Annotated in this window: 51 protein-coding genes, 1 tRNA gene and 1 riboswitch (2 of these 53 running past the window's edge); of the genes, 23 read left to right on the top strand and 29 right to left on the bottom strand. The window is 72.2% G+C overall.

Annotated elements, in window-relative coordinates; all coding sequences use genetic code 11:
• Nucleotides 1-96, top strand: the 3' end of a protein-coding gene (locus ACZ62B_RS10740; protein ID WP_469689881.1) for a tyrosine-type recombinase/integrase. It extends 1,272 nt beyond the left edge of the window; the window shows 96 of its 1,368 coding nt (coding positions 1,273-1,368); its start codon lies off the left edge, out of view; its stop codon occupies nucleotides 94-96.
• Between the two features lie 163 nt (nucleotides 97-259).
• On the opposite strand, the gene ACZ62B_RS10735 is transcribed toward ACZ62B_RS10740, so the two are convergent.
• Nucleotides 260-341: transfer RNA gene (locus tag ACZ62B_RS10735), tRNA-Tyr, on the bottom strand.
• Between the two features lie 235 nt (nucleotides 342-576).
• On the opposite strand from ACZ62B_RS10735, the gene ACZ62B_RS10730 reads away from it, so the two are divergent.
• Nucleotides 577-1,065 carry a YajQ family cyclic di-GMP-binding protein gene (locus ACZ62B_RS10730; protein WP_344560883.1) on the top strand — a complete coding sequence of 163 codons (489 nt, stop codon included), beginning with the start codon at nucleotides 577-579 and terminating at the stop codon, nucleotides 1,063-1,065.
• Nucleotides 1,066-1,205: 140 nt separating this feature from the next.
• Here the strand turns inward: ACZ62B_RS10730 and ACZ62B_RS10725 are convergent, their stop codons facing one another.
• Nucleotides 1,206-1,472 carry a GlsB/YeaQ/YmgE family stress response membrane protein gene (locus tag ACZ62B_RS10725; protein WP_344560885.1) on the bottom strand — a complete coding sequence of 89 codons (267 nt, stop codon included), beginning with the start codon at nucleotides 1,470-1,472 and terminating at the stop codon, nucleotides 1,206-1,208.
• Nucleotides 1,473-1,565: 93 nt separating this feature from the next.
• On the opposite strand from ACZ62B_RS10725, the gene ACZ62B_RS10720 reads away from it, so the two are divergent.
• Nucleotides 1,566-2,822 (top strand): APC family permease, encoded by a 1,257-nt coding sequence (locus tag ACZ62B_RS10720; RefSeq protein WP_469689878.1) that lies wholly within the window; start codon nucleotides 1,566-1,568, stop codon nucleotides 2,820-2,822.
• A gap of 117 nt (nucleotides 2,823-2,939) precedes the next feature.
• Here the strand turns inward: ACZ62B_RS10720 and ACZ62B_RS10715 are convergent, their stop codons facing one another.
• From ACZ62B_RS10715 to ACZ62B_RS10655, 13 genes are all read right to left on the bottom strand, one after another.
• On the bottom strand, nucleotides 2,940-3,500 hold the full coding sequence (locus ACZ62B_RS10715) for an SMI1/KNR4 family protein (protein ID WP_469689876.1): 561 nt from the start codon (nucleotides 3,498-3,500) through the stop codon (nucleotides 2,940-2,942).
• 107 nt (nucleotides 3,501-3,607) lie between these two features.
• Entirely contained in the window at nucleotides 3,608-4,003 is a 396-nt protein-coding gene (locus ACZ62B_RS10710) for a YccF domain-containing protein (RefSeq protein WP_344560891.1), read from the bottom strand.
• Nucleotides 4,000-4,863 (bottom strand): zinc metalloprotease HtpX, encoded by an 864-nt coding sequence (gene htpX, locus ACZ62B_RS10705; RefSeq protein WP_469689874.1) that lies wholly within the window; start codon nucleotides 4,861-4,863, stop codon nucleotides 4,000-4,002. The genes ACZ62B_RS10710 and htpX overlap by 4 nt, the downstream gene beginning before the upstream one ends.
• 233 nt (nucleotides 4,864-5,096) lie before the next feature.
• Complete coding sequence (locus ACZ62B_RS10700) at nucleotides 5,097-6,596, bottom strand: NADH-quinone oxidoreductase subunit N (protein ID WP_344560895.1); 1,500 nt, start codon at nucleotides 6,594-6,596, stop codon at nucleotides 5,097-5,099.
• Nucleotides 6,593-8,167, bottom strand: a complete 1,575-nt coding sequence (locus ACZ62B_RS10695; protein ID WP_468886457.1) for a complex I subunit 4 family protein — start codon at nucleotides 8,165-8,167, stop codon at nucleotides 6,593-6,595. Before ACZ62B_RS10695 ends, ACZ62B_RS10700 begins: the two co-directional genes overlap by 4 nt.
• Nucleotides 8,168-8,173: 6 nt before the next feature.
• On the bottom strand, nucleotides 8,174-10,171 hold the full coding sequence (locus tag ACZ62B_RS10690; protein ID WP_469689872.1) for an NADH-quinone oxidoreductase subunit 5 family protein: 1,998 nt from the start codon (nucleotides 10,169-10,171) through the stop codon (nucleotides 8,174-8,176).
• Nucleotides 10,168-10,575, bottom strand: coding sequence for an NADH-quinone oxidoreductase subunit NuoK (gene nuoK / locus ACZ62B_RS10685; RefSeq protein WP_469689870.1), 408 nt, complete (start codon nucleotides 10,573-10,575; stop codon nucleotides 10,168-10,170). The genes ACZ62B_RS10690 and nuoK overlap by 4 nt, the downstream gene beginning before the upstream one ends.
• A complete protein-coding gene (locus tag ACZ62B_RS10680; protein ID WP_344560904.1) occupies nucleotides 10,575-11,207 on the bottom strand; it encodes an NADH-quinone oxidoreductase subunit J family protein in 633 nt (210 codons plus the stop codon). Before ACZ62B_RS10680 ends, nuoK begins: the two co-directional genes overlap by 1 nt.
• Entirely contained in the window at nucleotides 11,204-11,755 is a 552-nt protein-coding gene (locus tag ACZ62B_RS10675) for a NuoI/complex I 23 kDa subunit family protein (protein WP_073932808.1), read from the bottom strand. The genes ACZ62B_RS10680 and ACZ62B_RS10675 overlap by 4 nt, the downstream gene beginning before the upstream one ends.
• 2 nt (nucleotides 11,756-11,757) lie before the next feature.
• Complete coding sequence (locus ACZ62B_RS10670) at nucleotides 11,758-12,726, bottom strand: complex I subunit 1/NuoH family protein (RefSeq protein WP_344560916.1); 969 nt, start codon at nucleotides 12,724-12,726, stop codon at nucleotides 11,758-11,760.
• The gene (locus ACZ62B_RS10665) at nucleotides 12,723-13,904 is read right to left on the bottom strand and encodes an NADH-quinone oxidoreductase subunit C (RefSeq protein WP_469689867.1); all 1,182 of its coding nucleotides are present in this window, start codon (nucleotides 13,902-13,904) and stop codon (nucleotides 12,723-12,725) included. The genes ACZ62B_RS10670 and ACZ62B_RS10665 overlap by 4 nt, the downstream gene beginning before the upstream one ends.
• Complete coding sequence (locus tag ACZ62B_RS10660; RefSeq protein WP_344560919.1) at nucleotides 13,901-14,542, bottom strand: NADH-quinone oxidoreductase subunit B; 642 nt, start codon at nucleotides 14,540-14,542, stop codon at nucleotides 13,901-13,903. Before ACZ62B_RS10660 ends, ACZ62B_RS10665 begins: the two co-directional genes overlap by 4 nt.
• Nucleotides 14,533-14,925, bottom strand: a complete 393-nt coding sequence (locus ACZ62B_RS10655) for an NADH-quinone oxidoreductase subunit A (RefSeq protein WP_030860845.1) — start codon at nucleotides 14,923-14,925, stop codon at nucleotides 14,533-14,535. The genes ACZ62B_RS10660 and ACZ62B_RS10655 overlap by 10 nt, the downstream gene beginning before the upstream one ends.
• 231 nt (nucleotides 14,926-15,156) lie before the next feature.
• Here ACZ62B_RS10655 and ACZ62B_RS10650 point away from each other — a divergent pair, with 231 nt between their 5' ends.
• The 5 genes from ACZ62B_RS10650 (at nucleotide 15,157) to ACZ62B_RS10630 (ending at nucleotide 21,983) form a co-directional block, all read left to right on the top strand.
• Entirely contained in the window at nucleotides 15,157-16,428 is a 1,272-nt protein-coding gene (locus ACZ62B_RS10650) for a sensor histidine kinase (protein ID WP_344560922.1), read from the top strand.
• A gap of 110 nt (nucleotides 16,429-16,538) precedes the next feature.
• The gene (locus tag ACZ62B_RS10645) at nucleotides 16,539-17,903 is read left to right on the top strand and encodes a sensor histidine kinase (protein WP_344560924.1); all 1,365 of its coding nucleotides are present in this window, start codon (nucleotides 16,539-16,541) and stop codon (nucleotides 17,901-17,903) included.
• 307 nt (nucleotides 17,904-18,210) lie between these two features.
• Complete coding sequence (locus ACZ62B_RS10640; protein ID WP_344561064.1) at nucleotides 18,211-18,870, top strand: response regulator transcription factor; 660 nt, start codon at nucleotides 18,211-18,213, stop codon at nucleotides 18,868-18,870.
• 133 nt (nucleotides 18,871-19,003) lie between these two features.
• A complete protein-coding gene (locus ACZ62B_RS10635; protein ID WP_344560926.1) occupies nucleotides 19,004-20,932 on the top strand; it encodes a 2-oxoacid:acceptor oxidoreductase subunit alpha in 1,929 nt (642 codons plus the stop codon).
• Nucleotides 20,925-21,983, top strand: coding sequence for a 2-oxoacid:ferredoxin oxidoreductase subunit beta (locus ACZ62B_RS10630; RefSeq protein WP_344560928.1), 1,059 nt, complete (start codon nucleotides 20,925-20,927; stop codon nucleotides 21,981-21,983). Before ACZ62B_RS10635 ends, ACZ62B_RS10630 begins: the two co-directional genes overlap by 8 nt.
• A 34-nt stretch (nucleotides 21,984-22,017) precedes the next feature.
• Here the strand turns inward: ACZ62B_RS10630 and ACZ62B_RS10625 are convergent, their stop codons facing one another.
• The gene (locus ACZ62B_RS10625) at nucleotides 22,018-22,398 is read right to left on the bottom strand and encodes a winged helix-turn-helix transcriptional regulator (RefSeq protein ID WP_469689864.1); all 381 of its coding nucleotides are present in this window, start codon (nucleotides 22,396-22,398) and stop codon (nucleotides 22,018-22,020) included.
• 99 nt (nucleotides 22,399-22,497) lie between these two features.
• Here ACZ62B_RS10625 and ACZ62B_RS10620 point away from each other — a divergent pair, with 99 nt between their 5' ends.
• The 3 genes from ACZ62B_RS10620 to ACZ62B_RS10610 all read left to right on the top strand — a co-directional run bounded on the left by ACZ62B_RS10620 (nucleotide 22,498) and on the right by ACZ62B_RS10610 (nucleotide 25,084).
• Nucleotides 22,498-23,352 carry an NAD(P)H-binding protein gene (locus tag ACZ62B_RS10620; RefSeq protein WP_344560932.1) on the top strand — a complete coding sequence of 285 codons (855 nt, stop codon included), beginning with the start codon at nucleotides 22,498-22,500 and terminating at the stop codon, nucleotides 23,350-23,352.
• A 164-nt stretch (nucleotides 23,353-23,516) separates the two neighbouring features.
• Nucleotides 23,517-24,572: an EamA family transporter RarD gene (gene rarD, locus ACZ62B_RS10615; RefSeq protein WP_469689863.1), complete on the top strand. Its 1,056-nt coding sequence runs from the start codon at nucleotides 23,517-23,519 to the stop codon at nucleotides 24,570-24,572.
• A gap of 38 nt (nucleotides 24,573-24,610) precedes the next feature.
• Nucleotides 24,611-25,084: a VOC family protein gene (locus tag ACZ62B_RS10610; protein ID WP_073932820.1), complete on the top strand. Its 474-nt coding sequence runs from the start codon at nucleotides 24,611-24,613 to the stop codon at nucleotides 25,082-25,084.
• Between the two features lie 48 nt (nucleotides 25,085-25,132).
• Here the strand turns inward: ACZ62B_RS10610 and ACZ62B_RS10605 are convergent, their stop codons facing one another.
• Nucleotides 25,133-26,344, bottom strand: coding sequence for a tetratricopeptide repeat protein (locus tag ACZ62B_RS10605; RefSeq protein ID WP_469689861.1), 1,212 nt, complete (start codon nucleotides 26,342-26,344; stop codon nucleotides 25,133-25,135).
• Nucleotides 26,345-26,503: 159 nt separating this feature from the next.
• Between ACZ62B_RS10605 and ACZ62B_RS10600 the strand changes: the two genes are divergently transcribed.
• From ACZ62B_RS10600 to ACZ62B_RS10590, 3 genes are all read left to right on the top strand, one after another.
• Nucleotides 26,504-26,998: a DUF6668 family protein gene (locus ACZ62B_RS10600; protein ID WP_344560939.1), complete on the top strand. Its 495-nt coding sequence runs from the start codon at nucleotides 26,504-26,506 to the stop codon at nucleotides 26,996-26,998.
• Complete coding sequence (locus ACZ62B_RS10595) at nucleotides 26,995-28,167, top strand: amidase (protein WP_469689860.1); 1,173 nt, start codon at nucleotides 26,995-26,997, stop codon at nucleotides 28,165-28,167. The genes ACZ62B_RS10600 and ACZ62B_RS10595 overlap by 4 nt, the downstream gene beginning before the upstream one ends.
• A 98-nt stretch (nucleotides 28,168-28,265) precedes the next feature.
• A complete protein-coding gene (locus ACZ62B_RS10590) occupies nucleotides 28,266-28,850 on the top strand; it encodes a flavodoxin family protein (protein ID WP_344561066.1) in 585 nt (194 codons plus the stop codon).
• Between the two features lie 10 nt (nucleotides 28,851-28,860).
• Here ACZ62B_RS10590 and ACZ62B_RS10585 read toward each other — a convergent pair whose 3' ends face one another.
• From ACZ62B_RS10585 to ACZ62B_RS10565, 5 genes are all read right to left on the bottom strand, one after another.
• Nucleotides 28,861-29,451 carry a hypothetical protein gene (locus ACZ62B_RS10585; protein WP_469689859.1) on the bottom strand — a complete coding sequence of 197 codons (591 nt, stop codon included), beginning with the start codon at nucleotides 29,449-29,451 and terminating at the stop codon, nucleotides 28,861-28,863.
• A 47-nt stretch (nucleotides 29,452-29,498) separates the two neighbouring features.
• Entirely contained in the window at nucleotides 29,499-30,371 is an 873-nt protein-coding gene (locus tag ACZ62B_RS10580) for an ABC transporter permease (protein WP_344560945.1), read from the bottom strand.
• Nucleotides 30,358-31,332 (bottom strand): ABC transporter ATP-binding protein, encoded by a 975-nt coding sequence (locus ACZ62B_RS10575; protein ID WP_344560947.1) that lies wholly within the window; start codon nucleotides 31,330-31,332, stop codon nucleotides 30,358-30,360. Before ACZ62B_RS10575 ends, ACZ62B_RS10580 begins: the two co-directional genes overlap by 14 nt.
• Before the next feature lie 41 nt (nucleotides 31,333-31,373).
• Nucleotides 31,374-32,606, bottom strand: coding sequence for a LolA family protein (locus ACZ62B_RS10570; protein WP_344560949.1), 1,233 nt, complete (start codon nucleotides 32,604-32,606; stop codon nucleotides 31,374-31,376).
• A gap of 241 nt (nucleotides 32,607-32,847) precedes the next feature.
• The gene (locus tag ACZ62B_RS10565; RefSeq protein WP_344560951.1) at nucleotides 32,848-33,858 is read right to left on the bottom strand and encodes a polyprenyl synthetase family protein; all 1,011 of its coding nucleotides are present in this window, start codon (nucleotides 33,856-33,858) and stop codon (nucleotides 32,848-32,850) included.
• A 628-nt stretch (nucleotides 33,859-34,486) separates the two neighbouring features.
• A riboswitch (cyclic di-AMP (ydaO/yuaA leader) is annotated at nucleotides 34,487-34,615 on the top strand.
• A 3-nt stretch (nucleotides 34,616-34,618) separates the two neighbouring features.
• Here ACZ62B_RS10565 and ACZ62B_RS10560 point away from each other — a divergent pair.
• Nucleotides 34,619-35,110, top strand: a complete 492-nt coding sequence (locus ACZ62B_RS10560) for a transglycosylase SLT domain-containing protein (protein ID WP_468720010.1) — start codon at nucleotides 34,619-34,621, stop codon at nucleotides 35,108-35,110.
• Here ACZ62B_RS10560 and ACZ62B_RS10555 read toward each other — a convergent pair.
• Entirely contained in the window at nucleotides 35,074-35,946 is an 873-nt protein-coding gene (locus ACZ62B_RS10555) for an HAD family hydrolase (protein WP_468720008.1), read from the bottom strand. The genes ACZ62B_RS10560 and ACZ62B_RS10555 overlap by 37 nt on opposite strands.
• 222 nt (nucleotides 35,947-36,168) lie before the next feature.
• Between ACZ62B_RS10555 and ACZ62B_RS10550 the strand changes: the two genes are divergently transcribed.
• The 6 genes from ACZ62B_RS10550 to ACZ62B_RS10525 all read left to right on the top strand — a co-directional run bounded on the left by ACZ62B_RS10550 (nucleotide 36,169) and on the right by ACZ62B_RS10525 (nucleotide 43,049).
• Nucleotides 36,169-37,239 (top strand): GNAT family N-acetyltransferase, encoded by a 1,071-nt coding sequence (locus tag ACZ62B_RS10550; protein WP_344560957.1) that lies wholly within the window; start codon nucleotides 36,169-36,171, stop codon nucleotides 37,237-37,239.
• Between the two features lie 15 nt (nucleotides 37,240-37,254).
• Nucleotides 37,255-38,550 (top strand): glycosyltransferase family 2 protein, encoded by a 1,296-nt coding sequence (locus ACZ62B_RS10545; RefSeq protein ID WP_469689854.1) that lies wholly within the window; start codon nucleotides 37,255-37,257, stop codon nucleotides 38,548-38,550.
• Nucleotides 38,547-39,347: a polysaccharide deacetylase family protein gene (locus ACZ62B_RS10540; protein ID WP_468881884.1), complete on the top strand. Its 801-nt coding sequence runs from the start codon at nucleotides 38,547-38,549 to the stop codon at nucleotides 39,345-39,347. The genes ACZ62B_RS10545 and ACZ62B_RS10540 overlap by 4 nt, the downstream gene beginning before the upstream one ends.
• Nucleotides 39,348-39,487: 140 nt before the next feature.
• A complete protein-coding gene (locus ACZ62B_RS10535) occupies nucleotides 39,488-41,410 on the top strand; it encodes a hypothetical protein (RefSeq protein WP_469689852.1) in 1,923 nt (640 codons plus the stop codon).
• A 47-nt stretch (nucleotides 41,411-41,457) separates the two neighbouring features.
• Nucleotides 41,458-41,886, top strand: coding sequence for a hypothetical protein (locus ACZ62B_RS10530; RefSeq protein WP_344560965.1), 429 nt, complete (start codon nucleotides 41,458-41,460; stop codon nucleotides 41,884-41,886).
• On the top strand, nucleotides 41,883-43,049 hold the full coding sequence (locus ACZ62B_RS10525; RefSeq protein ID WP_344560967.1) for a glycoside hydrolase family 26 protein: 1,167 nt from the start codon (nucleotides 41,883-41,885) through the stop codon (nucleotides 43,047-43,049). The genes ACZ62B_RS10530 and ACZ62B_RS10525 overlap by 4 nt, the downstream gene beginning before the upstream one ends.
• 31 nt (nucleotides 43,050-43,080) lie before the next feature.
• Here the strand turns inward: ACZ62B_RS10525 and ACZ62B_RS10520 are convergent, their stop codons facing one another.
• Together ACZ62B_RS10520 and ACZ62B_RS10515 are read right to left on the bottom strand one after the other, a co-directional pair.
• Entirely contained in the window at nucleotides 43,081-45,867 is a 2,787-nt protein-coding gene (locus ACZ62B_RS10520) for a lipopolysaccharide biosynthesis protein (RefSeq protein WP_469689850.1), read from the bottom strand.
• Complete coding sequence (locus ACZ62B_RS10515) at nucleotides 45,864-47,141, bottom strand: DegT/DnrJ/EryC1/StrS family aminotransferase (RefSeq protein ID WP_468881897.1); 1,278 nt, start codon at nucleotides 47,139-47,141, stop codon at nucleotides 45,864-45,866. Before ACZ62B_RS10515 ends, ACZ62B_RS10520 begins: the two co-directional genes overlap by 4 nt.
• 244 nt (nucleotides 47,142-47,385) lie before the next feature.
• On the opposite strand from ACZ62B_RS10515, the gene fahA reads away from it, so the two are divergent.
• Both fahA and ACZ62B_RS10505 read left to right on the top strand, forming a co-directional pair.
• Nucleotides 47,386-48,600, top strand: a complete 1,215-nt coding sequence (gene fahA / locus ACZ62B_RS10510; protein WP_344560973.1) for a fumarylacetoacetase — start codon at nucleotides 47,386-47,388, stop codon at nucleotides 48,598-48,600.
• A 169-nt stretch (nucleotides 48,601-48,769) separates the two neighbouring features.
• On the top strand, nucleotides 48,770-49,708 hold the full coding sequence (locus ACZ62B_RS10505) for a M56 family metallopeptidase (RefSeq protein ID WP_344560975.1): 939 nt from the start codon (nucleotides 48,770-48,772) through the stop codon (nucleotides 49,706-49,708).
• A 136-nt stretch (nucleotides 49,709-49,844) separates the two neighbouring features.
• Here the strand turns inward: ACZ62B_RS10505 and recQ are convergent, their stop codons facing one another.
• The 4 genes from recQ to nuoL form a co-directional block, all read right to left on the bottom strand.
• The gene (gene recQ, locus ACZ62B_RS10500) at nucleotides 49,845-51,794 is read right to left on the bottom strand and encodes a DNA helicase RecQ (RefSeq protein WP_469689845.1); all 1,950 of its coding nucleotides are present in this window, start codon (nucleotides 51,792-51,794) and stop codon (nucleotides 49,845-49,847) included.
• A 175-nt stretch (nucleotides 51,795-51,969) separates the two neighbouring features.
• Nucleotides 51,970-53,619: an NADH-quinone oxidoreductase subunit NuoN gene (nuoN, locus tag ACZ62B_RS10495; protein WP_344560979.1), complete on the bottom strand. Its 1,650-nt coding sequence runs from the start codon at nucleotides 53,617-53,619 to the stop codon at nucleotides 51,970-51,972.
• A complete protein-coding gene (locus tag ACZ62B_RS10490; RefSeq protein WP_344560981.1) occupies nucleotides 53,616-55,187 on the bottom strand; it encodes an NADH-quinone oxidoreductase subunit M in 1,572 nt (523 codons plus the stop codon). Before ACZ62B_RS10490 ends, nuoN begins: the two co-directional genes overlap by 4 nt.
• Nucleotides 55,188-55,192: 5 nt before the next feature.
• A protein-coding gene (gene nuoL, locus ACZ62B_RS10485) for an NADH-quinone oxidoreductase subunit L (protein WP_469689843.1) crosses the window boundary here: on the bottom strand, nucleotides 55,193-55,785 show its 3' end. It continues 1,372 nt past the right edge of the window; only the last 593 of its 1,965 coding nucleotides appear in the window; its start codon lies off the right edge, out of view — the gene reads right to left on this strand; it ends in the stop codon at nucleotides 55,193-55,195.

Genomic DNA, 55,785 nt, shown 5'->3' with positions numbered 1-55,785 from the left:
GTGGCCGTGCTGTTCCGGGTGTACGCCAAGTGCCTGGACGGCGGTGCGGCCACGGCGAACGCCCGGATCGAGCGGGCGCTGAGGAACGGCGGCTAGGAGGGTCGAGGCTGCCCCACGCCTGCCCCACACGGACTGGTCAGCACCCGAATCAGGGTGAGACATACTGGGAAAAAGCACCCATAGTGACCAGACCGCGCCCGTGAACGCCGAAAGGGTCTGCGATCAGCATTGCTGCTGGTCACAGACCCTTTCGGTCTTGTGGCGGCGCCAGGATTCGAACCTGGGAAGGCTGAGCCGGCAGATTTACAGTCTGCTCCCTTTGGCCGCTCGGGCACACCGCCTGGGTCGCTGCCGTCGAACCGCTTTTCGGCGGTGCTCCTTGGCAACGACGTAAACAATACCCGATGGACAGGGGTGCTTCGCCACCCGATTGATCGCCACCCGGAGGCCGGGGGGTGACTAGGCTGGTCCGGATGCGGCCGGGGACCGATGCCGGGCTCGGGGGCCGCTTCACGTACGCCGGTACGCATCCGGTGCGCAGCCCGGTACGCACCCCGATACAAGGAGCCACAGGACATGGCCGACTCCAGTTTCGACATCGTCTCGAAGGTCGAGCGGCAGGAGGTCGACAACGCCCTCAACCAGACCGCCAAGGAGATCTCGCAGCGCTACGACTTCAAGGGCGTGGGTGCCTCGATCTCGTGGTCCGGGGAGAAGATCCTCATGGAGGCGAACTCCGAGGACCGGGTGAAGGCCGTCCTCGACGTCTTCCAGTCCAAGCTGATCAAGCGGGGCATCTCCCTGAAGGCCCTGGACGCGGGTGAGCCCCAGCTCTCGGGCAAGGAGTACAAGCTCTTCGCGTCGATCGAGGAGGGCATCTCCCAGGACAACGCGAAGAAGGTCGCGAAGATCATCCGCGATGAGGGCCCGAAGGGCGTGAAGGCCCAGGTGCAGGGCGACGAGCTGCGGGTCAGCTCCAAGAGCCGCGACGACCTGCAGACCGTCATCGCGCTGCTCAAGGGCAAGGACTTCGACTTCGCCCTGCAGTTCGTGAACTACCGGTAGGTCCGGCCGGACCAGGGCCGGGGGCGCTCGCGCGCCGCACGGACACGAGGCGAGGTACGAGGAAGGGTGGGCACCCTGCGCGGTGACCACCCTTCTCGCCTGCCGGCTGCGGTTCGGGGACCGCCGCGCGCGGTGCCCGGTCAGTCGCGTGAGTGGCCGAACAGGATGCGGTAGGCGATCAGGAGGACCAGCGAGCCGCCGATCGCGGCGGCCCAGGTGGTGCCGTCGTAGAAGTCCTTGGTGATCGGGTGGTCGAGCCAACGCGCCGATATCCAGCCGCCGATGAAGGCACCCGCGACGCCGATCAGCGTCGTGCCGACGAGGCCGCCCGGGTCACGGCCGGGCAACAGGAACTTCGCTATGGCTCCGGCCAACAGTCCCAGGATGATCCAGCTGATGATCGTCATGCCGTGAACCTGCCCCTTTCCCGCTGTTCTCGCACTTTGAAAGACGTCGTCCGTACGCATGCCGGTTGCATGTGATCAGTAGAGTGCGGCCCCATGACAGACACGTCCGGTCCCGCACTGCGGCGCACGCTCGGCGTCGGCGATGCCGTGGTCATCGGTCTCGGCTCGATGGTGGGAGCCGGGATCTTCGCCGCCCTGGCGCCCGCCGCGCACGCGGCCGGTTCCGGGCTGCTCCTCGGGCTGGCGGTCGCCGCCGTGGTCGCCTACTGCAACGCCACCTCGTCGGCGCGCCTCGCCGCCCGCTACCCGGCCTCGGGCGGCACGTACGTGTACGGGCGCGAGCGGCTCGGGGACTTCTGGGGGTACCTCGCGGGCTGGGCGTTCGTGGTCGGGAAGACGGCCTCCTGCGCGGCGATGGCCCTCACCGTGGGCGCGTACGTCTGGCCGGGGCAGGCGCACGCCGTGGCGGTGGCCGCCGTGGTGGCGCTGACCGCGGTGAACTACGGCGGTGTCCAGAAGTCCGCGTGGCTGACGCGGGTGATCGTGGGTGTGGTCCTGGCCGTCCTCGCTTCCGTGGTGGTGGTGTGCCTGACGTCGGGGGAAGCCGAAGCCGGGCGGCTGGACATCGGGGTCTCCGACGGTGCCGGCGGGGTGCTGCAGGCGGCCGGTCTGCTGTTCTTCGCCTTCGCCGGGTACGCCCGTATCGCGACCCTCGGCGAGGAGGTCCGGGACCCGGCGCGCACCATCCCCCGGGCGATCCCGCTGGCCCTGGGCATCGCGCTGGTCGTGTACGCGGCTGTCGCTGTGGCCGTCCTCTCGGTACTGGGGCCGAAGGGACTGGGCGACGCCACCGCGCCGCTCGCCGACGCGGTGCGGGCCGCCGGTGTTCCCGGGCTGGTGCCGGTGGTGCGGGTGGGGGCGGCGGTGGCCGCGCTGGGTTCGCTGCTCGCCCTGATCCTGGGGGTCTCACGGACGACGCTGGCCATGGCCCGGGACCGGCATCTGCCGGGTGCCCTCGCCGCCGTGCATCCGCGGTTCCAGGTGCCGCACCGGGCGGAACTGGCCGTGGGCGCGGTGGTCGCCGTCCTGGCCGCCACGGTGGATGTGCGGGGCGCGATCGGTTTCTCCTCCTTCGGTGTGCTGACGTACTACGCGGTGGCCAACGCATCGGCCTGGACACTCGATCCACGGCCGGTGACGCGGGTGGTGCCGGCGGTGGGGCTCGCCGGGTGCCTGGTGCTGGCGTTCTCGCTGCCGTGGGTTTCGGTGGCCGTGGGCGCGGGGGTGCTGGTGGCGGGGGTGGTGGCCTACGGCGTGCGGCGAGGGCGGGCGGTGACCGGTAGCCGGTAGCCGTGGCGGGGTGTCCCGGGTGCGAGGTGAGCCGGGTTCCCCAGGCGTGTCCGGCACCTCAGACCTCGAACCCGGGGACGTTTCGCTGGGCGCCGCGGCGGTCTCCGCGGAGTTCGGTCAGGGCGTCGGCGCCCCGCGGCCCGCGAAACCGTCCCAGGGCGCCAGGTCCACCCCCTCGTTCTCCTCCTCGTACCAGCCCGTGCCCTGGACCCAGGAGCGGAGCCAGTGCGTGAGGCCGGGAGCGTCGAGGAACCAGGCGTGGTCGGGGTCGCCCGGGTTGGGTTCGAAGAGGAGGACGGTGGCCTGGGGCGAGCGGCAGTCGACGCAGGCGTACATGCCGCAGCCCCAGTGGGATATGGGCAGCACTCCCTCGGGCCAGGGCCAGTCGGGGTCCTCTCGGCCGCTCTCGCGGTTGGCGAGGTACTGGGCCACGGCGGCGGGTTCACCGGAGGGCGCGCTGTCCAGCAGGGGCAGCAATCCGTACTCGGGGCCGAATCCGCCGTCCGCTATACGCAGATAGAGCTCGGCGAGCAGCGGGGGCAGGGCGAAGCCCAGCGTGGCCTCGGCGCGTGCCAGGGTGGCCTCGTCGATGGGCTCGGGGAGGGAAGGCCAGCCCCATGGGCGGGTGTTGCGGGCCTTTTCCGCCACCTGTGTCAGCAACTGCTCGTGCTCGGTCATGGGTTCATCATGCGGGCCGCCACTGACATCCGTGCGGGTCTGTGGACAACCTCCGGGTTGTGGACGACGCCCGGGTCATGACGCGACCGAGGGGGGCGTCTCCCGCCTCATCCGCGCTGCGTGAACGACCGGTCCGTCCGCACGATTTCGCGGCCCAGGGGGAACAGTGAGACCGGGATCAGCTTGAAGTTGGCGACACCCAGCGGGATTCCGATGATCGTCACGCACAGGGCGATGCCGGTGACGATGTGGCCGAGCGCCAGCCACCAGCCCGCGAGGAGCAGCCACAGCACGTTGACGAGGAAGGACGGGGCTCCCGCGTCCCGGCGCTCGACCGTCGTGTACCCGAAGGGCCACAGGGCGTAGACGCCGATACGGAAGGCGGCGACGCCGAAGGGGATGCCGATGACCGTGACGCAGAGCAGCACGCCCGCGAGCAGGTAGCCGAGGAACAGCCAGAAGCCGCTGAAGACGAGCCATATGAGATTCAGGATGGTCTTCACTGGTGACCTGCCATCTTCTCGAGCCGGGCGATGCGTTCCGCCATCGGCGGGTGGGTGGAGAACATCTTCGAGAGCCCCTGGCCCGGGCGGAACGGGTTGGCGATCATCATGTGGCTGGCCGTCTCGATGCGGGGCTCGGGGGGCAGGGGGAGCTGCTTGGTGCCGTGTTCCAGTTTGCGCAGGGCGCCGGCGAGGGCGAGGGGGTCGCCGGTGAGCTGGGCGCCGGAGGCGTCGGCCTCGTACTCCCGGGAGCGGCTGATGGCCAGCTGGATGAGGGACGCGGCGAGCGGGCCGAGGATCATGATCAGCAGCATGCCGAGGAGACCGGGGCCGTCGTCGTCGTCGTCCGAGCGGCCGATCGGGATCAGCCAGGCGAAGTTGACCAGGAACATGATCACGGAGGCGAGGGCGCCGGCGACCGAGGAGATCAGGATGTCGCGGTTGTAGACGTGGCTGAGTTCGTGGCCGATGACGCCGCGCAGCTCCCGCTCGTCGAGCAGGCGCAGGATGCCTTCGGTGCAGCACACGGCCGCGTTGCGCGGGTTGCGGCCGGTGGCGAAGGCGTTGGGGGCCTCGGTCGGGGAGATGTACAGGCGCGGCATGGGCTGGCGGGCCTGGGTGGAGAGCTCGCGGACCATGCGGTACAGCCCCGGGGCCTCGAACTCGCTCACCGGGCGGGCGCGCATCGCGCGCAGGGCCAGCTTGTCGCTGTTCCAGTACGCGTACGCGTTGGTGCCCAGCGCGATCAGGACGGCGACGACGAGTCCCATGCGGCCGAAGAAGCTGCCGATGACGATGATGAGTGCGGACAGTCCCCCGAGGAGGACTGCTGTCCTGAGCCCGTTGTGCCGGCGGTGCACGGTACGCCCTCCAAATCGTGTGGCAGGGGGACCCTTGCTTGCTGATCTTCCTTCTGACCTGCGCTGTCCACTGGTCTTGTGGTGTCACGTCCAGTGGACCCTCCCGTACCGGTCAACGCCAGGCGAAGGGCACTAGTTCCCTTGTGCGCGCGGTGGCGCGTGTCACCCGTCCGGGTGACGACCGTCCGGAGCGTCCCATTCGGCCACGCGCGCGTGGCCGAATGGGCGGTTCCTCAGAAGAGCCCGGTGTCGGTGAAGCGCAGGACCAGCTGGGGTGCGCCGGACAGGGCGATGCCGAGGACTCCGGTCAGGGAGAGGGCGGCGGTGAGGGGGGCGGGGAGCCGGTGTTCGACCGGTTCGCCCTCGGGGGCGCGGAACAGCAGGGCCGTCCACTGGAGGTAGTAGACCAGCGCGATGACGACGTTGACGGCCATGACGACGGCGAGCCAGCCGAGTCCGGCGTCGACGGCCGCGGAGAACACGGTGACCTTGGCGAAGAGGCCGATGATGCCCGGCGGGAGTCCGGCGAGGCAGAGCAGGAAGAAGCCCAGGAGGAGCGCGGTGAGGGGGTTGGAGGCGTAGAGGCCGCGGTAGTCGGCGACGCGGTTGAGGCGGTGCGCGCGGCCGACGAGGGCGGCCACGGCGAACGCGCCGAGGTTCACGGCGCCGTACATGAGGGCGTAGGCGACGGTGGAGCCGATCGACTTCTCGGGGTCGCCGGAGTACCCGGCGGCGGCGATCGGCACCAGGAGGTAGCCGGCCTGGCCGACGGACGACCAGGCGAGGAGGCGTACCGCGCTGTACGCGCGCGTGGCCTGCTGTCTGAGGGCTCCCACGTTGCCGACGGTCATGGTGAGGGCGGCCAGCACGGCGAGGGCCGGACCCCAGACGTCGGCGTACGACGGGAGGGCGACGACGGTGACGAGGATCAGGCCGGAGAAGCCGACCGCTTTGCCGATGACCGACAGGTAGGCGGCGATCGGCAGGGGGGCGCCCACGTAGGTGTCGGGGACCCAGAAGTGGAAGGGGACGGCGGCGGTCTTGAAGGCGAAGCCGATGAGGGTGAGGACGACGCCGGTCTGGGTGAGGGTGTGGAGCTGTCCGTCGACGTCCTGGACGCGTTCGGCGACCAGGGTGAGGTGGAGGGTTCCGGTGGCGGCGTAGACGAAGCTGATGCCCAGCAGGCTGACGGCGGTGGCGGTGACGGAGGACAGGAAGAACTTCAGGGCCGCTTCGGAGGACTTCCGGTCGCCGTGCCTGAGGCCGACCAGGGCGAAGGCGGGCAGGGAGGCGACCTCCAGGGCGACGACGAGGGTCGCGAGGTCGCGGGAGGCGGGCAGGAGGGCCGCGCCGGCCGCGGAGGAGAGGAACAGGAACCAGTACTCGCCCTCGGGGAGCCGTTTGCCTTCGTCCTTCAGGGCGGTGACGGACAGGAGGGCGGTCAGCAGGGCGCCGCCGAGGACCAGGAACTGGATGACGAGGGTGAAACGGTCCGCGGTATAGCTGCACACGCCTTCGTCGCCGACCAGGCAGAAGGTGCCGCGGTCGGCGTCGAGGAGGGGCAGCAGCATCAGTGTGGCGGCGGCGAGTCCGGCCACCGAGAGCCAGCCCAGGAGCGGTTTCCGCCTCTCGTCGACGAACAGGTCGGCGACGAGGACGACGAGTCCGACGACCGCCGTGATGGTGGGCGGCGCGACGGCCAGCCAGTCGACGGACTGGACGAGGGAGCTCATCGGGTGCCTCCTGCGAGGAGCTGCTGCACGGCCGGGTCGGTCAGTCCGAGGAGGGCCTTCGGCCAGAGGCCGGTGACGACGGTGAGGACGACGAGCGGGGTCCAGGCCGCGAACTCGTAGGAGCGCACGTCGGTGAGTTCCGGGGCGTCCTGGGGTGCGGCGCCCATGCAGACCCTGCGGACCACGACCAGCAGGTACGCGGCCGTCAGCAGGGTGCCGAACGCGCCGATGGCCATGAAGGTGAGGAAGGCGGGGCGGCTGAGGCCTTCGGCGGGGTCGAAGGCGCCGAACAGGGCGAGCATCTCGCCCCAGAATCCGGCGAGGCCGGGCAGGCCGAGGGAGGCGACGGCGGCGAACGCGAGCAGGCCGCCGAGGCGCGGGGCCTTGCCGTAGAGGGCGGCGCCGGTCTCCTTCGCGAGGGTGTCGAGGTCGGTGCTGCCGGTGCGGTCCTTGAGGGCGCCGACCAGGAAGAACAGCAGGCCGGTGATGAGGCCGTGGGCGATGTTGGCGAACAGGGCGCCGTTGACGCCGGTCGGGGTCATGGTCGCGACTCCGAGGAGGACGAAGCCCATGTGGCCGACGGAGGAGTAGGCGATGAGGCGTTTGAGGTCGCCCTTCGCGCCCCGCTTGGCGAGGGCCAGGCAGGCGAGGGACCCGTAGATGACGCCGACGACGGCGAACGCGGCGAGGTACGGCGCGAAGGTGCGGAAGCCGTCCGGTGCGGCGGGCAGCAGGATCCGTACGAACCCGTACGTGCCCATCTTCAGCAGGACACCGGCCAGCAGGACCGAGCCGACGGTCGGCGCGGCGGTGTGGGCGTCGGGCAGCCAGCTGTGCAGCGGCCACATCGGGGTCTTGACCGCGAGCCCGATCCCGATCGCCAGTACGGCGATGACCTGCACGGATGTGGTCAGAGACCGGCCGTTGTCAGTGGCGAGTGCCACCATGTCGAACGTGCCCGCCTTGATTCCGATCAGGAGCAGGCCGAGCAGCATGACCACGGAGCCGAGCAGCGTGTAGAGGATGAACTTCCAGGCGGCCTCGGCCCGGCCCTCGCCGCCCCAGCGGGCGATGAGGAAGTACATCGGGATGAGGACCGTCTCGAAGGCGAGGAAGAACAGGACCAGGTCGAGGACGGCGAAGGTCGCGAGGGTGCCGGACTCGAGGACGAGCAGCAGGGCGACGAAGGCCTTCGGGGACGGGCCCGTGGGCGGCTTGAAGTACGAGTGGAGCGCGCAGAGGAAGGTCAGCAGCGCGGTCAGGACCAGGAGGGGGAGGGAGATGCCGTCGGTGCCGAGGTGGATGCGCACGTCCAGTGCCGGGATCCAGCTGATGTCGGTCGTGGCCTGCATCTTCGACGGCTGGTCGTGGTCGAAGCCGAGCGCGAGGACGATCGCCGCGATGAGGATCGCGCCGGTGACGGTCACGCCGTGGCGGAGCACCGCCTGGTCGGGTGACTTCCCCTTCAGTCCGGGCGGGGCCGGCAGGAGAGCGGCGGCGGCGCCGAGGAGCGGGCCGACGACGAGCAACGCCAGAAGGAACTGCATCACGGACTCGTTGATATCGATCACGCCTGCTCACGCTCCCGTGGCGACGAGGACGGCGGCGACCGCGAGGACGACGGTGCCGGCGAGCAGCGCGCTCACATAGGTCTGCAGATTGCCCGTCTGGGCCCGTCGTACGGCGGCGCCGAGCCAGCGGGGCAGCGTGCCCGCGCCGCGTACGTAGGTCTCGACGACCTCGCGGTCGAGGAACCGCACGAGGCTCGCGCCGGCCCGGACCGGGCGGACGAAGAGGGTCGTGTACACGGCGTCCAGGTGGAAGCCGGCGGCCGCGTGGCGGTGCAGCGGGCCGAGCAGCAGCCGTCCGGGGTCCGACGGGTCGGGTGCGTACGCGATGTCTCCGTAGGCCGGTTCGTGGGCGGCGATGGCCTCCGCCTCGACCAGTCCGGCGTCGCCCTCGGGGTGGGCGGCGACGGCACCTAGGGGGACGCGGGCGGCGGCGTGCGCGGTGGTGTGCCGCCAGGTGGCGTAGGTGAGGATGCCGCCGACCAGGGCCACGCCGGTGCCGAGCACGGAGGTGGTGAGCGTCGGGGTCAGGTCGTGGCCGTCGAACCAGTCGGGCAGTACGCGGAAGGCGAACCCGCCGAGCGCGAGGGACGGTACGGCGAGCACCCACAGCACCGTGGTCATCGTCAGTGGCTGCCTGCCGTGGTCGGGCGCCTCGGTTCCGTACCCGCGGAAGGCCAGCAGCCACAGCCGCATCGCGTACGCGGCGGTCAGCAGGGCCGTGACGAGGCCGGCGAGGAGGACGATCCAGCCCGCCGCGGCGGGAGCGTGTTCTGTGTGGCCGGTGACGACGTGTTCGGCGACGCCGAGGACGGCCTCCTTGGAGAAGAAGCCGCTGAACGGCGGGATCGCGGCGAGCGCGAGGAGCGCCACGGTCATCGTCCAGTAGGCGTCGGGGACCCGGTCCCGCAGATGGCCCATGCGGGACATGGCGGCCAGTGAGTTGGTGCCGGCGGCGTGGATGATCACGCCGGCCGCGAGGAACAGCAGCGCCTTGAAGGCGCCGTGGGACAGGAGGTGGAAGACGGCGGCGCCGCGGTCGGCGACGGCGAGGGCGCCGGTCATGTAGCCGAGCTGGCCGATCGTCGAGTAGGCGAGGACACGTTTGATGTCGTCCTGGGCGAGCGCGGCGAGCGCCGAGCCGGCCATGGTCACGGCGGCCATGACGGCGAGGACGGTCATCGCGGCCTGCGAGGCCTCGAAGAGCGGGAGGAGACGGGCGATGAAGTAGACACCGGCGGCGACCATGGTCGCGGCGTGGATCAGCGCGGAGACGGGGGTCGGACCCGCCATCGCGTCGGGGAGCCAGGTGTGCAGCGGGAACTGCGCCGACTTGCCGGCCACGCCCGCCAGGAGCAGCAGGGCGATCAGCGTGGGGTGTTCGATGCCGCCGTTCGCGACGGCGCCGAGGATCCGGGTGATGCGGAAGGACCCGGCTTCGGTGGCGACGGCGAACAGGCCGATGAGGAAGGGGACGTCGCCGAGCTTGGTGACCAGGAAGGCCTTGAGGGAGGCGGCGCGGGCCTCGGGGGTCTCCCAGTAGTGACCGACGAGGAAGTAGGAGCAGATGCCCATGACTTCCCAGCCGACCAGCAGCACCATCAGGTCGCCTGAGTAGACGACCAGGAGCATCGCGGAGGTGAACAGGGAGACGAGGGCGGCGTAGGAGGGGTAGCGCGGGTCGTCGCGCAGGTAGCCCGTCGAGTAGATCTGCACGCAGCCGGCGACGACGGTGACCAGGACGGCGGTCAGCGCGGCGAAGCCGTCGATGTGCAGGGCGAGTTCGATCGGGACCGAGCCGGTGGGGGTGAGTTCGGTCGCGGCGTCGACGGCCTGGTCCCCGCCCTGGCGCCAGGCGACCGTGACGGCCAGTGCGAGGGAGGTGAGCGTCGGCAGGACGGCGAGCGGGCGGACGAAGCCGGGGGCCGTGCGGCCCAGGAGCAGCCCGGCGAGCGCGCCGAGGAACGGGAGGAGAGGGACGAGGACGGCGAGGGTGGTCGTGGTCACGCGGTGGCCTCAGCCTTCTCGCCGGCCGTCCGGGGTGCGGGGGCCTCGCGGCCGGTGGCGTCGCCGTCGGGGCCGTCGGGCTCGTGGCCCTCGGCGGTGTCGCGGAGTTTGTCGATGTCCGAGGTGCCGCGGTTGCGGTACACGGCGAGGACGATCGCCAGGCCGATGCCGATCTCGGCGGCGGCGATGGCGATGGTGAACAGGGTGAGGGCCTGGCCGGAGTGCAGGGTCTCCTCGGCGGTCCGGCTGAGCCAGACGTCGAAGGCGACCAGGTTCAGGTTGACGGCGTTGAGCATCAGCTCGACCGACATCAGGACGAGGATCGCGTTGCGGCGGGCGAGGACGCCGTACAGGCCGGTGCAGAAGAGGAGGGCGGACAGGACGGCGGGATAGACGAGGTGCATCAGCGGGCCCCTTCCGTGTCGCGCCGGGTGCCCGTCGCGCCGGACGCGGCGTCGGCCTTCGCCTTGCGGGACAGGACGATCGCGCCGACGAGGGCGGCGAGGAGGAGGACGGAGAGGGCTTCGAAGGGGAGGACCCAGTGCTGGAAGAGACTCGCGCCGGTGACGTCCGTGGAGCCGGCGGGTGCGCCGTCCAGGTCGATCCAAGTGGTGCGGAAGGCGTCGACGACCACCCACACCAGGGCGGCCGCGGCGGCGACGGCCACGGCGAGGGCGACCCAGCGGTTGCCGGAGTCGGCGTCCGGTGAGCGGCCGATGGGGGCCCTGGTGAGCATCAGCCCGAACAGGAGGAGGACGACGACGGAACCGACGTAGATGAGGACCTGCACCCAGGCGATGAACTCGGCGGTGAGCAGGAGGTATTCGACGGCGAGACCGCCGAGGGCCACCACCAGCCACAGGGCGGCGTGCACCAGCTGCCGGGTGGTGACGGTGACGACGGCGGCCCCGAAGGTGACCAGGCCGACGAGGAGGAAGGCGATCTCCACGCCGGTCGGGGAGAGGAAGCCGTGCGCCTCGGCGGCGGTGGTGGTCGTGGCGTGCGCGGCCGTTCCCGCCGCTGCGGCGAGGATCACGACTCCTCCTCCTGCGGTTCGGCCTGGGCGGCGGCGAGCTTGTCGGCGGTCTTGCGGGCGGCGGCGAGTTCCTTCGGCTCCTCGGCGCCGGGGTCGAGGGCGGGCGGGGCCGGGACGGTCCACATCCACTCGCGGAGCTTGTCCCGCTCGTGGGTGAGGTCGCGGATGTCGGTCTCGGCGTACTCGAACTCCGGGGACCAGAACAGGGCGTCGAAGGGACAGACCTCGATGCAGATACCGCAGTACATGCACAGGGAGAAGTCGATGGCGAAGCGGTCGAGGACGTTGCGGCTGCGTTCGCGGCCGCCGGGGGTCGCCGCCGGGACCGTCTCCTTGTGGGAGTCGATGTAGATGCACCAGTCCGGGCACTCGCGGGCGCACAGCATGCAGACCGTGCAGTTCTCCTCGAACAGGCCGATCACCCCGCGGGTGCGGGGCGGGAGGTCGGGCTGGGTGTCCGGGTAGGGGGCGGTGACGGACTTCTTCGTCATCGTCCGCAGGGTGACGGCCAGGCCCTTGGCCAGGCCGGAGCCGGGGATGGGAGCCATGGTTACCGGATCACCACCTTCACGATGCCGGTGAGGGCGATCTGGGCGAGGGAGAGGGGGACGAGGAGGGTCCAGGAGAGCTTCTGGAGCTGGTCCTCGCGCAGTCGGGGGTAGGTGACGCGGAGCCAGATGACGAGGAAGGCGAGGACCGCGGTCTTCAGCAGGGTCCAGACCCAGCCGAGCCCGTCGGCGCCCCAGGGGCCGTGCCAGCCGCCCAGGAACAGGACGGTGGTCAGGCCGCACAGGACGACGATCCCGGCGTACTCGGCGAGGAGGAACAGGGCGAAGCGCAGGCCGGTGTACTCGGTGTACGCGCCGAAGATGATCTCCGAGTCGGCGACCGGCATGTCGAAGGGCGGGCGCTGGAGCTCGGCGAGGCCGGCGACGAAGAAGACGAGTGCGCCGGTGATCTGCCAGGGCAGCCACCACCACTCGAACGCGTCGAGGATGCCGACGAGGGAGACGGTGCCGGCCGCCATCGCCACGGAGGCGGCGGTGAGCAGCATCGGGAGTTCGTAGGCGAGGAGCTGGGCGGCGGTGCGCAGGCCGCCGAGGAGGGAGAACTTGTTGGCGGAGGCCCAGCCGGCCATGAGCGAACCGAGGACGCCCACGCCCATGACGGCGAGGACGAAGAAGACGCCCGCGTCGATCACCTGGCCGACCGCGCCCTCGCCCGGGCCGATCGGGACGGCCAGCAGGACGAGGAGGTACGGCAGGAGGGCGACGGCGGGGGCGAGCTGGAAGATGCGCCGGTCCGCGCCGGCCGGGACCACGTCCTCCTTCTGCGCGAACTTCACGCCGTCGGCGATGAGCTGGGCCCAGCCGTGGAATCCGCCGGCGTACATCGGGCCGAGGCGGCCCTGCATGTGGGCCATCACCTTGTGCTCGGTCTGCCCCACGATCAGGGGGAAGGTGAGGAAGACGACGAACACGACCAGGAGTCGCAGGGCGACGTCGAGCACGTCGTTCACCGCGGGCCTCCTGAGGGGTCTTCGGGGGTGGGGGTCTCGGGGGCGCCGCGTCCGGGCTCCGAGCCGGGCTCCGAGCGGGGCTCGGGAGCCGACTCCGTTTCCGCCTCGTCGGCGGCCGGCTCCCCATCGGTCTCCGCTTCGGGCCCGTCGAAGGCGGGACGCGCGTGGTGCCACGGGGCGTCCGCGCTGCGGGGGGCTGCGGGGGTCTTTCGGTCGTGCCGGTCCTCGGTGGGGACGGGGGCGGACCGGTCACCGGCTGCCGCGGGCGCGTCCGGCGACTCTGTGCGCTGACTCGCGGAACCCTCGGACGCGGTGCGCGCCCGGCGGGGGCCGCCGGCTGCCGAGGCACCGGAACGCTGCGACGCCGACCCTTCGCCCGCACTCCGCGCCCGTCGCGCCGGGGCGCCGGCCGCGTCGGGGCGCGCTTCCGCCGCCTGGCTCGCGGAACCTTCCGCCGCCGAGCGGGTACGACGCGGTGGGGCCGAGGTCTCGGGTGTGCCCGCCTGGCTCGCCGAGCCCTCGGCCGCCGAGCGGGTGCGGCGGGGGCGGTCCGGCGTCGTGCCCGCCGCCCGGCCCGTGCCTCGGGCCGGGCGGGCCGGGGCCGGGGGGAGCTGGCCCTTGAGGGGGCCCCATTCGTTGGGGTCGGGTACGCCGGGGGGAAGCATCTGGCGGCGCTTGGGGCCGCCGTGCTCGGATTCGCCGGGTTCCTTGGCGCCGGGCCAGGCCTTGGCGACCCGGGCCGCGAGGACGAAGTCCTTGCGCAGGGGGTGGCCCTCGAAACCGTCCGGCAGGAGCAGGTGGTCCAGGCCCGGGTGGCCCGTGAAGTCGACGCCGAACATCTCGTGCGTCTCGCGTTCGTGCCACGCGGCGCCCGCGTAGACGTCCACGGCGGAGGGCAGCGTGGGGGCCTCGTGCGGCACCGTGGTGCGCAGCAGCAGGCGCCGCACCGGGGCCAGGGCGGCGACGTGCGCCGTGACGCGGAACCCGGTGCCGGGTTCGTCGACCGCGCTCAGCCAGTCGAAGAAGGTGCAGCCGACCCGGTCGCGCGCGGCCTCCAGCGCGGTGATCCAGGAGGCGGGCGGTACGTCGACGGTCAGGACGCCGTACGACTCCTCCGCCGTGGCCTCCGCACCGAACAGTTCCTCGGCGTCGGCGGGGAGCCAGCCGACCGCGGTCATCGGCCCTCCTCCTCACCGGACGGCGCCGGGGGCCGGACCAGCCCGCTCTGCAGCGCCGCCGCCGACGGCCGCCCCGCGCCGGAGGCGGACCCGTACCGCTCCCCCAGCGACTCCCGTGCGATCTTCTCCTGGAGTTTCAGGATCCCCTGGAGCAGCGCCTCGGGCCGGGGCGGGCAGCCGGGGACGTAGACGTCGACCGGGATGATCTGGTCCACGCCCTTGGTGACGGAGTAGGAGTCCCAGTACGGGCCGCCGCAGTTGCTGCACGCGCCGAAGGAGATGACGTACTTGGGCTCGGGCATCTGCTCGTACAGGCGCTTCACGGCGGGCGCCATCTTGTCCGTGACCGTGCCGGAGACGACCATCAGGTCGGCCTGGCGCGGCCCCGGCGCGAAGGGGATGACGCCGAGGCGGATGAAGTCGTGGCGGGCCATCGACGCGGCGATGAACTCGATCGCGCAGCAGGCGAGGCCGAAGTTGAAGACCCACAGCGAGTAGCGGCGGCCCCAGTTGAGGACCACCTTCATCGGCTCGGGTGCCAGTCGGGCGAGCGCGCCGAGCCTCCCCCTGGCTTCGCCGGGGGGACCCCCAGGTTCCGGGAGCAGGACCGGCTCGGGGGCGGCAGGGTTCACGTCCATGTCAGGACGCCCTTCTTGTATGCGTACAGCAGTCCCACGGCGAGGAAGCCGAGGAAGATGAACATCTCCACGAGGGTGGTCGCGCCGTAGCCGTCGGCGGCGAAGACGGTCGCCCAGGGGAAGAGGAAGATCGAGTCGACGGCGAAGATCACGTAGAGGAAGGCGTAGACGTAGTAGCGGACCTGGGTGTGGGCCCAGCCCTCGCCGACGGGGTCGACTCCGCACTCGTACGTCAGGAGCTTCTCGGGCGTGGGGACCACCGGCCGCAGCAGGCGTCCCGCCCCGAAGGCGACGGCGACGAACAGCAGGCCGACGACGGCGAGCAGTCCGACGACCGAGTAGGACTGGAAGTAGTCCGCCGCGACGACGGTCGTTTCCCGCACGTCCGCCCCTCACTCCCTTGATCGGTGCCCTGGCCCGTGCCTGTGCCGTGCCCTTGATCCGTGCCGGTGAACGTCACGGTTCGACGATCTGTACGCACGGGAGTCTAGGCCCTGATAAATGCACCGTAAGCAGCCCGTCACCGCTCGGCATGCGGGGGTGGGGTTTTCCTCAGTGCATCCTGGCGGTCCACCTCATGGCGCAGGCCCCCGGCTCCGGGCACGCTTGTGCCCATGACCGAACCATTCCCGAATCCGGGCACGCCCGTGACGGCACTCCCGGAGCCGGCCGAGCGCGGCGACCGCCCGCCACCGGCCCGTTTCGCGTACGACGCGCACACCTGGAAGGAGATCGCCCACCTCCTGGCGAACCTGCCGGTGTCGCTGGTCGGTTTCGTCTACACGGTGACCATGCTGTTCACCGGCGTGGGACTGACCGTCACGGTGATCGGGTTCCCGCTGCTCGCGCTCGGGCTGACGGGTTCCCGGCTGCTGGGCAGGATGGAGCGGGCGCGGGCCAGGAAGCTGCTCGGGGTGCGGGTGGAGGAGCCGAGCCGGCTGCCGATGCGCGGTACCGACGGGTTCTGGCCGCAGTTGTGGATGGCGGTCAAGGACCCGGTGGGCTGGCGCGCCGTCCTGTACGAGCTCATACGGATGCCGTGGGGCGTCCTCACCTTCGTCGTCACGCTGACCGGTCTGTTCGTGCTGTGGCCGGTGCTGCCGTTCATCGTGCGGGGCCTGGCCAACGCCGACCGGGCGATGGTGTGCGGTCTGCTGTCGCCCTCCGACGAACTGGAGCGGCGCATCGCCGAGCTGGAGTCGGACCGCGGGATCGTGGTGGACACGGCGGCGGCGGACCTGCGGCGCATCGAGCGCGACCTGCACGACGGGGCGCAGGCCCGGCTGGTCAATCTGGCGATGGGGCTGGGCCTGGCCAAGGAGAAGCTGCTGGAGGATCCCGACGCCGCGGCGTCGATGGTCGACGAGGCGCACGGCGAGGTGAAGCTGGCGTTGCAGGAGCTGAGGGACCTCGCCCGGGGCATCCATCCCGCGGTCCTGACCGACCGGGGTCTGGACGCGGCACTGTCCTCGGTCGCCTCGCGCTGCACGGTGCCGGTGAAGGTGACGGTCGACCTGGACGAGCGGCCGGCCGCCGCCATCGAGGGCATCGCCTACTTCACCGTCTCGGAGCTGCTGCAGAACGTCAGCAAGCACAGCCGGGCCCGGTCGGCCGCGGTGGACGTGTGGCGGTCGGAGGGCCGGCTGCTCGTACAGGTGTGGGACGACGGGCGCGGGGGCGCGAGCCTGGACGGCGGGACGGGTATGCGGGGTCTCGCCGACCGGCTGGGCGCGGTGGACGGTCTGTTCGTCGTGGAGTCGCCGGAGGGCGGTCCGACGACGGTGACGGCCGAGCTGCCGTGGCGGGACCGTTCCGGTGCCCTGGCCGAGGGCCCGGGCAGGGCCAGGAAGGCGTCCAAGGAGGCGTCCGTCCGCGGCCGGGGGTAGGGAAAACCCCCCGTCCAAGACTGCGACGGACTCCATGGTCCGCCGACCTGCGGCGGAGCAGTCTGGAGGTACGACAGCACAGCCGCCGGACGAGGAGAAGGACGACGCCGATGAGCACGGAGTACGGACAGGGCTACGGGCTCCCCACGGAGTCCGGGTATCCCGGGCGCGCCGAGGGACGGCGGCACCGGCTGCCGGCCGCGCTGCGGGCGCCGGTCGAGGGGCGCACCTGGCGCGAGCTGGGATACGTGCTGCTGAGCCTGCCGATCAGCGTTCTGCTGTTCACCTACGCGATCACGATGGTGTCGCTGGGGGCGGGCCTGCTGGTGACGTTCCTCGGCGTCCCGGTGCTGGCGGCGGCGCTCGCCGGCTGCCGCGGGTTCGGGGCGGTGGAGCGGGCGCGGGCGCGGGGGCTGCTGGGGCTGGAGGTGGCCGAGCCGGAGCCGCTGCGGATGAGGCGGCAGGGGTTCATGGCGTGGATCGGGGCCGTGCTCAAGAGCGGTGCCTCCTGGCGGGCCCTGCTGTACGCGGTGCTGCAGCTGCCGTGGGCGGTGCTCTCCTTCGTCGTCACCGTGACCGTCTGGTCGGTGGGCTGGTCGCTGCTGACGTATCCGCTGTGGTTCTGGGTCTTCCCGATGTACGCCGGGCAGGACGGCATACAGCTGTACGGCGACGAGCACCACCGGATCTACCTGGACAACCCGTTCGAGATCACGGTGACCGCGGGAGTGGGTCTGCTGTTCACCCTCGCCACGCCGTGGATCGTGCGGGCGCTGACGATGGTGGACCGGGTGATGGTGCACGGACTGCTCGGACCGTCCCGGCTGGCCACGCGGGTGGTGGAGCTGGAGTCGGACCGCGGGGTCGTGGTGGACACGGCGGCGGCGGACCTGCGGCGCATCGAGCGCGACCTGCACGACGGGGCGCAGGCCCGGCTGGTGGCTCTGGCCATGGATCTGGGGCTGGCGAAGGAGAAGCTGCGGGAGGATCCGCGGGTCGCGGCGCGGATGGTGGACGAGGCGCACGGCGAGGTGAAGACGGCGCTGCAGGAGCTGCGGGACCTGGCCCGCGGCATCCATCCGGCGGTGCTGACCGACCGGGGTCTGGACGCGGCGCTGTCCTCGGTCGCCTCGCGGTGCACGGTGCCGGTGCAGGTGGAGGTTGACCTGACGGAGCGGCCCGCGCCGGCCATCGAGGGCATCGCCTACTTCACCGTCTCGGAGCTGCTGCAGAACATCAGCAAGCACTCGCGGGCGACCTGGGCGGCCGTGGAGGTGTGGCGGACGGAGAACCGGCTGATGCTCCAGGTCGTGGACAACGGCGTGGGCGGCGCCGACGTGTCCGAGGGTTCCGGACTGGCCGGGCTGGCGGAGCGGCTGGACGCGGTGGACGGGATCCTGGTGGTGGACTCCCCCGCGGGCGGCCCGACGCGGGTGACCGCCGAACTGCCCTGGCGGGCGGAGCGGACACGTTGAGAACGGGCTGAGACCGGGAGACCGGGCTGAGACCGGCAGGCCCACGGACCGGTGGACCGACGGACCGGCAGGCCGACGGGCCGGCTCCACAGGAGAAACCGACGAAACCAACGGAACCGGCAGAACCGGCGGGTGGGTGCGAGCCGTGAGCTCGCACCCACCCGCCTCGACGGCACCCCCCGATCGCGTTGCCCCGCCCCATCCCCCACCGGATGCTGGAATGCTGGACCTGACGACCGGGCCCGCCACGAGGGCGGGTCCGGATCAGGGGCATGGGGGGCCGAGGAACGTGAACGTGGAGGACAGGGTGCGGGTGGTCATCGCCGAGGATTCGGTGCTGCTGCGGGAGGGCCTGACCCGGCTGCTGACCGACCGTGGGCACGAGGTCGTGGCCGGTGTCGGTGACGGTGACGCGTTGATCAAGACCATCACCGAGCTGGACGGGGAGAACCAGCTCCCGGACGTCGTGGTGGCCGACGTGCGGATGCCGCCGACGCACACGGACGAGGGGGTGCGGGCCGCGGTGCAGTTGCGCAAGACGCATCCGGGCATCGGCGTGCTGGTGCTGTCACAGTACGTGGAGGAGCGCTACGCCACGGAGCTGCTCGCCGGTTCCAGCCGCGGTGTCGGTTATCTGCTCAAGGACCGGGTGGCCGAGGTCCGTGAGTTCGTGGACGCGGTGGTGCGCGTCGCCCGGGGCGGTACGGCGCTGGATCCCGAGGTGGTCGCGCAGCTGCTGGGGCGCAGCCGCAAGCAGGACGTGCTCGCGGGGCTCACCCCGCGGGAGCGGGAGGTCCTGGGGCTGATGGCGGAGGGCAGGACGAACTCGGCGATCGCCAGGCAGCTGGTGGTCAGCGACGGTGCCGTGGAGAAGCACGTCAGCAACATCTTCCTGAAGCTGGGGCTGTCCCCGAGCGACGGCGATCACCGGCGGGTGCTGGCCGTTCTCACCTACCTCAATTCCTGATCGAGGACGTCTCGAAGTCGTGTCCAACATGCGAATGACCCAGGGAAGGCGACCCTTACGGACGTAGGGTTTATTCGGGGAAGGCCTGCGGGAAGGCCGTCCCGGACAGCCGCCCTCGAGGAGGTCCAGTTCAGTGACCAGCCAGGTCAGCAGCACAGCGGAGCAGGCCGACGGAGCAGTCGTAGGGGAGCAGCGCACAGCGGCGGGGGCGAAGGACGTCCGCCGGCTCGACCGAGTGATCATCAGGTTCGCGGGGGACTCGGGTGACGGTATGCAGCTCACCGGTGACCGTTTCACCTCGGAGACCGCGTCCTTCGGCAACGACCTCTCCACGCTGCCGAACTTCCCGGCCGAGATCCGCGCGCCCGCCGGCACCCTGCCCGGCGTCTCGTCCTTCCAGCTCCACTTCGCCGACCACGACATCCTCACCCCCGGTGACGCGCCGAACGTGCTGGTGGCGATGAACCCGGCCGCGCTGAAGGCCAACATCGCCGACCTGCCGCGCGGCGCGGAGGTCATCGTCAACACGGACGAGTTCACCAAGCGGGCGATGCAGAAGGTCGGCTACGACAGCAGCCCGCTGGAGGACGGCTCGCTGGACGGCTACAGCCTGCACCCGGTGCCGCTGACCACGCTGACCGTGGAGGCGCTCAAGGAGTTCGACCTCAGCCGCAAGGAGGCCGAGCGCAGCAAGAACATGTTCGCCCTCGGGCTGCTGAGCTGGATGTACCACCGGCCCACCGAGGGCACGGAGAAGTTCCTGCGGTCGAAGTTCGCCAAGAGGCCCGACATCGCCGCCGCCAACATCGCGGCCTACCGGGCCGGCTGGAACTTCGGCGAGACGACGGAGGACTTCGCGGTCTCCTACGAGGTGGCCCCGGCGGCGAAGGCGTTCCCGCCCGGCGTCTACCGCAACATCTCCGGGAACCTGGCCCTGTCCTACGGGCTGATCGCCGCGTCCCGCCAGGCGGACCTGCCGCTCTACCTCGGCTCCTACCCGATCACCCCCGCCTCGGACATCCTGCACGAGCTGAGCCGGCACAAGAACTTCGGTGTGCGGACCTTCCAGGCCGAGGACGAGATCGCCGGCATCGGCGCGGCACTGGGGGCTGCCTTCGGCGGGTCCCTCGCGGTCACCACCACCTCCGGTCCCGGTGTGGCGCTGAAGTCCGAGACCATCGGTCTGGCGGTCTCCCTCGAACTGCCGCTGCTGGTCGTGGACATCCAGCGCGGCGGCCCGTCCACCGGCCTGCCGACCAAGACCGAGCAGGCGGACCTGCTCCAGGCCATGTACGGCCGCAACGGCGAGGCTCCGGTCCCGGTGGTCGCGCCCCGCACCCCGGCCGACTGCTTCGACGCCGCCCTGGAGGCGGCCCGTATCGCCCTGACCTACCGCACGCCGGTGTTCCTCCTCTCCGACGGCTACCTCGCCAACGGCAGCGAGCCCTGGCGGATCCCGGACCTTCAGGAGTTGCCGGATCTGACCGTGCAGTTCGCGCAGGGGCCGAACCACGCGCTGGACGACGGCACCGAGGTGTTCTGGCCGTACAAGCGGGACCCGCAGACGCTGGCCCGTCCCTGGGCCATCCCCGGCACCCCGGGTCTTGAGCACCGCATCGGCGGCATCGAGAAGCAGGACGGCACGGGCAACATCTCCTACGACCCCGCCAACCACGACTTCATGGTCCGCACCCGGCAGGCGAAGATCGACGGCATCGACGTACCGGACATCGAGGTCGACGACCCGGACGGGGCGAAGACCCTGGTGCTGGGCTGGGGGTCGACGTACGGGCCGATCACCGCCGCCGTGCGCCGCATCCGCAAGGAGGGCGGCCGGATCGCGCAGGCGCATCTGCGCCACCTCAACCCGTTCCCGCACAACCTCGGTGACGTGCTCGCCCGTTACGAGCGCGTCGTGGTCCCCGAGATGAACCTGGGGCAGCTCGCCACCCTCATCCGGGCGAAGTACCTGGTCGACGCCCGCTCGTACAACCAGGTCAACGGCATGCCGTTCAAGGCGGAACAGCTCGCCACGGCGCTGAAGGAGGCCATCGATGACTGACCCCAACGCCCTTCTCCAGCTCGTGCCCAAGGCCGAGGGCCGGCAGTCGATGAAGGACTTCAAGTCCGACCAGGAAGTGCGCTGGTGCCCCGGCTGCGGCGACTACGCCGTCCTCGCCGCCGTGCAGGGCTTCATGCCCCAGCTCGGCCTGGCGAAGGAGAACATCGTCTTCGTCTCCGGCATCGGCTGCTCCTCCCGCTTCCCGTACTACATGAACACCTACGGGATGCACTCCATCCACGGCCGCGCCCCCGCCATCGCCACCGGCCTGGCCACCTCCCGCCGCGACCTGTCCGTCTGGGTCGTCACCGGCGACGGAGACGCCCTGTCCATCGGCGGCAACCACCTCATCCACGCCCTGCGCCGCAACGTCAACCTCAAGATCCTGCTGTTCAACAACCGGATCTACGGTCTGACCAAGGGCCAGTACTCCCCCACCTCCGAGGTCGGCAAGATCACCAAGTCGACGCCGATGGGCTCGCTGGACGCGCCCTTCAACCCGGTGTCGCTGGCGATCGGCGCGGAGGCGTCCTTCGTGGCGCGTACGGTCGACTCCGACCGCAAGCACCTCACCGAGGTGCTGCGCCAGGCGGCCGACCATCCCGGCACGGCGCTGGTGGAGATCTACCAGAACTGCAACATCTTCAACGACGGCGCCTTCGAGGTCCTCAAGGACCGGCAGCAGGCCGAGGAGGCCGTGATCCGTCTGGAGCACGGTGAGCCGATCCGCTTCGGCGCCGACAATTCCAAGGGCGTCGTACGGGACCGGGCCACCGGTGACCTGCGGGTCGTCACCGTGACGGCGGACAACGAGGCCGACGTCCTCGTCCACGACGCCCACTCCGCGTCCCCGACCACGGCGTTCGCGCTGTCCCGGCTCGCGGACCCCAGCACCCTGCACAACACCCCGATCGGCGTCTTCCGCTCCGTCGACCGGCCCGTCTACGACACCCTCATGGCCGACCAGCTCGACACGGCCGTCGAGCAGCACGGCAAGGGCGACCTCGCCACCCTGCTCACCGGCGGCGACACCTGGACCGTCGTGGGCTGACCCCCGCCGGAAGCCCGGACGAGGCCCGGGCGCCCTACGGCGCCCGGGTCTCGTCGTACGCCTGCCGGGCGACGAGGACGTCGGCCATGCGCTTCTCGGTCCACAGCGCCAGGTCGCGCACCTGCTCGGCCGCCTCGCGGCCCAGGCCGGTGAGGGAGTAGTCGACGCGGGGCGGGATGACCGGTTTGGCGTCGCGGTGGACCAGGCCGTCGCGCTCCAGGGTCTGGAGGGTCTGGGTGAGCATCTTCTCGCTGACCCTGCCGATCGCCCGGCGCAGTTCGCTGAAGCGGTACGGGCGTTCCAGGAGCTGGATCAGCACGAGCACGCCCCAGCGGCTGGTCACATGCTCCAGGACCAGCCGGTGCGGGCACATCGACTCGGCTTCGCTCCGCCGGCCACCATCACTTACCGCCATGCCAGTACCTTACCTCAAAGTGGGTACTTTCCATTAGTTAGCGCACCTCCTAGGGTGAGTGACATACCCGCACACGCACCCCCACAGGAGTTCCGAACCATGAGCATCGTCGTCACCGGCGCCACCGGACACCTCGGCCGTCACGTCGTGGACCAGCTGCTGGAGAAGGTCCCGGCCGAGCAGGTCACCGCCGTCGTCCGCAGCGCGGAGAAGGCCGCGGACCTCGCCGGGCGCGGGGTGCGGATCGCGGTCGCCGACTACAACGCCCCCGAGACCTTCGACGGCCTGTTCGCGGCCGGCGACAAGGTGCTGCTGATCTCGGGCAACGAGTTCGACAGGGGCCGGGTGGGCCAGCACCGGGTCGTCATCGACGCCGCCGGGGCCGCCGGTGTCGCCCTGCTCGCCTACACCAGCGCCCCCGGCTCCCTGACCGCCGCGCTCGCCGACGACCACCGCGGCACCGAGGAGGCGCTGCTGGACTCGGGCGTGCCGTACGCGCTGCTGCGCAACGGCTGGTACCACGAGAACTACACCGAGAACCTCGCCCCGGTGCTCGCCCACGACGCGGTCGTCGCCGCCGCCGGCCAGGGCCGGATCTCCTCCGCCTCGCGGGCCGACTACGCGGCCGCCGCCGTCGCCGTGCTCACCGGCGAGGGACACGAGAACAAGACGTACGAGCTGGGCGGCGACGAGGCGTGGAGCTTCGCCGAGTACGCGGCCGAGCTGAGCCGGCAGACCGGCAGGGAGATCGTCTACAACCCGGTCACGCCCGAGGCGCTCACCGGCATCCTGGCCGGCGCCGGGGTGCCCGAGCCGATGGCCGCCGTGCTGGCGGGTGTGGACGTCTCGATCGAGAAGGGGGAGCTGGTCGTCGACAGCGGCGATCTGTCCCGGCTGGCCGGCCGCCCGACCACCCCGCTCGCCGAGGCCGTCGCCGCCGCGCTCAAGGGCTGACCCGGAGGTCCGCCGCCCCTGCCACCCCCGCGTGTCATGACCGTATGGCGATACGGGCATGACACGCGGGGGTGTCCGGCGTTACCGTCGTCCGGCGAGCACCGCGCGCGCGTGCGCGGGCATCGCGGGAGACGGGACACGCGTCGGACACGAAGGAGGGGCCCGTGACCGGGAAGTCGGCCGCAGAGCGGCGCATAGGACTGCTGAACGGCTTCGCGGCGTACGGGATGTGGGGGCTCGTCCCGCTGTTCTGGCCCCTGCTCAAGCCCGCCGGGGCGGTGGAGATCCTGGCCCACCGGATGGTGTGGTCACTGTTCTTCGTCGCCGCCGCCCTGCTCTTCATACGCCGCTGGGCCTGGCTCGGCGAGCTGCTGCGGCAGCCGCGCAGGCTGGCGCTGATCACGGTCGCCGCTGCGGTCATCACCGTGAACTGGGGCGTCTACATCTGGTCCGTGAACTCCGGGCACGTCGTCGAGGCCTCCCTCGGCTACTTCATCAACCCGCTGGTCACGATCGCGATGGGCGTGCTGCTGCTGAAGGAGCGGCTGCGGCCCGCGCAGTGGGCGGCGGTCGGGGTGGGCGCCGCGGCGGTGCTCGTCCTCACCGTCGGTTACGGCCAGCCGCCGTGGATCTCGCTCTGTCTCGCCTTCTCCTTCGCCACGTACGGACTGGTGAAGAAGAAGGTCAACCTCGGCGGCGTCGAGTCGCTGGCCGCCGAGACCGCGGTCCAGTTCCTGCCCGCCCTCGGCTACCTGCTGTGGCTGAGCGCCCGGGGCGATTCCACGTTCGCCGCCGAAGGGGCCGGGCACGCCGCGCTGCTCGCCGCGACCGGGATCGTCACCGCGCTCCCCCTGGTCTGCTTCGGCGCCGCCGCGATCCGCGTGCCGCTGTCCACGCTGGGCCTGCTGCAGTACCTGGCGCCGGTCTTCCAGTTCCTGCTCGGGGTCCTCTACTTCAAGGAGGCCATGCCGCCCGAGCGCTGGGCCGGTTTCGCCCTGGTGTGGCTGGCGCTCGTCCTCCTCACCTGGGACGCGCTGCGCACCGCCCGCCGGGCCGCCCGCGCGCTCGCCGGGGAGACCGGCGTGCGCGGGAACGGCGTCCCGGCCGGCGCGGCGGACGCGGCTCCGGGCACGACTCCGGTCGCGGCTCCGGACGCGGCTCCGGTCGCCGGGAGCGTGCCCGCCGCGGCCGAGGCGGGCCGGCTGGAAGCCAAGCCGTAGAAAGGGCGTTGTCAGAGCGACGTCTTATAACTGGTGGCATGACGCAGACACCGACACCGGCCACCCCCGTGCACTGGAAGGTCGTCATCGACGCCGCCGACCCGCACGCGCAGGCCGACTTCTGGGCCGCCGCCCTCCGGTACGTGGTGGAGGACAACAGCGCGCTCATCGAGAAACTGCTGGCCGCGGGCGCCGTCCCGGCCGAGCTGACCGTCGAGTCCCACGACCGCCGGGCCTGGCGCGACCTGGCCGCGGTACGGCACCCCGACGACCCGTACGACGAGGAGAGCGGCACCGGCCGCGGACGGCGGCTGCTGTTCCAGCGCGTGCCGGAGGAGAAGACGGTCAAGAACCGGCTCCACCTCGACCTGCACCCCGGTGCGGGACGCCGCGAGGAGGAGCTCGCACGGCTGGAGGGGCTCGGCGCGCGGGTGCTGCGGCGGGTGGAGGAGCCTTCCGGGGGATGGCTCCTGATGGCCGACCCGGAAGGCAATGAATTCTGCCTCCATTAGAGGCTCCGCCCGATATGTCCCCGATGCTCCCCCGGAGCGGAGGCTTCTTCAGGACCGCCGGGTGCGGGCGCGTTCGGTCAGCCGGCCCATGCGGGCGCGGGCGGACTCCAGTTCCTCGATCTCGTCGGCGGCGGGCCCGTCCTCGGCGGTGAGCTCGGTCCACAGGGCGATCAGCTCGTGCCCGAGCTCCAGTCCGAGCAGCGGGTCGCGCACCGCGCGCCATGCGGTCGCCGCGCTGCGGACGTTGCCGTAGGCGGCCTCCGCGTCCCCCGCGCGGCGGCAGATCACGGAGAGGTCGAGGGAGATCCGGAAGGCGCGCAGCGGCTCACCGGCCAGGTAGGCGATGTACGCGGCGAGTTCGCGCAGCCGCAGCACCTCCGGGTGCTCCGGTCCCAGGGTGCCCGAGGCCTCCGCGACGGTCTCCTCGGCCAGCCGGGCCGCCGTGTCGATCCTGCCCGTCCGGACGGCGTCGTTGACCCGGGCCATGGGTTCGGCGAGCCGGCTCTCGTCGGCGGCGAGGGGTTCGTCACCGAGCACCGCCTCCGCCACGGCGTCGAACCCACGGGGCGGGGTGGGCTTGGGGTCAGGGTCGAGCACGGGCTCGGGCTCGGGCTCGGGAGACGGTGCGGTCTCGTGCGTCCGGGGCCGGTCGGCTCCGGGGTCGGGGTGCGGCCTCGCGTCCATGGACGGGGGCGGGCCGAACTCGCCCGTCGGGGGCGCGACCGTGCCGGGCGGCGTGATCTCCGCCGACCCGGGTACGGCCCGCAGTTCGAACGTCGGTACGGCGTCCCGGGGGGCCTCCGACTCGGGCACGGGGCGCAGCTTGAAGGTGGGGGTGGCGTCCCGTACGGGATCCGGTCCGGACGTCCCCTCCGGCGCCGGCTCGGGCACGGAGCGCAGCAGGTGCGTCGGCCGGTCCGCGTCGGACTCCCGAGCCGGCGCCGTCAGGACCGGCTGCGCCGTGAAGTGGCTGGAGCCGTCCGGGTCGACCCGGAGCGGGACGACGCAGCCGATGCGTTCGTCGCGCACGGTGGCGAGGACGGCGTGTCCGGAGGCGATGGCGATGCGGTGGAGGCGGTTCAGCACCGCCTGCTGGATCTCCTCGCCGGGCCCGGCGATCACCGTCACCCCGCCGACCGACGCCCCGCGCGTGCCCGCCCCGCCCACGGGGACATGGACGTCGATCGGCGCTGCCGCAAGGTTCGCCGCATGTGCGGCCTGCTGCTGTTCCCGCTTCTTCTCGCGGCTGAGTCGAGACATCGTTCCCTCATTCGGGTCGTACACCTACCGTCGAGTCTGTCCGCTCGCTCGCGCTTCTCACGTCACCGCGCTGTCACAGGCTCGTCCCAACGGCCGCCCGCGCGGGTTTCCCGTCCGCCCGACGGCATGAAGATCGAGCCGACGAGCAGGATAGGGGTCATGGGACAGGGACCGGAGATCTGGATCCGAGGGCCGGTGGCGGTACCGGAGGCGGCCCCGCCGGAGCCCGCCCCCGCGCGGGCGACGGCCCGGCGCTTCTCCTGGGTCGGTCTGCACGGCGGCGCGGGCGTCTCCACGCTCGCCGCGGTCTACGGCGGTCATGACAGCGGACGTGCCTGGCCCGGCCCCGCCGGTCCGCCGTCGGTGCTGCTCGTCGCCCGGACCCACGCGGCCGGACTGGACGCCGTGCTCCCGGCGGTGGACACGGTCCGGCGCGGCGAGGCGCCGCAAGGGCTCGACCTGGACGCCGTGGTCCTGGTGGCGGACGCGCCGGGACGGCTGCCGCGTCCCCTCGCCCACCGGATCCGGCTCATCGAGTCGGTGATCGACGTGTACCGCGTGCCCTGGGTGAACGAGTGGCGCCTGGGTGACCTGACCGGCCGGCCGCCCCGCGAGACGGAGCCACTGGCCCGCCTGGTGGGCGCGATGCGTTGAGCGGCCGGGAGGACGGCCCTCGTGCGCCCGCCTCGGTCGCGGGAATCGCCTCCGCCGTGCGCGGAGGGCGGCGGCGGGCCGTGGACGTGGTCGCGGAGGCGCTGGAGCGGATCGGGCGGGTCGATCCGGTGCTGTGCGCGTTCCTCGAGGTGTGGGGCGAGGAGGCGCTGCGGCGGGCGGACGAGGTGGACGCCCGGGTCGCCGCCGGTGAGCGTCTGCCGCTGGCCGGGGTGCCGGTCGCGGTCAAGGGGCGGCACGGGCTGCGCGCGGCGGAGCCGCTGCTCGCGGCCGGTGGTGTCGCCGTGGGCGCCACGTCGGTGCCCGGTCCCAGAACGCCCTGGCAGACCTGGGGGCTCGGGGCGCACGGCCGTACCGTCAATCCGTGGCGGGCGGACCGTACGCCGGGTGGCTCCTCGGCCGGGGCCGCGGTGGCGGTGGCGGCCGGGCTGGTGCCGCTGGCGACGGGCGGCGACGGCGCGGGCTCGGTGCGGATCCCGGCGGCGTGGTGCGGGACCGTCGGGCTGAAGGTCACGAACGGCCGCCTCCCCTCGGCCGACCGTACGGGCCTCGCGGCGCCCGGAGTCCTCACCCGCACGGCCTCGGACGCGGCGGCGTGGTGGCGGGTGGTGTCGGGGCGGCCCATCGCGGCCGAGCCCCCCGCGGCCTTCCCCGTCTCCGCCCACTGGTCCCCCGACCTCGGCTTCGCCGACCCCGCCCCGGAACCCGTCGCCCTGGCCCGTACGGCGGCCGACCGACTGGTCGACACCGGGGTCGTACGGCTCGTACGCCCCTCGTCGCCACCGCGGCTCCTCGACCCCGCCCCGGCCTGGCTCGCCCTGCGCGCCCCCGGTGCCGATCCCGCCGACGCCCACCGGATCCGGGCGGAGAACGACCGGCGCCTGGACGACCTCTTCGCCCGTGCCGACCTGCTGATCACCCCTACGACGCCCACCGCACCGCACGGTCACGACGGCCCCGGTGAGGTCTACTCGACCGCCCTCACCTGGGCGTTCAACGTCAGCGGGCACCCCGCGCTGAGCCTCCCGGCCGGGTTCGGCGCCGACGGCTGCCCGGCGGGGCTCCAGCTGGTGGCACCGCGCGGGCGGGAGGACCTGCTGCTCGCGGTGGCGGCGGAGGCGGAGCGGCGCGGGGGCGCTCCCACCGGCTGAACGGCCCGTGGAGTCCCGCCACCCCTTTGACATATAGATGCACGCGCATATGATGCAGATGCCTGTAATTGACGCACGCCGAGCATCTGGGGATGATCATGACTCGTCGTTTCCTCTTCGTCCTGGGCAGCGCCCGCCCCGACGGCAACACCGAACTGCTGGCCCGCCGGGCCGCCGAACAGCTCCCCCAGAACGTGGAGCAGCAGTGGATCGACCTCGCCGCCCACCCCCTGCCCGACTTCGAGGACCTGCGCCACGACAGCGACCACACCCGCCCCACCGAGGGCGATGTGGCCACGCTGCTGGACGCCACCCTCGCGGCGACGGACATCGTGATCGCCTCGCCGCTGTACTGGTACTCGGTGTCCGACCGGACCAAGCGCTACCTGGACCATTGGTCGGGCTGGCTGCGCACCCCGGGGCTGGACTTCAAGGCGACCCTGGAGGGGCGCACCCTGTGGGGCGTCACCGCGCTCGCGCACGAGGAGCCGGAGGTCGCCGCCCCGCTGGTCGGCACGCTGAACAACTCGGCCGCGTACATGGGGATGCGCTTCGGCGGGGTGCTGCTCGGCAACGGCAGCAAGCCGGGCGACGTGCTGAAGGACACGGAGGCGCTGGCACGGGCCAAGACGTTCTTCGCGCAGGAGGCGCCTCTCGCCCGCTTCCCGTACGAGGCCGGCTGACCTCCTCGGCTCACCAGCCGAGCTGCGCCTCGCCCAGCACCTCGCTGCCGATGTGGGCGGCGAGCTTACGGGCACGGGGCAGGTCTCCGAACTTGGTCACGTGGACGAAGACGGTGTGCTCCTCCGTCCAGTCGCCGTACTGGGCTTCATCACCGTGGAACAGGACCTGGACCCCGTCGTACTTCGGGTACCCGTCCGAGTCCGCGTCCGGGTCGTCCGGCCAGCACCCGTGCCACTCGATGGAGGTCATGCCCTCGCCCAGCGCGGCCAGGATCCCGTCCTCGACGCGCTCACGATCGACGTCCTCGGAGAAGGACAGTGGCAGGTGTTCCTCCAGCTCCGCATCGTCCAGTGCCGTCACGTCGAGGTCGAACCAGACGTAGTCCCCCGTCGCCGGATCGGTCCGGGTGTCGGCGTAGTCGAAGGGCAGTCCTGGAGCGAGCGCGGCGATCTGTCGCACATCGCGGACCGTCGGCAGTTCGGCGAACAGCCACACCGTGTCCTCGACAAGCTCCAGCAGCGCGCGCAACCGCTTGGCCTGCCGGTACGCCTCGCCCACGTCCGTGGTCCGCAGAACGGGGTACGCCCGTGAGTTGCCCATGGACCGAACCGTCACACGTCCCGGCCCGCCCGTGCCACCGCGTTTCCCTACGCGGTGATGTCCTTCGCCGTGAACCGCGCCCACGCCGCCGAGCCGAACACGGCCGCGTAGAGGGCCTGGAGGCCGAGGTTCTTCGTCAGGTCGTCCCAGTAGACCGGTTCGCGCATCAGGTCGGCGAAGGAGAGCCAGTAGTGGGAGAAGAGGTAGGGGTGCAGGGCGTGCAGCTGCGGGATCTGGTCGACGATCTGGACCGTGATCAGCAGCCCGACCGTGGTCGCCATCGCCGCGATGCCGCTGTTGGTCAGCGTCGAGACGAACAGGCCGAGCGCCGCCACCCCGATCAGTGACACGGCGACGACCAGGGCGATCAGCAGGGCTCTGGCCAGCCCCTCGGAGAAGCTGATCCGGGTGCCCGAGATGGTCGTGAGGTCGCCCAGCGGGAACAGCAGCGCGCCGGTGATCAGCGCCGACACGGCGACCACGAGGGTGGCGACCAGACAGAAGGCCATGACCGTCGCGTACTTGGTGAGCAGCAGGCGGCTCCGCCCGGCGGGGGCGACCAGGAGGTAGCGCAGGGTGCCGGCGTTCGCCTCGCCGGCGACGGCGTCGCCCGCGACGACCCCGATCGCCATGGGCAGGAAGAACGGCAGCGTGGCGGCGAGCGCGGTGAAGACCAGGAACAGTCCGTTGTTGGTGATCTGCGAGATGAACGCCGGTCCTCCCCCGCCGCCCCCGCCACCGGCCGACGAGCCGTCACCGGTCTCGATCCGCACGGCGATCCCGACCAGGACCGGTACGGCGGCCAGCACCCCGAGCAGGGCGAGGGTGCGCCAGCGCCGGAAGGTGGTGAGCAGCTCGCTGCGGAACAGTCCGAGGGTCCACAGCGGGTTCGCCCTGCGCACCGCTTCAGCCCGCGACATCGAAGCCCTCCCCGGTCAGCGCCACGAACGCGTCCTCCAGCGAGGCCCGTTCCGCCCCGAAGCCGCGTACCCGGACGCCCGCCGTCACCAGCGCCGCGTTCACCTCGGCGAGGTCACGCTCGGGCACCTCGCCGGTCACCCGCTCCCCGTCCACGACGACGTCGGCGACCCCCTGCTCCTTGAGCACCCGGGCGGCGTCCGCCGGGTCGGGGGTGGTCACCACCAGCCGGCCCCGGGCGCCCGCGGCCAGGTCGGCGACCGGGCCCTGGGTGATCAGCCGGCCCCGGGCCATCACGGCGGCGTGCGTGCACACCTGCTCGATCTCGTCGAGGAGGTGGGAGGAGAGGAAGACGGTGGTGCCGTCCGAGGCCAGTTCGCGCACCAGTGTGCGGATCTCCCGCATGCCCTGCGGGTCGAGGCCGTTGGTGGGCTCGTCCAGGACGAGCAGCCGGCGCGGCTGGAGCAGGGCGGCCGCGAGGCCGAGGCGCTGCTTCATGCCGAGGGAGTACGCCTTCGCCTTCTTGCCGGCGGCGGCCGTGAGGCCCACCCGGTCCAGGGCGGCGGCGACGCGGGCACGCCGGGTGCGCGGGTCGGCGGTCGGGTCGGCGGCGTCGTAGCGGAGCAGGTTGTCGCGGCCGGAGAGGAAGCCGTACAGGGCAGGGCCCTCGATGAGGGCGCCGACGTGGGGCAGCACGGCGCGCGCGGAGCGCGGCATGGGGCGCCCCAGGACGTGCGCCGTGCCGGAGGTCGGCTCGATCAGGCCCATCAGCATGCGGATGGTGGTGGTCTTGCCGGAGCCGTTGGGGCCGAGGAAGCCGAAGACGCTGCCCGCCGGGACGGTCAGGTGCAGACCGTCGACGGCGGGCTGTCCGCCGCGGTAGCGCTTGGTGAGCGCGCGGGTGGTGATGACTCCCTCACCCGCGTGCACCCCGTCCGGCTCACTGGCGGACGCCTCGCCCATCGGCTCCCTCGTTCCTTGACTACGTCACTGGCCCCGGGGCCTTACTTCCCCGCGTCGGCCGCCTTCACGAGCGCGTCCTTGGTGACGGTGCCCACGTAGACCTTGCCGTCCTCGGTGATCAGGGCGTTCACCAGGCGGGTGCTGAACACCGTGCCGGTGCCGAACTCGCCCTCGACCTGGTCGCCGAGCGAGCCGAGGAAGCCTTCGAGGTCACCGCCGGCCCCGCCGGTGGGCAGGTCGGTGGGCAGGCCGCCCTCGGCGCCGGTGTCGAAGGTGGCGACGGTGTTCCAGCCCTCGCCGAGCATCTTCAGCCCGTCGAGGCCCTTGGCCAGGTCCTCCTCGGACTTCGGGGCGTTCTCCGGCTTCCCGGAGTGCTCCCGGCCGTGGTCGAGTTCGCCGTCCTCGGTCACCTTGGCGCCCTTGGGCGGGGTGAAGTCGAACGTCGAGGCGGCCGGCTTGTCGAAGCTCACCTTGGTGAAGCCGACGTCCACGACGGCCGCGCCGCCGCTCGACGGGGTGAGCGTGAACTTCAGCGGCATACCGGTCTTGTGATCGACCGCGATGCTGATCGCGCCGACCGTGGAGCCGGACTGCCGGGGCTTGACGACCAGCCTGTACGCGTCCCGGCCGGCCACCTGGGCGGTGCCGTCGACGGTCACGGACGTGGTGTCGTCGACCGACTTCAGCGCCTCCTCGGCGAAGTCCTTCGGGGTGGCCGGGGGCTGCTGCTCCCGGTCCTCGCCGGAGGCGTCGACGGTGCCGTGGTAGACCTCGTTGGAGCCGCTGTCGTAGCCCCAGACGTCCTTGCCGTTGTGGATCAGGCTGTACTCGGCGGCGTTCTCCAGGAGCGACACCTTCTGCCGGTCCGGGCCGTCGGCCGCGATCCGCAGCGTGTGCGTGCCGGAGGCCAGTTCGGTGAGCTTCGCGGACGGGTCGGCCGAGGAGCCGCCGTCCTCGCCCTGCCCCATGGCGCCGGACGCGAGGCTGTTCTCCAGGCCGCCGAGGTCCGGCAGACCGAGGTCCGTGGTGATCTTCACGGTGCCGGACAGCTGCTCGACGTCCGACTTCGCGATCTTCTCTATGAGCTGCGCGGCGGTGATCTCCGGCAGGTCGGGGTCGCCGGAGTCGGCGATCGCGGGGACGAGCCCGATGGTCGCGGCCGCCACTCCCATCACCGTGACCGGGACGACGTACCGCGCGGCCCTGCGCCGCCCCGCGCGCGGCTCGTCGGCCTCCCGCGCGGTCGTCATGTCGTCGGATTCGTACGGTGCCATGTGTGCCCTACCTCCGTGGTCGGCGGCGGCTTTCGTCTCGTGACCTCGCACCAGTCTCACCCTGAGCCGCCATTCTCACCCGAATCGGTGAGAAGTGGTGTTGTCCGTCGTGGTCCATCTGACCAAATCCGGCAGGCGGATTCGTCAGACCCCGGACGCAACTCCACGTACTGCTGGGGTATGACACGGGGGACGGTTTCCTCCCCCGACCAGTAGGGGTCGGGGGGGAGTTCGGGCCGGCTCAGCCCGCGCGGTGCACCACCGCGTCGCACAGTTGCACGAGTGCCGTCCTCGCCTCGCACTCCGGCAGCGGGGCGAGCGCCGCGCGCGCCTCCTCGGCGTAGCGCACGGTGTCCCGGCGGGCCTGCTCCAGCGCGGGGTGGGCGCGCAGCAGCCGCAGCGCCTCGGCGTGCCGGGCGTCGTCGGTGAGGTCGGAGTCGAGCAGCTCACACAGGGCGATGTCGTCGGCGAGGCCCAGCCGGGCCGCCCGTTCGCGCAGCCGCAGCACGGGCAGGGTGGCGATGCCCTCGCGCAGGTCGGTGCCGGGGGTCTTGCCGGACTCGTGGGAGTCGGAGGCGATGTCCAGGACGTCGTCGGCGAGCTGGAAGGCGACGCCGAGCCGCTCGCCGTACTGGGTGAGCACGTCCACGACCGTCTCGTCGGCGCCGGACATCATCGCGCCGAACCGGCAGGCGACGGCGACCAGCGAGCCGGTCTTGCCGCCGAGCACGTCCAGGTAGTGGTCGACCGGGTCGCGGCCGTCCTGGGGGCCCGCGGTCTCCAGGATCTGCCCGGTGACCAGCCGCTCGAACGCCTCGGCCTGCACCCGTACGGCCTCAGGGCCGAGGTCGGCCAGGATGTGCGAGGCCCGCGCGAAGAGGAAGTCGCCGGTGAGGACCGCGACGGAGTTGCCCCAGCGGGCGTTCGCGCTGTCGACGCCGCGCCGCACCTCGGCCTCGTCCATCACGTCGTCGTGGTACAGCGTGGCCAGATGGGTGAGCTCCACGACCACGGCCGAGGGCACGACACCGGGCGCGTAGGGGTCGCCGAACTGGGCGGCGAGCATCACGAGCAGCGGGCGGAACCGCTTGCCGCCGGCCCGCACCAGGTGCTGGGCGGCTCCCGTGATGAAGGGGACCTCACTCTTGGTGGCCTCGAGCAGCCCTTCCTCGACAGCCGTCATTCCGGCCTGGACATCGGCTTCCAGAGCCTGGTCCCGCACGCTCAGCCCGAACGGCCCGACGACGGTCACGAGGGGTCTCCTGTCTGCTGGTGTCCACTGGCGGTTACACGGAATGTCGATAGGTCGCTGCCATCACTCAAGTCAGCGTATCCGGTCACGTTTCGATCACCGCCAGCGCCCAGGGTTACGGGCAGGGCGATACGGGATCAGGAGCGGAGTGCTTTTGATCGGTTGATAACAACGGACATACTTCGGCTTTCCCGGACGTAGCAATCCACTCCTCGACCCGGCTCCCGGTCCGGCTTTCGGCCCGCCTCCCGGGCCCCGCCTCGCCACGCGAACCCATCCTGCCCGCCCCGGCGTCCGATTTGCCGCAAATACCGAGCTAATTCCCCTTGGCGAAAAATGCGCTCACAGGTGATCCCCAGTGAAGTGGGTCACGCGTGATCCGGCACCCCCGCCGCCCCCCGCCACTCGCCTTCTCCCTTCCCCCGGCGTCGAGTTGACCCTTGGCGACAGCAAAGGATCAAGCACCCCAAAACCCCCATCACAAGATCAAACGGCATCTTCCGTGATGCCCGCACTTGTTCCCGACATGTGCTCTCGCATACGTTCCGGGCCTGCCGGGTGGACGCCTAATCCTGCCGCCGCCCGCATCACACCCGACCACGAACTCAAGACGGCAGGAGTGGGGGACCCAGGTAAGTCGCCGCACCGGACACCGCACCGGGACGGCTAGGGGTGAAGCCATGCCCGCAGGGGCACGGCCGGGCACTCTCCCGCCCGAACCCGACAGCTCACCTCGCAGGCGTAGGAGAGGAACCCAGACATGCCTGCTTCCGTTCAGCTCGGCCGCTTCGGCAACCGCCGCCTCGCCCGCTCCCTCGCCGTCGCCGGCACCGGCGTCGCCATGGTCGCCCTGCCGCTGTTCGGCGCGACCAGCGCCTCCGCCGCCACCACCGAGCCCGCGACGACGACCGCCGCCTCCGTGACGGCGTACCCGGACAACCTCGACGGCTGGATCCGCGAGTCGCTGGACATCATGGCGCAGCACGGCATCCCGGGCAGCTACGACGCCATCCACCGCAACATCATGCGCGAGTCCTCCGGCAACCCGTACGCCATCAACAACTGGGACTCCAACGCCGCCAAGGGCACCCCGTCGAAGGGTCTGCTGCAGGTCATCGACCCGACCTTCGCGGCCTACCACGTGCCCGGCACCGCCTTCGACCCGTACGACCCGGTCGCGAACATCACGGCGGCCTGCAACTACGCGGCCGACCGCTACGGCTCCATCGACAACGTCTTCGGCGCGTACTGAGCCACCCGCTGACGGGCGAGCGTCATCGCCCCGCCGAACAGTCGCTCGAGGACGACGGCCACGCCGTCGTCCTCGTTCGACGTGGTGACCTCGTCCGCCACCGCCTTCAGTTCGGGATGCGCGTTGGCCATGGCGACGCCGTGGGCCGCCCAGTCGAACATGGGGACGTCGTTCGGCATGTCGCCGAAGGCGATCGTCCGCGCCGGGCTCAGCCCCAGGTGCTCGGCGGCCAGCGCCAGGCCGGTCGCCTTGGTCACCCCGCACGGCTGGAGCTCCACGGTGCCCGGCCCCGACATGGTGACCGTGGCCAGTGACCCGACCACCGACCGGGCCGCAGCCGCCAGCGCGTCGTCGGACAGGTCCGGGTGGCGCAGCAGCACCTTGCTGATCGGCCGGTCCCACAGCTCGGCCCGCCGCTCGACCCGCACCGCGGGCAGGGTCGGGTGCGGCATCAGATAACCGGGCTCGATCAGCGTCAGCCCGTCGACCCCGTCCTGGTCGACCGCGGCGTACACCTCCCCCACCTCGGCCTCGATCTTGCCGAGCGCCGTCTCCGCCAGCTCCCGGTCCAGGGTCACGGACCACAGCAGCCGGTGCGCGCCGGCGTCGTACACCTGCGCGCCCTGTCCGCACACCGCGAGTCCCGTGCAGCCGAGGTCGTCCAGGAGCGGCCGCACTCTGGGGGCCGGTCGCCCCGTCACCACGAGGTGCCGCGCGCCGGCCCGCTCCGCCCGCGCGAGCGCGGCGAGGGACCGGTCGGAGAGGGTGTCGTCGCCGCGCAGCAGCGTCCCGTCCAGGTCGGTGGCGATGAGTGAGTACGCGGTGGGTGCGGCCATGATCAGAGAATACGGACAACCCGACGGTCCGATTCACCGTGCCCGTTTGCGTTCGCTTTCGGTGCGGTTCCCCTTCTCTCGACGCCGGGTAAGGACCGGTTCAGGTCTCTTTCCCCGTTTGGCAAGAACATGGTCCGCTATCTACCGTCCGCCCGGTCCGGGGCGGTACCTTCCAAGGGTCCAGGGGGGACTTGATCGGGGGGTCAGGTGAGCAGTGGACGCATGCGTGTGCTGAGGCCCGGGGAGCTCGGCGAGGGGGAGCGGGAGCGCTGGCGGGAACTGCGCGCCGCGACGGACGCACCGCGCAACCCGTTCATGGAACCGGAGTTCAGCGTCGCCGTGGCCCGGGTGCGCCCGCGGGCCCGGGTCGCGGTGCTGTACGAGGGCGCTCAGCCGGTGGGTTTCCTGCCGTACGAGCGGGGTGCGCTGGGGCAGGGCCGGGCGATCGGGCTCGGGGTGTCGGACTGCCAGGGCGCGGTCCTGGGCCCCGGCGTCGCCCTGGAGACGGACGAACTGCTGCGGGGCTGCTCGGTGTCGAGCTTCGCCTTCGACAACCTGGAGGCGGACCAGGGGCTGTTCGTGCCGTACGCGGCCGAGGAGCACGCCACCTACGTCATCGACGTGGAGAAGGGCTACGAGACGTACGAGTCGGTGCTGCGCACCCAGTCGCCGAAGTTCCTGAAGACCACGCTGGCCAAGGAGCGCAGGCTGGGCCGCCAGGCCGGAGCCGTGCGGTTCGTCTTCGACGAGCGCGACCCGGCCGCGCTGCGCACGCTGATGGAGTGGAAGTCGGCGCAGTACCGCAGGACCGGGCGGCGCGACCGGTTCGCGCAGGAGTGGATCGCCCGGCTCGTGGGCCGGCTCGCCGGGACCCGGGCCGCCCAGTGCACGGGCACGCTGTCGGTCCTGTACGCCGGGGAGCGCCCCGTCGCCGCGCACTTCGGGCTGCGCTCGGCGTCCGTCCTGGCCTGCTGGTTCCCGGCGTACGACCCGGAGTTCGCGAAGTACTCGCCGGGTCTGGTGCTGCATCTGCGGATGGCCGAGGCGGCGGCGGCCGAGGGCATCGGGATGCTCGACATGGGGCGCGGTCCGGCCGAGTACAAGGACTCGCTGAAGACCGGCGAACTCGCCGTCTACGAGGGGGCGGCGACCCGTCCGGGCGTGGGCGCCGCGCTGCACCGGCTGAGCCGCGAGCCCGCGCGCCGCGCGCACGGATTCGTCCGCGCCCGTCCGCGCCTGGCGGCGCTGGCGGCACGGACCCTGAAGGGCGCGGCACGGCTGCGCCGGTCGTGAGGAGGGGGAGGACGGATGTCCCGAAGAGCACGTACGCAGGAGGAGATACGACGGTTCCTGGCCATCGGCGCGGTGCAGGTCGCCGAGATCGACCTGGACGGTGACGAGGCCGCACCGAGACCCGGACCGGGCAGCCCACCGATCACCCACGGCGAGGTGTTCCTGCTGGTCAGGCGGGCGGGCCGCCCGGTGGGGACGCTGCTGACCCGGGTGCCGGAGGGCGCGGACCCGCGGGCGGCGCTGACGGAGGCCGCCTCCGCGGTGGCGGCGGAGGCCGTGGAGGTGACGGCGGCGGAGGCCGTGGGGGTGACGGGCGGCGGGGAGCCGCCGTACGCCTCGGTCGTCGTGGCCACCAGGGAGCGGGCCGGGCAGCTCGCCCGGGCGCTGGACTCGCTGCTCGCGCAGGAGCACCCGCGGTTCGAGGTGGTCGTCGTCGACAACGCGCCGGTGACCGACGAGACCCGTGAGCTGGTGGAACGCAAGTACGGCGAGCGGGTGCGGTACGTGTGCGAGCCGGTGCCCGGACTCGCCGTCGCGCACAACAGGGGGCTGGCGGCGGCGCGGGGCGAGGTGATCGCGTTCACCGACGACGACGTGGTCGCCGATCCCCGCTGGCTCACCGAACTGACCGCCCCGTTCGCCGCCGACCCGCGGCTCGGCTGCACCACCGGCCTGATCCTGCCCGCCCGGCTGCGCACCCCGGCCCAGGTCCTGCTGGAGAGCCACGGCGGCTTCGCGAAGGGCTTCACGCCGACGACGTACGACCCTCAGGACCCGCCCCGCGACGAGCCGCTGTTCCCCTTCACCGCGGGCCGCTTCGGCTCCGGCGCGAACATGGCCTTCCGTACGGAGGTGCTGCGTGCCGTCGGCGGCTTCGACCCGGCCACCGGCGCCGGGACACCCGCGCGGGGCGGTGACGACCTGTACGGGTTCGTCCGCGTCCTCGCCCAGGGGCACCGGCTGCGCTACACGCCGCGGGCGCTGGTGTGGCACCACCACCGGGAGACCTGGGCCGATCTGGAGACCCAGGCGTACGGCTACGGCGCCGGCCTCACCGCCTACCTCACCGCGGTCCTGGTCAACCGGCCCGCGCTGCTGCCCGCGTTCCTCGCCCGGCTGCCGCGCGGCCTCGCGCACGCCCGCGCGCTGACGGAAGTGCGCGACACGGACGCCGGTGGCGGTGCGCCGGGGGCGCACGACACCCGCACGCACCCCTGGCCACGCCGGCTGTCGCGGCTGCAGCGCAGGGGAATGCTGTACGGGCCGCTCGGATACCTGCGGGCGCGGCGGGCACCGGGGAGGGGAAGATGACGACCGCGGCCATACCCGTCTTCCTCTACCACGCCGTGATGGACGATCCGCCGGACTGGATCGCCGAGTTCACCGTCACGCCCAAGGAGTTCGCGGCCCATCTCGACGCCGTCGTGGACAGCGGCCGCACCCCTGTCACCATCAGCACCCTCGCCGAACACCTCGCCGGGCGGGCCCCCTTGCCGCCCCGGCCGGTGCTGCTCACCTTCGACGACGGCTTCGCCGACCTGCCCGGCCCCACCGCCGACGCCCTGGCCGGGCGCGCGCTGCCCGCGACCGCGTACCTCACCACCGGCGCCATCGCCCCGGGCGGCCACAGCCTGCTGCCGCCCGCCCCGATGATGACCCTGGACCGGGCGGTGGAGCTGGAACGTTCCGGCATGGAGATCGGCAGCCACACGGTCACCCACGCCCAGCTCGACACCCTGACCACCCGGCAGCTCCGCGCCGAACTGCTGGACTCCAAGGCCGTGCTGGAGGACACCCTCGGCCATCCCGTCCCCCACCTCGCCTATCCGCACGGCTACAACAGCCCCCGGGTGCGCGCCATGGCCGCCCGCGCCGGCTACCGGACGGCGACCGCCGTGCGGCACGCGCTCAGTTCGGAGCGGGACGAGCGCTACCGCATCGCCCGGCTGATCGTCCGGCGCGGCCACACCGTCGCCGACGTCGAGGCCTGGCTGGCGGGCGACGGCGCGCGGATCGCCCCGTACCGGGACGGCCCGAGGACCGTCGGCTGGCGGTGGTACCGCCGGGCCCGCACCGTCCTGCGCGGCCGGCCCGCGTTCGCCGGCTGAGGAAGGACGAGCGGACGTGATCACGGAACGGGTCGCGCGGGAGGTACCGGACAGCTTTCGCTTCACGGGCGAGTCCGACGTTTTCGGTGTGAAAAGCAGAGGTAATTCCTATACTCGTCGCGGGGGAGGGGAGTCTCGGCGTGCAACAGCATGTGCCCGTACCGACCACTGAGAGCAGCGCGCCGCCCGGCCCCGAGCCGGCCACCGGCCCGACGGAGCCGGGAGGGAACTCCGGCGGTGGCCGCAGATCCTGGCCGGTCCCGAGCGGTCCGCCCGACGCCGGGCTGCTGACGCTGCTGCTCGCCGCCGGACTGTGGTTCTACGCGCTGCCCCGCATCGGCTTCCGGGAGATGGGCGACTACGGCCTGCTCGACCGCCTCCCGGCCGCCTACTACCTGTCGCTGCTGGTCCTCACCGCCGGCTTCGTCATCGGCCTGCGGCGCGCGGGCACCGCGCCCTGGTGGCCGGCCGCGCACTGCGTCGCGCTGCTGTTCGCGCTCAAGGCACCACCGGCGATGCTGTACGACGCCGTGCGCTACCCGTGGGCCTCCAAGCACGACGCCGTCGTCGACACGCTGCTCGCCAACGGTGAACTGCGGCCCGGCGCGGCGCTGTCCGGCAACATGTCCGCGTACGACCAGTGGCCGGGCTTCTTCACCCTCAACTCCGGTCTGGTGCGCGCCTTCGGCGTGGAGAGCGCCGCCACGTACGCCAACTGGGCGCCGATCGTCTTCGGCCTGCTGATGATGCCGGTGCTCGTCCTGATCTACCGCACCTTCTGCCAGGACTGGCGGCTGGTGTGGACCGCCGTGTGGATCTTCCAGCTCGCCAACTGGGTGGGCCAGGACTACTTCGCCCCCCAAGGGCTCGCGTACCTGCTGCACCTGACGGTCATCGCGGTGGTGCTGCGGCACTTCGTGCGCCCCGGCTCCGCCGGGCGGCTGCGCGACCGCACCGTCCTCGACCCGGCCGCCGCCGGCGTGCCGGCGCCCACGGGCACCCGGCAGCGCGCGGTCTGCGTGGTGATCCTCGCCCCGCTGATCGCCGCGATCAACGCCACGCACCAGCTCACCCCGGTGATGCTCTGCGTCTGCCTGTTCGCGCTCGGCCTCACGCGCCGCTACCGCAATCACGGGCTGCTGGCCGTCGCCGTGCTGCTGATGCTCGCCTGGGACCTGACCATGGGGCGGCCGCTGTTCGTCGAGACGCTGTCCACCCTCAAGGAGTCGATCGGCGAACTGACGCAGAACTCCCGCGCGGGGTACGCGGGTGAGCTGACCGGGCCCGGGCCCGAACTCGCCGGGACCGCCAACGTGCTGATGGTGCTCGCGGTCGCCGCGCTCGCCGGGATCGCCCTCGTGCTGCGGCGCCGGCTGGTCCGCAGCGCGCTGCCGCTGCTGCTGGTCTCCGCCGCCCCGGTTCCGCTCTTCGCCGTCAACGACTACGGCGGCGAGATGCTGTTCCGCGTCTACCTGTTCGGCCTGCCGGGCGCGGCGTTCTTCGCCGCCGCCGCGCTCGTGCCCGCCGCGGCAGCGGGTGCCCGCAGCGGCCGGGCGCGGGTGCTGCGGCGCGGAGCCGCGGCCGTCGCCCTGCCCGCCGTTCTGCTGGTGCTGTCGGCCGGCTTCCTGCCGTCGTACTACGGCAAGGAGAAGATGTACTACACACCGCCCGAGGAGACCGCGCTGGTCACCCGGGCTCTCGACAACGCCCCCGACGGCTCGCTGATCCTCTCCACCAGCGGTTCCTTCCCGCAGGCACTGCACCGGTACGACCGCCTGGAGCACTGGTTCTTCGCCGAGCAGGAACTGCCCGAGAACGAGCGGATGCTGAAGGACCCGGCCCGTTACCTCGCCGACGGGATCCCGCCGGGCACCAGGACGTACGTCGTCCTCACCCGCACCCAGGACGTCTACACCGCCGGCGAGGGCCTGCTGCCGCCCGGCGGCTTCGAGACGCTGCGCACGAAACTCTCCGCCTCTCCTTTCTTCCGGACCGTCGAAAGCCACGCGTACGGGGTCGTGCTGGAGTACCGTCCGGCCGCCCGAGGAACGACCACAAGGTGATCGAAGTGACGTCGAAGGCCAGCCAGCCGGTTCCGTCGGGTCAGCACATGAGCAGCACCGGCCCCAGAGGCATCCGGCCCACCGGAACACACCTCAGAGTCCTCATAGGCGCCTCGGGCTGGCTCGCGCTGGCCGCCACCGCCGTCCCCGGCCCCTCGCCGCTGCGCTGGGTCCCGGTGCTGGTGTTCACCCTGTTCGGTCCGGGCTGGGCGGCGCTGTATCCGCAGCCGGACGGGCCGGCCACCGGCGCCAGGCTGGAGGCCGTCGCGCTCGCCGCGCCGATCAGCCTGTCGCTCGGTGTGCTCACCGCCACCTCGCTGTTCCTGGTGGAGGGGTTCTCGGCGACCTCCTTCCTCGTCTCGCTCGCCGTCTTCACCACGGTCGTCGCGGCCCTGCCGGGGCTGCCGCTGCCCGCCGCCCGGCGCGGCGCGGTGGAGCGCGTCAGGCACAGGACCGCGGACGGCGGTGGCACGTGACGGGGCTGCACCGGCTGCGCGAGCCGCACAAGCGGTCCAGGTGGCGCGGGCTGAGGGAGGCGGTGCGCGCGAGGCGCGGTTACACGGCGGTCGTCCTGGTGACGGTCGCCGCGCTGCTGACCGGGCTCGGATTCTGGGCCGGCCGACCCGACGACATGGACCCCTCCGGTCAGGGCCTGCCCGGCAACGCGGCCTCCGGCGAACTGCCCACCGGCCCCTGCGCCCCCACCGACACGCTGGTTCCGCCCTGCGGCGCCTGGTGGGGGGCGTATGTGCCGTACGCGGCGAACGGCTCGCTCAAGGACGCCGTGCTCGGTTTCGAGGAGCGGATCGGCCGCAGGCTCGACCTCGTCTACAACTACCACGACATGTCGGGCACCGAGCTCGACGGACAGCTGCTCACCCCCGACGAGCAGGAGCTCGGCGAGGACCGGCTGCTCATGCTGGCCTGGGAGTCCACCGTCTGGACCGAGCCGCACCACGAGAACTGGACGGAGACCCAGCTCGGCTGGAAGAACATCGCCTCGGGGAAGTACGACGAGGAGATCGTCGACCCGCAGATCCGGCGCCTCAAGGCCTACGGCAAACGCGTCTTCCTCTCCTTCGACCAGGAGACCGACGCCCGCATCAAGGAGGGCGCCGGCACCCCGGAGGAGTTCGTCGCGGCGTACCGCCACCTCCACGACCGGTTCCGTGAACTGGGCGCCGACAACGTCGTGTGGGTGTGGACCGTCTCCGGCTACCTCGGCAGCGCGAAGGAGATGAAGGCCCTCTACCCCGGGGACGAGTACGTCGACTGGATCGCGATGGACCAGTACAACTACTACGGCTGCCACGACACCACCGACTGGAAGGACTTCCTGCGCAGCCAGCGGCCCAGCTACGAGTGGCTGCGCGCGAACGTCACCGACGACAAACCGGTGATGCTCGCGGAGTTCGCCACCGCGCCCGACGCCGACGACCCGGGGCGCCAGCGCGACTGGTACACCGAGATCCCCGGCGCCGTGAAGAAGCTTCCGGAGGTGAAGGCCCTGGTGCACTGGAACCGGCCTACCTCGGAGAAGCCCGAGTGCGATCTGACCGTCAACGCCGGTCCGGGGCTGGAGGGCTACCGGGAAGCGGGGCGGGACGAGTACTTCCGGCAGCCCGTGCCGCCCCGTTGAGCGGTGGCCGGTGCCCGGTCCGTCCGGCCGCTCAGTGGCCGGACGGGCCGTTCCGTCCGTCGCGGAGCGCGAGCCGTGCCGCCGCGCGGCTGAGCAGCAACAGCCCGAGGAGCGCGACCAGCAGGGGCGGCGCGACCGGTGCGAGCGCCTCCCGGAACACCCAGCCGGCCACCCCGACGAGATACAGCACGCCCCAGCGGACCGGCCACGTCAGCCGCCCGCCCGCGCGTGCGAGCAGCAGCCACAGCGGTACGAGGCACAGCAGCTGGAACACCGAGGGGGCCCACCGCAGCACGGCACCGGGTCCGTCGAGCCCCACCGCCTCCGCGAGGGAGCGGGCCGCGTCGGCGTACAGCGCCCCGTCCACCGGCTCGGGCCGCCACCCGAGGGCGACGGGCGTGATGTGCAGGGCGAGCAGGGCGGAGGTCAGTGAGAGGCCGGAGAGCCAGGGGACCGGCCGTCCGGGCAGGGTCACCGAGGCGACGAAGACGAGGAGCAGCACTCCTCCCGCGGCCGACGCGGACAACGGGAGGTCCTCCAGTGTCCGACGCCCCGTGAACTCGCCCGCGCCGTCGGACCAGGGAAGCCCGCGTACCGAGAACCAGAAGGCGAGGGCCGCGAGCGCCAGCAGGGCCCAGAGGGCCCCGACGACCCGCCGGCCGGGGTCGGTGCCGGGTACCGGTGGCCCGGCGGGGTCCGGGCGGCCGGTCCACGTCGGGGTGCCGGGGGGTGCCTCGCCGGTCCGCGTCGGGGTGCCGGGGGGTGCCTCGCCAGTCCGCGTCGAAGTGCCGGGAGGCACCCCGTCGACCCGCGTCGGGGTACCGGCGGATGCCTCGCCGGTCCGCGTCGAAGTGCCGGGAGGCACCTCGTCGACCCGCGTCGGGGTACCGGCGGATGCCTCGTCGACCCGCGTCGAAGTGCCGGGGGGTGCCTCGTCGGCCCACGCAGAGGTACCGGCGGATGCCTCACCGGCCCACGGCGCCCCGCTCGCCTCCGTCGGTGCCCGTCTCTCCCACGAGGCCACGGCCGGGGGCGCGCCGGCACCCCTCACGGGCGGAGGGGGCTGCTCCTCGCCGGCGTCCGGCCCCTCGTCGTCGGGCCTCCCGCTGTGGTCCGACGTCGCGGCTCCCACCGGGTCCTCGTCCCGGTCCGGCTCCCCCCGCGCCGCCCACGGCTCGCCCGGCGCGTCCTTCCGGAGGCCGCTCCCCTCGTGAGGCGACCGCTCCTCGCCGCCGGCGTCGTCCCCGTCCCCCCGCCCGTCCGGGGCCGGCGGCCGCACGATGAACGCCACCGTGTCCGCCTGGAGGGCCTCCCGTTCGTAGCCGGGGCGGCCGATGAACAGCGTGACGGTCTCCTCGTCGTCCTCGTCGCCCTCGTGGCCCTCCGCGTCCTTGTGCTCGTACGCCGCCCGGCGTGCCCAGTTCGTGCCGTACCCGGCGGTGGCGTTGAGCCGGGCCCAGCGCGTGCCGTAGTCGGGGACGGCGGCGGACCGCTCCACGGGTCCGCCGGTCTTCTCGCGCAGCGCGGCGCGCAGCCCGAACACCGAGACGGCCGCGATCAGCGTCATGCTGATCAGCACCGCCCATCCGGCCCCGGCGATCCCCGCCGGGGTGAACAGCACGGCCGCGCTGCCCAGCACCAGCGCGCACATCGCGCCCTGGAGCGCGGCGAGCACACCGGTGCGCCCCTGCACCCGCAGCACCCCGATGTACAGCTCCACGACCACCCGGGGCAGCGCGCCGAGCGCGAGCAGCCGCAGCACGGTCGAACCGTGCTCGGCGTAGTCCGCGTCGAACGGCGTGAGGATCTGGGGCGCGAAGACGACCAGCACCGCGACCACCGGCACCAGCAGCAGCGTCATCCGGCGCAGCGCCCCGCGCACGCCGTCGGCGAGCTGCCGCGGATCGTGCGAGGCGTGGGCGGTGAGCGACGAGGCCATGTTGATGGCCATGAACTCCATCGTTCCGCCGACGGTGTACGCCACGTAGAAGTAGCCGTTCTCCGCCGCGCTGAAGCGGACCGCGACCATCACGGGCAGCAGATTGATCATGGCGAGGCTGAACAGCGCGCCGAGCGAGTCGCCGGCCAGGAAGCGGCCCATGGAGCGCAGGCCGGGCGGTTCCACGTCGTGGTCGGCGGCGGCCTGGCGCGGGATGAGCCGGCGGAAGACCAGCCAGCCGAGCGGCAGGGTGGAGAACGCGATGGCCACGGCCCAGGACACGAAGATGCCCAGCACGGGCAGCGTGCTCGCGAAGACGGCCAGCAGGACCAGTTTCCCGACGGAGAACACCGCGTTCCCGGCCGGCACCCACTCGGCCTTGCGCAGCCCCGTGAGCACGCCGTCCTGGAGGGTGAGCAGCGCCCACGCCACGCACGCCGCGACGAACAGCGCCCCGGCCAGCGGTGTGCCGAGGGGGGCGTAGGAGGGGCCCCACTGGTCGAGCGTGAGCAGGAAGACGCCCGCGGCCAGGGTGACGACCATCGAACTCGCCAGGTACACGCCCCACACCAGGCGTCCGGTCTCGCGGCCGGCCCGCGGTACGAAGCGGACCACGGCGCCGATCATCGTGGTCGCGGTGATGCTGGCGAGCAGCCGCATCGCGGCGATCGCGGCGGAGCCCTGGCCGACGGCGTCCTCGGAGTAGTAGCGGGCGGCCACGAGCCAGAATCCCAGGCCGAGGACGGCGGACACGCCCGTGCTGAGCATCAGGAAGTAGGCGTTCTTGAACAGGGAGTCGGAGCCGGACGGGCCCCCGGCGGGCCGGGACCCGCCGTCGGCGCGCGCCGCGGCGGGCTCGTGCACCTGGGTGTCGGTCACGGGCCGGCCCCAGCCCCGTCGGCCGATGTCCCCGGCTCATCGGCCGGTGCCCCCGGCCGTGTCAGGTCCTCCGGCGGTTCGGCCGGCCGCACGCCGGACCGCTCCAGCGCGTCGACGGCCTCCCCCGCCCGCAGCGGGTCGACCGGCAGCGCGTGCCGCGCGAACCAGCGGGCCGCCTCCGGCGCGGGCGACGGGTCCGTGAAGGCCTTCCCCGCGTAGTCGTCGAGGGGCGGGTCGTAGAGGTAGCCGACGACGATCCCGCGCCGGGCCAGTGCCGCGATCGCCGCGTCCCGGTCCGCCACCAGCAGCGGCACCCGGAACAGCGGCTGCGCCCGGCTCCCCTCCCCCGGCCGGGCCCACCGGGTCGACAGCAGCAGTTCGGTGCCGTCCCGGCAGGCCTGGAGCACCTCGTCCAGCCGTCCGAGCCTGCGCCGGATCCGCCGCAGCCGCAGCGGTCCTGACCGCAGGCGGTAGGTGTGCATGTCGACGCGGACCCAGGGGTCGTGCGCGGTCAGGTCCGGGGCCGCGCCGGCGGCCTCGGCCAGGGCGTTTGGACGCAGCGGCATCCTGATCCCGTCGCGCTCCGTCAGCCCCAGCAGTCCCAGCGCCGCCCAGGCGGCCCGCCGCAGCCCCAGCCCCCGTACGGCGGCCTCGGCGTACGGCCGTAAGGCATAGGCGAGTTCGGACGCCGCCCTGGGCGGGGCGAGCAGCTCGTCGCAGCCGGCCCGCATCGCCTCGGCCAGGCTCGGGTCGGCGAGCGCGAGCATGCCGCCCGCCTGGGCCCCGGCATGCTTGGAAAGGCTGAAAACGGAGGCCTCGCCCCAGGCCCCGACCGGCCGCCCGCCGACCTCGCTGCCGATCGCGTGCGCCCCGTCCTCCAGCAGCGGGATGCCCAACGCGTCGCAACGTGCCCGCAGTTCCGGTGCCGGGTCCGGGTTGCCGTACAGATTCGTCGTCAGTACGGCGGACAGCGAGCCCCATGTCCCCTCGGGCACGGCGTCGATGTCGATGGACCCGTCGAACGGGTTCAACGGCGCCTGCACCGGCCGCAGTCCCGCCGCCAGCACCACGAAGAAGATGACGTCGTCGTTGACCGGCGACATCAGCACCCTGCCGCCCGGCGGGCACCAGTGGCGCAACGCCACGAACAGCCCGAACCTGCATGACGGCACGTACACGCATTCCCGGCCGAGCCGGCCGCGCATGGTCTCTTCCAGCCGCTTCGACTGCGATCCCGAGCGCGCCGAGCGCGGTCCGGCCTCCCCAATGGCCATCCGCCCCCCAGTGTGCCTTCGGAAACGCCCCCTCCCCGAGGCCTTCCGGCACCCGCCCAGAGTCGCCCCGTTCGCACCGCTCCGTCAAGATTGCCTCCCCTCCTGTGGATAACTTCCGGTACGCAAGGGAAAGCGGGGGGCGCCACCACGTCGGCTCTGCCCAAGACCGCCGTGTCACCCGTAACGTGTGGCACGACCACGGACACGTGGAGCACCCGCGCACACGAAAGCGAGGCAGCACCCGATGCCCCCCTTCGATGTCCCCGAGGGCGATCCCTTCGGCCCGCACAACCTGCCGTACGGCGTCTTCTCGCCCCCCGGCTCGTCGGAGCGGACCGTGGGCGTCCGGCTCGGCGACCATGTCCTCGACGCCGGCGCGGCGGCGCACGCCCTGGGCTCGCCGTACGCCTCCCTGCTCGCCCGCCCGACCCTCAACCCGCTGCTGGCGGCGGGCCGCACGGCCTGGTCGGACGTGCGGCGGGCGCTCACGGCGTGGGTGACCGTCCCGGCGCACCGGGAGACCGTCGAGCCGCTGTTCCACCCGCTGTCCGAGGTGACCCTGCACCTCCCCTTCGAGGTCGCGGACTACGTCGACTTCTACGCCTCCGAGAACCACGCCCGGAACGTCGGCCGGATGTTCCGCCCCGACGCCGCCGACTCCCTGACCCCCAACTGGAAGCACCTGCCGATCGGCTACCACGGCCGCGCCGGCACGGTCGTGGTGTCCGGCACCGACGTCGTACGCCCCTCGGGCCAGCGCAAGGCGCCCACGGACGCCGCCCCGGTCTTCGGGCCGTCCGTCCGGCTGGACATCGAGGCCGAGGTCGGCTTCGTGGTCGGCGTGCCGTCCGAGCTGGGCCGGCCGGTGCCGCTCGGTGACTTCCGCGACCACGTCTTCGGCCTCTGCCTCCTCAACGACTGGTCCGCCCGCGACGTCCAGGCCTGGGAGTACGTCCCCCTCGGCCCGTTCCTCGGCAAGTCCTTCACCACCTCGGTGTCGGCCTGGATCACCCCGCTGGACGCCCTGGACGAGGCCCGCGTCGCGCCGCCGGAGCGCACGCACGAACTGCTGCCCTACCTGGACGACGCGGCCGAGGAACCCGGCGGCTACGACCTGCGGATCACCGTCACCGTCAACGGCCATGTCGTCTCCGAGCCCCCCTTCTCCACCATGTACTGGACGGCCGCCCAGCAGCTCGCCCACATGACCGTCAACGGCGCCTCCCTGCGCACCGGCGACCTGTACGGTTCCGGCACGGTGAGCGGCCCCGCCGAGCGGGAACGCGGGTCGCTGCTGGAACTGACCTGGAACGGCCGTGATCCCCTCGAACTCCCCGACGGCAAGCGGACGTTCCTGGAGGACGGTGACGTGGTGACGCTCTCGGCCTGGGCGCCGGGCCCGGACGGCGTCCGCGTGGGCCTCGGCGAGGTCACGGGACGGGTGGTCCCCGCCGTGTGACCCGTCCGGCCCTTACCGATCTTCGATGCCCCCTGACTCACACCGCCCTTCGCCGTCATACTTGGCGTCGGGCGGTGTGTGCGTTCGCGCCGCGCCCCCTTGGTACTTCCCGCACGCCCCCAGCACGACCCGAAGCCGCCTTCTTCCGACAGGATCCGGAGCCCGTGGCATGACCGTCTGCCTGCTCCTGCTGAGCGTTGTCGCCGTGACGGCCGCCGTGCCCGTCCCCCGGGCGCTGACCCGTGCGAAGTGGCCGGAACGGGAACCGGTGGTCGCCCTGTGGGTGTGGCAGTGCCTGGTCGCCACCGTCCTGCTGTGCTGCGTCACGGCGCTCGCCCTGGGCGCCGCCGCCGTCTTCGGCACCGTCCGCGCCCAGCTCTTCGCCCCGGCCCCGCCCGCGGTCACCGCGGCGTACGACCTGTCCGCCGCCTCGCCCTGGACCATCGCCCTCACCGTGCTGCTGGCATCCGGGGCGGCCTGGACGACGGCCATGCTCGGGCGCGAACTGTTCGAGGCACGTCGCCGGCGTGCCCGTTCCCGGGCGCATCTGCGGGAACGGGCCCCCGACCTGCCCGCCGGACTGCCCGCGGCCCGCGGTCCCCTGCTGGTGCTGGAGGACGAGTACCCCGACGCCTGGTGGATGCCGGGCAGCCCGCCCCAGCTCATCGTCACCACCGGCGCCCTGCAACGCCTCACCGACCACCAGCTCGACGCCGTCCTCACTCACGAGCGGGGCCACGCCCGCGCCCGCCACGACTGGCTGCTGCACCTGTCCACCGCGCTGGCCACCGGCTTCCCCCGTATCCCGCTGTTCGCGCACTTCTGCGACCAGACCCACCGCCTGGTCGAACTGTCCGCCGACGACACGGCCTCCCGCCGCTGCGGCCACCTGACCACGGCGCTGGCGCTGATCGAGCTCAACCAGCACCGGGGCGTCCTCTCCTGCGCCTCCAGCCACCGCCTCCTCGGCGAACGCGTCGACCGCCTCCTGGAACCCCCGCCCCGCCTGGACCGCCACCACCGCGCCCTGACCACGGCCGCGGCCGCCCTGGTCCCCCTGCTCCCCCTCCTGATCACCTTCGCACCGGGCCTGACGGCGTTGCCCTGACGCGAACTGCGGGCAGTCGTGCCTCCCCCAGTGCCTCAAGGGCCTGGGAGGTACCCCCAGCGGCACGGGTGGGCGCACCGGCACTCCGTGAACGCCGGGCTGCGCAGCACCCCCGCCCAGCCCGGCCACGCGGCGCTCATGTCCAGTCGGGCTCCGGCTCGGCGTCCGCGTCGGGCCAGTCGTCCGGGCCGCCGGGTTCCTCGGACCCGGCACCGGCACCGGAGTCCCCCGGCGCCGTCAGCCCGCCCAGCACGGCCACCACCCCCTCCCCGTACGTCGCCAGCTTCTTCTCCCCCACCCCGCTGATGCCGCCGAGCTCGGTCACCGACGTGGGCCACACCGTGGCGATCTCCCGCAGCGTGGCGTCGTGGAAGATGACGTAGGCCGGGACGCCCTGTTCGCGAGCCTGCTCGGCACGCCAAGCGCGCAGCGCCTCGAACGCGGGGACGAGCTCCGAGGGCAGCTCGGCAGCGGCGGCCTTGGCCTTGCGCTCCCCCCGCCCCGAACCCGAGCCACCCGACCGGGAGGCCACCGGCTTCTTCGGCTCCTTGCGCAGCGGCACCTCCCGCTCCCGCCGCAGCACCGCCCCGCTCGCCTCGGTCAGCACCAGCGTGCCGTACTCCCCCTCGACGGCGAGCAGCCCCTGGGCGAGCAACTGGCGCACCACGCCCCGCCATTCCGCCTCGGTCAGCTCCTCGCCGATGCCGAACACGGAGAGCTGGTCGTGGTCGAACTGGATGACCTTGGCCGTGCGCCGCCCCAGCAGGATGTCGACGATCTGCACCGCGCCGAACTTCTGCCCGCGCTCCCGCTGCAACCGCACCACCGTGGACAGCACCTTCTGCGCCGCGACGGTCCCGTCCCAGGTCTCCGGCGGGGTGAGGCAGGTGTCGCAGTTGCCGCAGCCCGCCGGGTCGGGGTCCTGCCCGAAGTAGGCGAGGAGCCGGCCGCGCCGGCACTGGACGGTCTCGCACAGGCCGAGCATCGCGTCCAGGTGCTGACCCGCCCGCCGCCGGAACGCCTCGTCGCCCTCACCGGACTGGATCAGCTTGCGCTGCTGTACGACGTCGTTGAGCCCGTACGCCATCCAGGCCGTGGACGGCAGCCCGTCGCGCCCCGCGCGGCCCGTCTCCTGGTAGTAGCCCTCGACGGACTTGGGCAGGTCGAGGTGGGCGACGAAGCGGACGTCCGGCTTGTCGATGCCCATGCCGAACGCGATGGTCGCCACCACGACCAGGCCCTCCTCCCGCAGGAACCGCGCCTGGTGCGCGGCGCGCGTCCCCGCGTCGAGGCCCGCGTGGTACGGCACCGCCTCGACGCCGTTGCGGGAGAGGAACTCGGCGGTCTTCTCCACCGAGTTGCGCGACAGGCAGTAGACGATGCCCGCGTCCCCGGCGTGCTCCCCGCGCAGGAAGCTCAGCAGCTGCTTCTTGGGGTCCGCCTTGGGCACGATCCGGTACTGGATGTTGGGCCGGTCGAAGCTCGCCACGAAGTGCCGGGCGTCCGGCATGCCGAGACGCTCGGTGATCTCCCGGTGCGTGGCGTGCGTGGCCGTCGCCGTGAGCGCGATGCGGGGCACGTCCGGCCACCTCTGGCCGAGCAGCGACAGCATGAGGTAGTCCGGCCGGAAGTCGTGCCCCCACTGGGACACGCAGTGCGCCTCGTCGATCGCGAAGACGGAGATCTTGCCGCGCGACAGCAGGTCCTGGGTGCTGTCCAGCCGCAGCCGCTCCGGTGCGAGGTACAGCAGGTCCAGCTCGCCGGCGAGGAACTCCGCCTCGACGACGCGCCGCTCGTCGAAGTCCTGCGTGGAGTTCATGAACCCGGCCCGCACGCCCAGCGCCCGCAGTGCGTCCACCTGGTCCTGCATCAGCGCGATGAGCGGGGAGACGACGACTCCCGTACCCGGCCTGACCAGGGCCGGAATCTGGTAGCAGAGCGACTTTCCGCCACCGGTCGGCATGAGCACGACGGCGTCGCCGCCCGTGATCACGTGCTCGATGACCGCTTCCTGCTCACCACGGAAGGCGTCGTACCCGAACACCCGGTGCAGCGCGGCCAGCGCCTCGCTCTCCGTCACTGCCATCCCGCCACTACCGCCCGTCACCGTGCCCCCGTAAGCCGTCCCTCGACCACTGCCTCCACGATAGGGGTCCGCACCGACAGCCCCGAAGTTATCCACAGACCGCTCACCCGACGACTTCGGCCCGGCACCCCCCGAAGGGTGCCGGGCCGAAGTCGACGTGCCGGTGAGGGCCGTGTCAGCGCACGAACACTCCCGCGTCCCCCGCCAGCTCCAGGAAGTACTGGGGTGCGACGCCCAGCACCACCGTGACGGCCACGCCGACCCCGATCGCCGTCATCGTCAGCGGTGACGGCACCGCGACGGTCGGGCCCTCGGGGCGCGGCTCGCTGAAGAACATCAGGACGATCACGCGGATGTAGAAGAACGCCGCGATGGCCGACGCGATCACACCGACCACGACCAGCGGGGCCGCCCCGCCCTCCGCCGCCGCCTTGAACACGGCGAACTTCCCGGCGAAGCCGGAGGTCAGCGGGATGCCCGCGAAGGCCAGCAGGAACACCGCGAACACCGCCGCCACCAGCGGGGAGCGACGGCCGAGCCCCGCCCACTTCGACAGGTGCGTCGCCTCGCCGCCGGCGTCCCTCACCAGCGTGACCACCGCGAACGCGCCGATCGTCACGAACGAGTACGCCGCCAGGTAGAAGAGGACGGACGAGATGCCCGACGGCGTGGTCGCGATGACACCCGCGAGGATGAAGCCCGCGTGCGAGATCGCCGAGTACGCCAGCAGCCGCTTGATGTCGGTCTGGGTGATCGCCACGATCGCGCCGACCAGCATGGTGACGATGGCGACGGCCCACATGACCGGCCGCCAGTCCCAGCGCAGGCCCGGCAGCACGACGTACAGGATCCGCAGCAGCGCGCCGAACGCGGCCACCTTGGTCGCCGCCGCCATGAAACCGGTCACCGGCGTCGGGGCGCCCTGGTACACGTCGGGCGTCCACATGTGGAAGGGGACGGCGCCGACCTTGAACAGCAGGCCCATGACCAGCAGCGCGGCGCCGACCAGCAGCAGCGCGTCGTTGCCCATGGTGTCGGCGAGCGCCGGGGTGACCTCCGGGACGGTGCCGTCGACGACCTGCGCGATCGTGGCGTACGACATCGAGCCCGAGTAGCCGTACAGCAGCGCGATGCCGAACAGCGTGAACGCGGAGGCGAACGCGCCGAGCAGGAAGTACTTGACCGCCGCCTCCTGCGACATCAGCCGCTTGCGGCGGGCCAGCGCGCACATCAGGTACAGCGGGAGCGAGAGGACTTCCAGCGCCACGAACAGCGTCAGCAGGTCGTTGGCCGCCGGGAAGACCAGCATGCCGGCGACCGCGAAGAGCAGCAGCGGGAACACCTCGGTGGTGGTGAAGCCGGCCTTGACCGCCTTCTTCTCGCTGTCACTGCCTGGTACGGACGCGGCCTGCGCGGCGAAGGAGTCCACCCGGTTGCCGTGCGCCTCCGGGTCGAGCCGGCGCTCGGCGAAGGTGAACAGGCCGACCAGGGCCGTCAGCAGGATCGTGCCCTGGAGGAACAGGGCCGGCCCGTCGACGGCGATGGCGCCCATCGCCGCGATGCCCGCCTTGGTCGTGCCGTAGCCGTCCGCGGCGAGCGCCACGACCGCGGCGAAGGCGGCGACGAGCGCGACCGCGGCGACGAACATCTGCGCGTAGTAGCGGGTCCTGCGCGGTACGAACGCCTCGACCAGCACCCCGACGATCGCCGCGCCGACGACGATCAGGGTGGGCGCGAGCTGCCCGTATTCGATCTTCGGCGCGTCGATCTTCGAGATCGGGTCGGCCGCCGTTGTCCACAGGCTGTGGACGGCTGTTGCGCTCACTTGGCCGCCTCCACCTCGGGCCGGGGGTCCTTCTTCTCAACATCGGACATGGTGTGCTTCACCGCCGGGTTCACGACGTCCGTGACGGGCTTCGGGTAGACGCCCAGGAAGACCAGCAGCACGACCAGCGGCGCCACCACCGCGATCTCCCGCACCCGCAGGTCGGGCATCGCGGAGACCTCGGGTTTCACCGGGCCGGTCATCGTCCGCTGGTACAGGACGAGGGTGTAGAGCGCGGCGAGGACGATGCCGAAGGTGGCGATGATGCCGATCACCGGGTAGCGCGTGAACGTGCCGACCAGGACCAGGAACTCACTGACGAAGGGCGCGAGCCCGGGCAGCGAGAGGGTCGCGAGCCCGCCGATCAGGAAGGTGCCGGCGAGCACCGGGGCCACCTTCTGCACACCGCCGAAGTCGGCGATGAGCCGGGAGCCGCGCCGCGAGATCAGGAATCCGGCGATCAGCATCAGCACGGCGGTCGAGATGCCGTGGTTGACCATGTAGAGCGTCGCCCCGGACTGGCCCTGGCTGGTCATCGCGAAGATGCCCATGATGATGAAGCCGAAGTGCGAGATCGACGCGTACGCGATCAGCCGCTTGATGTCGCGCTGGCCGACCGCGAGCAGCGCGCCGTAGATGATGCTGATGACCGCCAGGACGAGGACGGCGGGCGTCGCCCACTTGCTGGCCTCCGGGAACAGCCCGAGGCAGAAGCGGAGCATCGCGAAGGTGCCCACCTTGTCGACGACCGCCGTGATCAGCACGGCCACCGGGGCGGTGGACTCCTGCATGGCGTTGGGCAGCCAGGTGTGCAGCGGCCACAGCGGCGCCTTCACCGCGAAGGCGAAGAAGAAGCCGAGGAACAGCCAGCGCTCGGTGTTCGTCGCCATGTCCAGCGAGCCGTTGGCCCGCGCCTCGGCGATCTCGGTGAGCGAGAAGTTCCCGGCGACCACGTACAGCCCGATCACCGCGGCCAGCATGATCAGACCGCCGGCCAGGTTGTAGAGGAGGAACTTGACCGCCGCGTACGACCGTTGTGTCGCCGCCGTCTCCTCGCCGTGCTCGTGGGCACGGTCCCCGAAGCCGCCGATGAGGAAGTACAGCGGGATGAGCATGGCTTCGAAGAAGATGTAGAAGAGGAAGACGTCGGTGGCCTCGAAGGAGAGGATCACCATCGCCTCGACGGCCAGGATCAGGGCGAAGAAGCCCTGCGTCGGCCGCCACCTCTTGCTACCGGTCTCCAGCGGGTCGGCGTCGTGCCAGCCCGCGAGGACGATGAACGGGATCAGCAGGGCGGTCAGCGCGATCAGCGCCACCGCGATGCCGTCCACGCCCAGTTCGTACCGCACGCCGAAGTCCGCGATCCAGGCGTGGGACTCGGTGAGCTGGTAGCGGTCGCCGTCCGGGTCGAACCGCACCAGGACGACGATCGCCAGGACGAGTGTGGCGAGCGAGAACAGCAGGGCCAGCCACTTGGCGGCCGTGCGCTTCGCGGCCGGTACGGCGGCCGTGGCGATCGCCCCGATGGCCGGGAGCGCCGCCGTCGCCGTCAGCAGAGGAAAGGACATCGGTATCAGACCGCCCTCATCAGCAGGGTCGCGGCGACGAGGACCGCCGCGCCGCCGAACATCGAGACCGCGTAGGACCGCGCGAAGCCGTTCTGCAGCCTGCGCATCCGCCCGGACAGGCCGCCCATGGAGGCCGCCGTGCCGTTGACGACCCCGTCGACCAGGGTGTGGTCGACGTACACCAGCGAGCGGGTGAGGTGCTCACCGCCGCGGACCAGGACCACGTGGTTGAAGTCGTCCTGGAGCAGGTCGCGCCGGGCGGCCCGGGTGAGCAGCGACCCGCGCGGGGCGACGGCCGGCACCGGACGGCGCCCGTACTGGGCCCAGGCGACCGCCACACCGATGACCATCACGGCGATCGTGGCGGCGGTCACCGTCATGGCGCTGATCGGCGCGTGACCGTGGTCGTGGCCGGTGATGGGCTCCAGCCAGTGCATGAAGCGGTCGCCGATGCTGAAGAAGGCACCGCCCGCGACCGACCCGACGGCCAGCACGATCATCGGGATCGTCATGATCTTCGGGGACTCGTGCGGGTGCGGCGGCGTGTACGCGCCGCGCGTCTCGGCGGCGGGCTCCACGTCCGGCTCGGCCGGGGACG

Source organism: Streptomyces sp. NPDC053426 (assembly GCF_055585405.1).
Note: the sequence above shows the minus strand (reverse complement) of the source record. Positions and strands in the feature narration are given on the sequence as shown.

Bases quoted from the DNA above. Each gene is read 5' to 3' on its own strand.
- ACZ62B_RS10730 (WP_344560883.1), top strand. From the start codon at position 577: ATGGCCGACTCCAGTTTCGACATCGTCTCGAAGGTCGAGCGGCAGGAG.
- ACZ62B_RS10725 (WP_344560885.1), bottom strand. From the start codon at position 1,472: ATGACGATCATCAGCTGGATCATCCTGGGACTGTTGGCCGGAGCCATA.
- ACZ62B_RS10720 (WP_469689878.1), top strand. From the start codon at position 1,566: ATGACAGACACGTCCGGTCCCGCACTGCGGCGCACGCTCGGCGTCGGC.
- ACZ62B_RS10715 (WP_469689876.1), bottom strand. From the start codon at position 3,500: ATGACCGAGCACGAGCAGTTGCTGACACAGGTGGCGGAAAAGGCCCGC.
- ACZ62B_RS10700 (WP_344560895.1), bottom strand. From the start codon at position 6,596: ATGAGCTCCCTCGTCCAGTCCGTCGACTGGCTGGCCGTCGCGCCGCCC.
- nuoK (WP_469689870.1), bottom strand. From the start codon at position 10,575: ATGCACCTCGTCTATCCCGCCGTCCTGTCCGCCCTCCTCTTCTGCACC.
- ACZ62B_RS10675 (WP_073932808.1), bottom strand. From the start codon at position 11,755: ATGGCTCCCATCCCCGGCTCCGGCCTGGCCAAGGGCCTGGCCGTCACC.
- ACZ62B_RS10665 (WP_469689867.1), bottom strand. From the start codon at position 13,904: ATGACCGCGGTCGGCTGGCTCCCCGCCGACGCCGAGGAACTGTTCGGT.
- ACZ62B_RS10660 (WP_344560919.1), bottom strand. From the start codon at position 14,542: ATGGACGTGAACCCTGCCGCCCCCGAGCCGGTCCTGCTCCCGGAACCT.
- ACZ62B_RS10650 (WP_344560922.1), top strand. From the start codon at position 15,157: ATGACCGAACCATTCCCGAATCCGGGCACGCCCGTGACGGCACTCCCG.
- ACZ62B_RS10645 (WP_344560924.1), top strand. From the start codon at position 16,539: ATGAGCACGGAGTACGGACAGGGCTACGGGCTCCCCACGGAGTCCGGG.
- ACZ62B_RS10630 (WP_344560928.1), top strand. From the start codon at position 20,925: ATGACTGACCCCAACGCCCTTCTCCAGCTCGTGCCCAAGGCCGAGGGC.
- ACZ62B_RS10625 (WP_469689864.1), bottom strand. From the start codon at position 22,398: ATGGCGGTAAGTGATGGTGGCCGGCGGAGCGAAGCCGAGTCGATGTGC.
- ACZ62B_RS10620 (WP_344560932.1), top strand. From the start codon at position 22,498: ATGAGCATCGTCGTCACCGGCGCCACCGGACACCTCGGCCGTCACGTC.
- ACZ62B_RS10610 (WP_073932820.1), top strand. From the start codon at position 24,611: ATGACGCAGACACCGACACCGGCCACCCCCGTGCACTGGAAGGTCGTC.
- ACZ62B_RS10605 (WP_469689861.1), bottom strand. From the start codon at position 26,344: ATGTCTCGACTCAGCCGCGAGAAGAAGCGGGAACAGCAGCAGGCCGCA.
- ACZ62B_RS10600 (WP_344560939.1), top strand. From the start codon at position 26,504: ATGGGACAGGGACCGGAGATCTGGATCCGAGGGCCGGTGGCGGTACCG.
- ACZ62B_RS10590 (WP_344561066.1), top strand. From the start codon at position 28,266: ATGACTCGTCGTTTCCTCTTCGTCCTGGGCAGCGCCCGCCCCGACGGC.
- ACZ62B_RS10585 (WP_469689859.1), bottom strand. From the start codon at position 29,451: ATGGGCAACTCACGGGCGTACCCCGTTCTGCGGACCACGGACGTGGGC.
- ACZ62B_RS10580 (WP_344560945.1), bottom strand. From the start codon at position 30,371: ATGTCGCGGGCTGAAGCGGTGCGCAGGGCGAACCCGCTGTGGACCCTC.
- ACZ62B_RS10575 (WP_344560947.1), bottom strand. From the start codon at position 31,332: ATGGGCGAGGCGTCCGCCAGTGAGCCGGACGGGGTGCACGCGGGTGAG.
- ACZ62B_RS10570 (WP_344560949.1), bottom strand. From the start codon at position 32,606: ATGGCACCGTACGAATCCGACGACATGACGACCGCGCGGGAGGCCGAC.
- ACZ62B_RS10560 (WP_468720010.1), top strand. From the start codon at position 34,619: ATGCCTGCTTCCGTTCAGCTCGGCCGCTTCGGCAACCGCCGCCTCGCC.
- ACZ62B_RS10555 (WP_468720008.1), bottom strand. From the start codon at position 35,946: ATGGCCGCACCCACCGCGTACTCACTCATCGCCACCGACCTGGACGGG.
- ACZ62B_RS10550 (WP_344560957.1), top strand. From the start codon at position 36,169: ATGCGTGTGCTGAGGCCCGGGGAGCTCGGCGAGGGGGAGCGGGAGCGC.
- ACZ62B_RS10545 (WP_469689854.1), top strand. From the start codon at position 37,255: ATGTCCCGAAGAGCACGTACGCAGGAGGAGATACGACGGTTCCTGGCC.
- ACZ62B_RS10540 (WP_468881884.1), top strand. From the start codon at position 38,547: ATGACGACCGCGGCCATACCCGTCTTCCTCTACCACGCCGTGATGGAC.
- ACZ62B_RS10530 (WP_344560965.1), top strand. From the start codon at position 41,458: ATGAGCAGCACCGGCCCCAGAGGCATCCGGCCCACCGGAACACACCTC.
- ACZ62B_RS10515 (WP_468881897.1), bottom strand. From the start codon at position 47,141: ATGGCCATTGGGGAGGCCGGACCGCGCTCGGCGCGCTCGGGATCGCAG.
- fahA (WP_344560973.1), top strand. From the start codon at position 47,386: ATGCCCCCCTTCGATGTCCCCGAGGGCGATCCCTTCGGCCCGCACAAC.
- ACZ62B_RS10505 (WP_344560975.1), top strand. From the start codon at position 48,770: ATGACCGTCTGCCTGCTCCTGCTGAGCGTTGTCGCCGTGACGGCCGCC.
- recQ (WP_469689845.1), bottom strand. From the start codon at position 51,794: ATGGCAGTGACGGAGAGCGAGGCGCTGGCCGCGCTGCACCGGGTGTTC.
- ACZ62B_RS10490 (WP_344560981.1), bottom strand. From the start codon at position 55,187: ATGTCCTTTCCTCTGCTGACGGCGACGGCGGCGCTCCCGGCCATCGGG.